Below are 57671 nucleotides of genomic sequence, written 5' to 3' on the forward strand. Positions count from 1 at the left end.
AAATTTATTTTGTTATCTTCTGTCATTATCGTTATTCTTTGCGTTTCCTCAATCTCATTGTTGTCTTTATTTACAAATAAGGCAACCAAGAGATGAACGTCGCAAGGACGCAAATGTGATTTTAATGAAGAAATCGCATATTATTATACGGCAATTGATGAATTTTTGACCAAGACTGAATGGTAAATCTTTTGTACCTTCTCAGCCTTGAGATACGTTTTATACCCCAATGATCCATGATCAATAAAATACAGGTAACCTCTAATGTCTAAGCTGGTTTTAGTTTTAAACTGCGGTAGTTCTTCTCTTAAGTTCGCCATCGTTGATGCAGAAAACGGTGATGAGCACCTAACAGGCCTTGCTGAATGTCTACACCTTCCAGAAGCTCGTATCAAGTGGAAACTTGATGGTAAACACGAAGCTCAACTAGGCGACGGCGCTGCTCACGAAGAAGCGTTAGCGTTCATGGTAGAAACTATCCTTGCTTCTAAACCTGAGCTAAAAGCTAACCTAGGCGCTATCGGTCACCGTATCGTTCACGGTGGTGAGCAATTCACATCTTCTGCGCTAATTACAGACGATGTACTTAAAGGTATCGAAGACTCTGCAACATTTGCACCTCTTCACAACCCAGCTCACATCATCGGTATCGAAGCGGCTAAGCACAACTTCCCAGAGCTTAAGAACGTAGCAGTATTTGACACTGCGTTCCACCAAACTATGCCTCAAGAGTCTTACCTATACGCTCTACCGTACAACCTGTACAAAGAGCACGGCATCCGTCGCTACGGCATGCACGGTACGTCTCACCTATTCATCGCACGTGAAGCAGCTGAACTACTTGGTAAGCCAGCTAACGAACTGAACATCATCAACTGCCACCTAGGCAACGGTGCTTCTGTTTGCGCTATCAAGAACGGTGAATCTGTAGATACTTCAATGGGTCTTACTCCTCTTGAAGGTCTAGTAATGGGTACTCGTTGTGGTGATATCGATCCAGCGATCATCTTCCACCTACACGACGCACTAGGTTACTCTGTTGAGCAAATCAACAACATGCTAACTAAAGAGTCTGGCCTTCTAGGTCTAACTGAAGTGACTTCTGACTGCCGTTTCGTTGAAGACAACTACGGTGAGAAAGAAGAAGCAACACGTGCAATGGACGTGTTCTGCCACCGTCTAGCGAAATACGTAGCGGGTTACACTGCATCTCTTGACGGTCGTCTAGACGCTATCGTGTTCACTGGTGGTATCGGTGAAAACTCTGCTCCAATCCGTGAGATGGTTCTAAACCGTCTAGGCGTATTTGGCATCGAAGTTGACGGTGAAGCTAACCTTAAAGCTCGTTTCGGCGGCGAAGGCACTATCACTGCTGCAAGCAGCCGTATCCCTGCAATGGTTATCTCTACTAACGAAGAGCTAGTAATTGCTGAAGACACTGCGCGTCTAGCAGGTCTTTAATTTTCAAACTGGCTAACTTAGGTTAGCCAGTTTTCTTATTGGGCTCAGCCGACCGTCTGTTTTTCTCATAAAAGGACGTTCACCACGCTGAGTTTCTTCCCTACATATAGTTTGAGGTACTCAAAGAATGTCCCGTACTATTATGCTTGTACCAACTAGCGCTGGCGTAGGTCTTACCAGTGTTAGTATGGGTGTATTGCGTGCTATGGAGCGCAAAGGTGTGAACGTTGCGTTCTACAAGCCTATCGCTCAGCCTCGCCACGGTGGCGATCAACCAGACTTAACTTCTACTATCGTTGGTAACACCAGCGATATGAAAGTGGGCCAACCACTTCCAATGTCTGACGTTGAGAACCTATACGGTAGCGAAAAAGTTGACGTACTACTTGAGACAATTGTTGAACGTTACAACCAAGTAAGCAAAGACGCTGAAGTAACGCTTATCGAAGGTCTAGTACCGACTCGTAAACACCCATTTGCGAACGCAGTTAACGCAGAAATCGCAAAAACACTTGGTGCAGAGATCGTATTCGTAGCAACGCCAGGTACTGACAACCCAAGTCAGCTTAAAGAGCGTATCGAAGTTGCATGTACTAACTACGGTGGTACTAAAAACAAGAACATCTCTGGCGTTATCATCAACAAGCTAAATGCTCCTGTTGATGAAGCAGGCCGTACTCGTCCAGATCTTTCTGAAATCTTTGACGACGCAGACACCGCGCAGCAAGCTAACCTTGAAGTAATGCAAATCTTCAACACTAGTCCAATCCGCGTTCTTGGCTGCGTGCCTTGGAAGATCGATTTAATTGCAACGCGTGCAATTGACATGGCTCAGCATCTAAATGCTGAAGTAATTAACGCGGGCGATATCGAGAAGCGTCGTATTAAGAGCATCACGTTCTGTGCGCGTTCTCTACCAAACATGATCGAGCACTTCAAACCAGGTTCTCTACTTGTTACTTCAGCAGACCGTCCAGACGTTATCGTCGCTGCGGCACTTGCTGCAATGAACGGTGTAGAAATCGGCGCTATCCTGTTAACGGGTGGCTACGATGTTCCGGTTGAAATTGCTGACCTAATCAAGCCAGCACTAGACACTGGCCTGCCAATCTTTAAGGCTCAAGGTAACACATGGCAAACGTCTCTGAACCTACAGAGCTTTAGCCTAGAAGTACCTGCAGACGATAAAGAGCGTATCGAGTTCGTTAACGAGCACGTTGCTGGTCACATCGACGGTCCATGGATTGACTCTTTACTTGAAGGTACTATCGGTACTCGTAAGCTAAGCCCACCAGCATTCCGTTATCAGTTAACAGAACTTGCTCGTAAAGCTGGCAAACGTATCGTTCTTCCTGAAGGTGATGAGCCTCGTACAGTTAAAGCTGCGGCTATCTGTGCTGAGCGTGGCATCGCGGAATGTGTGCTTCTTGGTAACCCTGACGAAATCAAGCGCGTAGCTGCACAGCAAGGTGTTGAGCTAGGTGCAGGTGTTACTATCATCGATTCTGATGCGGTACGTGAAAACTACGTTGCTCGTCTCGTAGAACTGCGTGGCGCGAAAGGTATGACTGAAGTCGTGGCTCGTGAGAAGCTACAAGACTCTGTTTACCTTGGCACAATGATGCTTGAAGCAAACGAAGTAGACGGTCTAGTATCTGGTGCTGTTCACACAACAGCAAATACTATCGTTCCTCCGTTCCAAATCATCAAAACGGCTCCGGGTACATCTATCGTATCTTCAATCTTCTTCATGCTGCTGCCTGATCAAGTATTGGTGTACGGTGACTGTGCAATCAACCCTGACCCAACAGCTGAGCAACTTGCTGAAATCGCTATCCAATCTGCAGACTCTGCTGCGGCATTCGGTATCGACCCACGCGTTGCAATGATCTCATACTCTACTGGTGAGTCTGGTAAAGGTGCTGATGTAGATAAAGTACGTGAAGCAACCAAACTAGCAAAAGAGAAACGTCCTGATCTTATCATCGACGGTCCTCTACAGTACGATGCAGCGATCATGGAGAACGTAGCGGCTTCTAAAGCACCTAACTCTCCAGTTGCTGGTAAAGCGACTGTATTTGTATTCCCAGATCTAAACACTGGTAACACAACATACAAAGCGGTACAGCGTTCAGCAGACCTAGTTTCTATCGGTCCAATGCTGCAAGGTATGCGCAAACCAGTTAACGACCTTTCTCGTGGCGCACTAGTAGACGATATCGTGTACACAGTAGCACTAACTGCGATTCAGTCAGGTCAAGAGCAAAAGTAATTTGCCCTTTAACTGAATGAAAAAAGCCTCCGTCATCGGAGGCTTTTTTATTGTATGCAGTTTAACGCTCTCTTCCATGAGGCGAATCCAAGTCCAAATCAGGGCCGGCAGGAACAATTTGAGTTGGATTGATACCCGTATGACTGAAGTAATAGTGGCGTTTAATATGGTAGAGATCCGTGGTCTCTTTAACACCTTTAACTTGGTATAGCTCTTTGAGGAAACCTTGGATATTTTCGTAATCAGCGATACGTTTTTTGTTGCACTTAAAGTGCCCCACATACACCGCATCGAAACGCACTAATGTGGTAAACAATCGCCAATCTGCTTCCGTTATTTGGTCACCCGTTAAGTATCGATGGGTCGCCAACTGCGCTTCTACCTTATCCAAAGCATCGAACAAGCTATTGTAAGCTTCTTCATACGCCTCCTGAGTAGTTGCAAAACCGCAGCGGTATACTCCATTGTTAATGTTTGGGTAAATAAACTCATTCCACTCGTCAATTGCGGACTGCAATTTCTCCGGATAAAAATCGTCACTATTATTTGTCAGTTGGTTAAACTCCGAGTTGAACATTCGGATGATTTCCGATGACTCATTACTCACAATAGTGTTAGTCTTTTTATCCCACAAAACAGGTACAGTAACTCGACCGGTATAGTCTGGTTTAGCTTGTGTATAAATTTGGTGAAGTTTGGTGAATCCAAATAGTGGCTCAGGAAGCCCAAAAGACCACCCTTCAGAAAGCATGTCAGGACACACGACCGTAACATCAATGTGCGCTTCCAAACCTTTAAGAGCGCGAAAGATCAGTGTTCTATGAGCCCAAGGACAAGCTAGCGAAACGTATAAATGATAGCGACCAGATTCAGGCTGGAATTCTGCTTGTGGGCTATTGTCTATCCAATGACGAAAGCCAGCATCTTCACGCACAAACTTACCGCCAGACGTTTTAGTGTCATACCATACATCATGCCAAACACCTTCAACCAATTTCCCCATGCTTTCATTCCTTCTCTTCATTTAGTGATGACATTATATGAAACGAACATGAAGAACTTGAGGGGATGGTTTGAAAGAAGTCGTTCGAATAACTTGAATGATCTTTTGGTAAGATCAAAAAAAGCGCGACCAAAAAAGTTGCCGCGCTTAGGCCCGTCACAGGCTGAAAATAGCGACTCTAATTATTCACACACAAACAACTAGAGCCATTCCTTGCTGGTTAGTAGGATTCCCTAAACACTGACGTTTAGGCACGACACTGCGTGTACGTCCGTTCCCTGAATTGTTGGTTTCTGTTGAGCACACTGCTCCGTTGCTTGTGGGCAGCGTGTTCTGAACACACAACCTGATGGAGGACTGATCGGAGATGGTAGATCCCCTTCCAACATCTGAATGGTTTTAGTGCGCTCAATTTTTGGATCTGGAATCGGAACCGCTGACATTAGCGCTTTAGTATAAGGATGCGACGGATTGGCAAATAATGCTTCTGCCTCACCTAGTTCAACAGCATTGCCAAGATACATTACCAATACACGATCAGAAATGTGCTTCACGACTGACAGGTCATGCGCAATAAACACTAGACTCAAACCCAGTTCTTTTTGTAGCTCTTTCAGTAGGTTAACCACCTGAGCTTGGATAGATACATCCAATGCCGATACAGGCTCATCACAGATAATCATCTTAGGACGTAAGATGAGTGCACGCGCAATACCGATACGCTGACACTGACCACCAGAGAACTCATGAGGATAACGGTTAATCACGTTTGGTAGCAGACCTACTTTCGCCATCATTTCTTTGACGCGATCTTTCACTTCCTGTTTTGAGAGCTCTGGATAGAAGGTCTCTAATGGCTCGGCAATGATGTCACCTACCGTCATACGAGGGTTAAGTGATGCCAAAGGATCTTGGAAAATCATTTGGATTTCTTTGCGTGTATCACGACGCTGAACCGCTTGCATCTTAGTCAAATCTTGACCAAGCCACATCACTTCACCATCTGTCGCTTCTACAAGACCGATAATGGCGCGTGCAAACGTAGACTTACCACAACCTGACTCGCCTACTACACCCAGTGTTTCACCTTCGTATAAACGAACGTTTACGCCATCTACGGCCTTAAGCTGTGCAGGTTTTGACCAAGGCCAAGCTGATTTCGATGCAATGCTGAAGTGTACTTTTAGCTCTTTTACATCAAGTAATAGTGATTTGTTGTTTGTCATTGCATTCATTTTGCCCAAGCCTCCCAATCAGAAAAACACGCACGTTGACGACCTTGTCCAAAGTTCTCTAGTGTTGGCGCAGACACGCTACACTGTGGAGTTGCACGGTGGCAGCGCTCTTGGTAAGGACAGCCCGGTGGCAAACGTAATAAGTTTGGTGGATTACCTGGAATCGTTGGTAGGATCTCCCCTTCCGTGTCCAGACGAGGGATTGCCTTCAACAGACCTTCCGCATAAGGGTGGCTAGGGTTATAGAAGATTTCATCTACCGTGCCGTACTCCATCGTACGACCTGCGTACATCACTAATACTTTGTCACATGAACCTGCAACAACACCCAAGTCATGCGTAATCATGATAATAGCTGTGTTGAACTCTGATTTAAGCTCGTTCAGAAGATCCATGATCTGAGCCTGAACCGTAACATCCAATGCCGTTGTCGGCTCATCAGCAATCAGCAGTTTTGGACGACACAATAGTGCCATCGCAATCATCACACGTTGACGCATACCGCCAGAGAATTCGTGTGGATACATAGTAATACGCTTGCGCGCTTCTGGAATTTTTACCGCTTCAAGCATACGAACAGACTCTTCGAATGCTTCCGCTTTACCCATGCCTTTATGCAGCATAAGTACTTCCATCAATTGGTCGCTAACTTTCATGTATGGGTTAAGCGACGTCATTGGGTCCTGGAAAATCATCGCAATTTGCTCAGCGCGAACTTTGTTCAGTTCTTTTTCTGGCAAGTTGAGGATTTCGCGCCCTTCAAATTGTGCACTACCCGAGATGATACCGTTTTTCGCTAACAAGCCCATGATAGCGAATACAGTTTGCGATTTACCTGAACCGGACTCACCTACAATACCCAGCGTTTCGCCTTGGTTAAGGGAGAAGTTCAAGTCGTTTACAGCGGTAACAATACCGTCCTGCGTGGTGAACTCAACACGCAGATCTTTGACATCTAATAAGCTCATATTCAATCCTTTCTACTAGTTCTTATCTGTCTTTTGGATCCAGCGCGTCACGAAGACCATCGCCAACATAGTTAAAGCAGAACAAGGTTACGACCATGAAAATAGCAGGGAAAATTAACTGCCAAATAGCCACTTCCATTGTTTGAGAACCCTCTTGAAGCAGTGCGCCCCAACTGGTCATTGGCTCTTGTACACCAAGGCCAAGGAATGAAAGGAAAGATTCCGTCAAAATCATACTTGGGATAAGTAGTGTTGAGTACACCGCTACGATACCAAGTACGTTAGGGACAATGTGACGTGTGATAATTTTCCAATTACTCACGCCGGAAACGTGTGCCGCTTCGATAAACTCTTTGCTACGTAAGCTGAGGGTTTGGCCGCGTACGATACGCGCCATATCTAGCCAAGCAATCGCACCGATAGCCACAAAGATAAGCACAATGTTACGACCGAAGAATGTCACTAGTACGATAACCAAGAACATAAACGGTACAGCGTACAAGATCTCAAGTACACGCATCATAACGCGGTCAACACGACCACCAATAAAGCCTGATGTTGCGCCGTAAAGTGTACCAATCAGTACCGCAACAAATGCACCTAGAACCCCTACCATTAGAGAGATACGGCCACCCATTAATGTACGTACATAAAGGTCACGTCCAAGACTATCAGTACCAAACCAGTGCTCAGCACTTGGCGCAGCATGCATGGCATACCAGTCCGTATCATCAAACGCATATTGCGCAAACATTGGCAGGAAAATCACTGCTAATGTCATCAGGGTTAAAATAAATAAACTCACCATCGCAGCTTTATTACGCATAAAACGGATACGCGCGTCTTGCCACAAGCTACGACCTTCAATTTCTAAATTCTCGGAAAACTTCTCTACCGCTTCCAAGTTTTCTTTCTTCGTTAGCATCATTACCACACTCCCTTAGTAACGAATTTTCGGGTCGATCATCGCAAGCAAGATGTCTACGATGGCGTTAAATAGAATAAATAGGAAACCAATTAAGATGGTGACCCCCATTACTAACGAATAGTCTCGGTTAAAGGCTGCGTTTACGAACAGCTTACCGATACCAGGTAATCCGAAAATAGTCTCTACAACTACCGAACCGGTAATGATACCTACGAATGCTGGACCCATATACGATACTACTGGCAGCAGTGCAGGCTTAAGAGCGTGCTTAAGAACGATATAACGATAGCTCAAGCCTTTTGCGCGAGCTGTGCGGATAAAGTTACTGTTCAATGTCTCAATCATGCTACCACGGGTAATACGTGCAAACGTTGCAACATAAAGCAGTGACATGGCGATCACGGGTAACACGATGTATTGGAAGCCACCATCATGCCAACCACCAGCGGGGAATAGATTCCAATGCAGTGAGAACAGGTAAATCAGTGCTGGTGCCAATACAAAAGAAGGCATAACGACCCCAAGCATGGCCGTCGACATAATCGTGTAATCGAGCCAAGTGTTTTGCCGTAAAGCGGCAATAGTCCCTACGGTTACCCCCATGATAACGGTAAAGATGAAGGCAATCAGACCTACTTTGGCCGATACAGGTAGAGCAACCGAAATAAGCTCGTTTACGGTGTAATCTTGATATTTAAAAGATGGACCAAAATCACCTTGTAAGATGTTGGTCAAGTACGTGGTGTACTGTTCGAATACTGGCTTATCAAGACCATATTTTGCTTCAATGTTAGCCATAACTTCCGGTGGAAGTGGGCGCTCACTTGAAAAAGGGTTACCTGGTGCGAATCGCATCAAGAAAAAGGAGACAGTAATTAATACCAACAGTGTTGGTATCGCTTCAAATATCCGTTTAAGTATGAATTTAATCATAAACTCATCCATCCAGTCTGTGACAATTTAAAATAAAATAGACACTGCGTGTGCTTACGCACACACAGGTCTTAGTTAGTTATATTTTTTATAGGGAATTATTTTGCTTTGATATATAGATCTTTTGAGTAGATCTTATCTTCAGCGTTACCTTCTGGGTAACCACCAAGCTGAGGTGATACTAGACGTGTTGTAACATACTGATAGATAGGAGCAATTGGCATATCTTTCGCTAGCAATTTCTCTGCATCGATGTATAGCTGAGTACGCTCTTCTTCAGAAGTAGAGTGTAGAGCTTTATCGATGATCTTATCGTATTCTGCACTCTTATAGTGCTGACCCGCCGTTGTGTTTTGACTAACCATTAGTGTTAGGAATGAAGACGCTTCGTTGTAGTCACCACACCAACCAGCACGTGCAACGTCAAAGTTACCTGTGTCTTTACTGTCCAGGTAAGACTTCCACTCTTGGTTTTCAAGCTTCGCGTTGATGCCTAGCTCTTTCTTCCACATAGAGGCGATTGCAACAGCAATCTTCTTGTGGTTTTCAGATGTGTTGTAAAGTAGGTTGAACTCTAGAGGGTTGCTCTTCGTGTAACCTGCTTCTTCAAGAAGACGCTTCGCTTCAGCGATACGCTCTTTCTGAGAAAGCTGACCATACTCAGGAGTTACAGGGTCGAAGCCTGCAGTGATCTCTGGCGTTAGGAAATAAGCTGGTTTTTGACCTTGGCCAAGGATAGCTTTAGTAACGATATCTCGGTCCATTGCATAAGACATTGCTTTACGTACGCGAACGTCGTTAAACGGTGCTTTTTGTGCATTGAACTGATAGTAGTAAGTACATAGGTTACCCTTGATGTTTACATCTTGTGGGTACTCTTTTTGTAGACGACGGAAGTGCTCGTTAGGTACTTCGTATGTGAAATCTAGTTCGCCAGAAAGGAAACGGTTCATTTCAGCAACTTGGTTCTCGATAGGCAAGAACGTTACTTTATTAAGAACAGTATGGTCGTTATCCCAGTAGTTGTCGTTACGTACAAGCTCTAGACGCTCGTTCACTACCCATTTGTTAGGAACAAACGCACCGTTACCAACGAAGTTCTCTGGCTTAGTCCACTGGTCACCGAATTTTTCTACCGTCGCTTGGTGAACTGGCTTAACCGTTGTGTGACCCATCATCATTACGAAGTAAGGTACTGCTGTATCTAGCGTCACTTCTAGCGTGTAGTCATCTACTGCTTTAACACCTAGCTCGCTCTTGTCTTTCTTGCCAGCAACGATGTCTTTAGCGTTTGCCATCTTGGTATATTCCATGTACCAAGCGTATGGAGATGCTGTTGCTGGATCAACTGCGCGTTGGAAGCTGTATACGAAGTCGTTTGCCGTTACAGGATCGCCGTTAGACCATTTTGCGTCTTTGCGTAGGTGGAAAGTGAAAGTTTGGTTGTCTGCCGTTTCCCAAGTTTCGGCAACACCTGGGATAGTCTTACCATTTGCATCTTGGTTCACTAGGCCTTCAAGAAGGTCACGAATTACGTGTGACTCTGGAACACCTTGAGATTTGTGTGGATCGAGTGTTGCTACCTCGGTACCGTTACCACGAACAAGCTCTTGTTTCTCTGCTAGTTTAGTGCCCGCTGGTACATCTGCGGCAAGAGTAGAAAAAGAAGTGGCAGCCACTGCCATGCCAGCACCTAGAAGAAGGGCTTGCGTGATTTTATTCTTATACATGCATTTAACTCCAAGTTTTAATTTTGCATCCATGACTTCTTCGTAAGATTGCTAGAACGGACAGCATTTTAGATTTATTTAGCTCACTTTTTGAGCATTTAATTCTAAATCCATACAAAGATTGCGGTTCACATTACCAACCTTCGAACTAATTTGCCATATTTTTGTAGCAAAAATGGCATAATTCTCCTACAACAGGTAAAAATCAGATGAATATACTGCAATGTGAAGGTAAATTGACAACTTCTCTCTGCTCAGAGAAATATAGCTAGAAATTAATATTGATAGTTCTATTTATTAACGATTATTCAGCACATTATGCCAACCATCTAGCATCAAGTTTAACAATTCGTTTTCATTCTACCCTTGCTGTAGAATTATCAAATGTCAAAAAAAACCTAAATGTGAACATAATCACATACAAGTGAATGACGTACAGAAACCCTAGGATAGAGATCACAAAAAGACCCGACCTCTGACTACCAGGAGGTCGGGGAAACTGATGTTTTCACGCGGCTCAAGCGTGAGTTCAGATAAGGAGATGTGTCACTAGCAAACTTGATTGCTACTGCTTGATTGCTGCTTGCCTGTTCCAACATCATCATTGTTCCGCGCTTTCGGTAGAAATTGAATTCCCCAATGAGGTGACATTACTCTCATCATCAATGGACATGTTTGCCTCCGAAATAGACCGTCAATGGATCGATATTACTATCAGCGGGAACCGTTGATGCCGCCTCAAGAAAAAGAGAAAACAACTCAGATTGGGAAGATATCTTTAGTTTGTTATGAATCCGCTTTCGATACACTTTGACGGTTTCGGTGCTGACTTCTAACAATGGAGCAATCGCTTTGGTTGAATAGCCTTGCAGAACCAGTTGCGTCACTTGGCATTCCCTTTCACTTAAGAAGTCTTTCCCAAAATTACTAAAAATGTCATTGAGCTGATGCCCAATCGTTCTCTCTTCTGGGCTACCCAACTCAAAATGTTTACGAATGGCTGATTTAAGCATGTCAAAGTACAAATTCAGACGTCGCTTCTCATCACAATCGACACTCTGTTTATTTCTCAGCCCAGCAGAAAGCACCAAAGTGAACCCTTCGGTACAAGTAACAATCAAGCCTATTTCTTGCTGTAAGCCAGTCTTCTTGTATATCTGATGGTAATAATCACTGCTATAAAACTCATCTGGGGCGATTTCATCCAGTTTATACACCCCCTCTCTCACGCCTCTGCGGATCAGTTGGTAAAACGGATCCAAAACTAACGCCCCCATAAATTCTTTATCTCTGCTCTGTTCGGCAAAGAAGTTGGTATCGTTATAGATGACCACTGGGGCTTTATCTTCGCTAAAGCCCATAACCACTAGACTTTCATAATCGACAATGTTGGTGATGAGCTGAGACAGTTTTTCCAAAAAGCTCTGCTCACCGATTGCTTCAATAAGAGGAGGATAGCGATGGCTAAACTCCATCCACCCGTCCATAATAACTGACATAGACACTCCTTATCACGTATCGCTCCCTGATGAAATACCACGTCGGGGGCACGAGCTCAAATCCACCAATTCAACATCTCAAACGATGACCCAATGACCTATTCGATTTGTCAAACTTGCGACTATTTTTGGGCATTATTTAGTACACGATGGCAAATATTCTTGATGATAAAAAGTAAAATACCTGCGTTTTGATGAAGACCATCACAGATTGAACCGAGTTAGAACATAGACCCCTTAAGTCACTTCGAACACGTAACCCCATCAGGGTACATACCCAAAAGGAAAGCGATCACATACTGTTTACATTTCATCAACACAAATGGAGTTGCATAATGAAAGGACAGATGATGAACATCCCTCTCACCATCACTGAAATCATGCGTCACGCCGACCGCGTCAATGGCGATACCGAGATAGTCTCGGTGACCTACGACAACCCTAGGCACCGCTATACCTTGTCGGACGCCTTTTCACGAACTCGACAATTGGCGAATGCACTCAAATCACTGGGATTAAAAAAAGGTCAGCGCGTCGCTACGCTTGCATGGAATGACTACCGACATCTTGAGTTGTACTACGCCATCTCTTGTTCTGGGGGAGTATTACACACCGTCAATCCTAGACTCTTTGAACAACAAATTGAGTACATCATCAATCATGCAGAAGACACCATAGTGTTCTTTGACCCCATCTTCACACCTCTTATTGAAAAACTGCAAAGCAAACTCTCTACCGTTAACCACTTCATCGCACTAACGGATCACGCTCACTTACCTGAATCTCAAATCGAAAACCTATTGGACTACGAAAGTTTTATCGCAGACCGAAGCACTGTATTTACTTGGCCCGAGCTAGAAGAAGATGACGCCAGTTCTTTATGCTATACCTCGGGGACAACAGGCCATCCCAAAGGCGTGCTTTACTCACACCGGTCAACAGTCCTTCACTCATTAGGCAGTGCTCTACCTGATGCGTTTGGGCTTTCCATCGATGAGTGCGTAATGCCTATCGTACCTATGTTTCATGTTAACGGATGGGGTCTGGCGTACAGTGCCCCGATGACTGGGACTAAACTCGTGATGCCCGGTCCCAAAATGGCAGATGGAGCTACATTGACTGAGCTTATCAACAATGAAGGCGTGACCATGACAGCGGGTGTGCCTGTTGTGTGGCTGATGTTGTTGGAGCATTTAAAACAATCAGAGCTTCAAGTACCAAGTCTCAAGCGAATCGTCGTCGGTGGCTCTGCTTGTCCTGAAGTATTAATAAGGGAGTTCGATGAATTATTTAATGTCTCGATGCACCATGCTTGGGGTATGACCGAAATGAGCCCCCTTGGTACCTTCAATAAACTCAAGCCAAAGCTACGTTCACTTGCTGATGAACAAAAGATGGGGTACCAGCTTAAACAAGGTCGCATTGTGTTTGGCGTAGATATGCGAATAGAAGATTGGCAAGGCAATCAGGTGCCGTGGGATGGTCACCAATTTGGTTCGGTCAAAGTACGAGGCCCGTGGATTGCATCAGGGTATTACAAGCAAGGAGAAAGTGTTGATAGCAACGGCTACTTTGATACCGGAGACGTAGCCAGCATTGATCCTGATGGTTACATGCAAATCACCGATCGTTCAAAAGATGTTATTAAGTCAGGAGGCGAGTGGATTAGCTCAATTGAACTGGAGAATATCGCTGTAGGGCACCCTGATATCAAGGAAGCTGCAGTGATCGGTGTTTCGCACAACAAGTGGGGTGAACGCCCGCTGCTTATTGCAGTCACTCATGATGTGACTGTGACGGAATCAGAGCTCTTGGCTCACTTCGATGGTAAAGTTGCGAAGTTCTGTATCCCCGACGCCGTTGAGTTTATTAACGAACTTCCTCACACCGCCACTGGCAAACTCAGTAAAAAAGATCTGCGAGATCACTTTAAAGACTATGTTCTCGGTTGATCGTCACTTTGAGTTAAACGATAACACGCCAATAGATAGCGCTCCCCTCTAAATCTCTCCGCCTTCAATATGTGTTCGATAAACAGATATTGAAGGCAGTAACAACTTACACAATAAGCACAGTTGTAACATTTTTGTAACCCATAAGGGTACTACTGTAATTCATCAATAGCACTCATGATTAACATATCATTAACAACCCTAATCTAGGATGGATAGGAGATAACTATGTTAAAACACTTTGTGAGCCCCGCTAGGACTATCGACTCCAAAGCCCTGATCATTGCAGCCATGATGCTGGTAATGTTCGCCCCAAATGCCTTTAACTTTCTACCTTTTATGCTAGGTGGTGCGGCCGAAGTGATGTCATTAAATGACGCACAAATCGAAAGTATTGCCATGTACGAATTATTAGCCACCGCCCTTTCATCACTTCTCTTTTCGTTGCTACTCATTCGTCGTACTAATTGGCGCTATATTGGATACCTTGCTGCACTTGCATTGATTGTGGGCAACTATTTAAGTATGACGGCACAAGATTTTGACAGTTTTATCTTAAGCCGCCTCATTGCAGGTAGTGGTCAGGGTATTGGTTACTCACTAGGTCTTGTCGGAATGAGTGTGACTCGTCACCCTGGTCGGAATTTTGGCTATATGATTGCAGCTCTGAATGTATGGCTGATCACGTGGTTTATCCTCATTCCAGAGTTAATGGCTACCTATGGTTTGAATGCGCTATATCAATTCTTCATGTTCGCATCCGCTCTTTGTCTAGTGGCATTTTGGTTCTACCCAGATAATGGCCGACTCGACAAAGATCTTGAGATATCAGAAGGTAGTCAGAGCAAGCTGGATAAGAAAACATTTGTCGTCCCTATGGTATGGGTCGGCGGCGCGTTTCTTGTGTACAGTTTGAGTCTAGGAATTATATACCCGTACATCGAAATTATTGGCGATGATATGCAAGCTTCCACTGAAGATGTTGGGTTGGTGTTGGCAGTTGGTTCAGTAATGGCAGTTATTGGTGGTATTTTGACGGCTGTAGTGGATAAAAAGTACAGTCATACCACGATAATTGTCTCGCTAAGTATCATCAATGCCGCAGTCTGCTTTGGTATGGCTAGCACCAATGACACCACCTCTTTCCTCGGTTTTTCAGCATTTTATATTATGCTATGGAACATGATGTACGCACGTTACTACACCGCATTAGCCACCACCGATAAGTCAGGGTATTTCAGTTCCTACGGGCCAGAAATTGGTACAGTAGGTCTTGCACTTGGGCCAATTGTCGCCCAGTCAGCTACGGCAACTGGTGACTTTCAAGGACAAGTCGGTGTCGGTGCTATATGCATTGTCTTCGCCACCGTGATGGTGTTCATTGGCCTTGGAAAATCCAAACTCATAGAACGCTCTTTAGCGACGTCAACTGATTCAAGTCATCAGAAAGCATAAACGAAAGGAGCCGATATCTTATCGGCTCCTTTGCTTTTTCTATCGATTATTTATCAGCCGGGAACACCACACCGGTCTGCAATCGTACTTCGGTAATTATTCTCGAAATATCCAATGAACGCTGCACCGCATGCGGATCCATTTCTTGCGCAGTGATCATAGAAGCAAACGCCTCAGCTTCATACATCATGCTGTTCTCTACTTGTGGAAGCGACACGCTGGTGATTTCACCGCTTCTTTCTCGCTTTTCAAAGCCTAGACACTCAGAAAAGTGGGTGAGTAGTAAGCTCGCTTCTTCACCTTGAATCTCGCTTGCCGCGTAACTGTTACTCACCTTTGAATGCTCCAGCGTCACATCAAAGTCCGAATAACTTAGCAATACACTGCCATGCGCATCAACGCCCGACTCCAGTAAATGCCCAGACGCTTGAATCTTGTTTGGGGCGCCAAACAACTCAACCGCTGCCGCAACGGAATAAAAGCCAATATCCATAATAGAGCCGTTAGAAAACTCAGGATTGAACGTATTTGGATTTTCGCCGTCAAGGTATCTTTGGTAACGTGAGGAATATTGGCAATAGGTCAAATGAACCTTATGTAGGCGACCTAATTCCTTCGTGGCTTTTTTTAACTCGATAAAGTTAGGTAAGTACGCCGTTTTGAAGGCTTCCATTAGGACAACGCCATTCTCTTTGGCAACCTCAAACATCTGCTCAACTTCTTTAATATTCGAAGCTAACGGCTTTTCACAAATCACGTGTTTGCCCGCGCGCATAAGTTGAATCGCTTGTTGGCAGTGCAGACTGTTAGGAGAAGCAATATAAACTGCGTCAATCTCTGTCGATATACCGAGCTCATCTAAACTATCAAAAAACAACGTCGCTCCAAGAGGCTCACCAAAGCGCTTTGCTGTCTCTAACGCTCGAGAATAGACGCCACGCACGGTGAACTTTTCACTTTCTAGAGCCGCCAGAGCAAACTTCTCACTAATCCAATTGGTTCCTACTATCGCAAGCTTAATCATGACACATCCTTATGATTTTAGTTTGCAGCTAGAGTACTCCTTCAACTTGATAAACATCAAATGAAATCGTGAATATTGATAGACCATCACGATTCGTTGCTCCATCTTATTCGATCTCTTCCACTATCAGTTTGGACGGGCAATGCCCAAAGTGCTTACGAAACGCTAAGGTAAAATTAGAAGGATGATGGTAGCCCGCTTCGTATGCAGCTTCGGATATGGATAGCCCACTCTGTTCAATAGACTGCTTAGCGCGCTCTAACTTGCGCGCTCTCACATAACTTATGACCGTCATGCCAATCTGATTCTTGAATTTTCTTTGTAATTTAGAAACACTCATTGCCATCGACCTAGCGAGTTCTTCCAAACCTAGATCCTGATCTAAATTGTACTCAATGTGTTTAATCAACTGCGCCACACTGTCCGGCCGTTTCTGTTGTGACAAGTTGGAGATTGGTAATCGTCGCTCAATTTCATCCGTGACGATTTTGACCAACTGCAATGTCGCAATATCTCTTGAGATCGTGTCATTAAAGTTGTTGTTTTGTCTTGGTTCAATAAGACTACGAACTATCCGATCCAATTCTTCAGAATAATGAACGTCGATATGTGCCTTATGAGTATTGAGAAATTGATTCAGTGCACAAGACCCGCTCCCCAGCCTAGATTGCAACCACTGGTGAGAAAACAAGATGTTAATTTTCTTTAATGTCGATTGCTTGATGATATCTCTTCGAAAACTTGCGGGCTTCGTCAGATTAACCGCTATCGCTTGCGATTGATTCGTTACCGATAAATCAAAACAGAGGTCATCGTACCCAAAGCTGAGCCTCCCCTCGAGTAGCACAGTAACAATAAGAGCTGGCGTAGCGACGGAAACTACTTTGGTATTCATTAATTCTTCACTGATGCCTCCGTGAAGAATATACCCTTCCTCAATAGTAGAAGGGTGTGAGATAAACACCCCTCTAGCCAATTGCGAACGTCGGGAAGGTGTCTCACTAACAATCGCCTCAAGGTCGTTGTCAGCGACTCTTTTTGTCATTACCACTTTCTTAAAAGCACTATTGGCCAATTCCACTGCCATTCCTCTTTATAAAATTCATAACTGTTGGACGATTTCTCATAATTGTTTTTGCTATTCACGACCAAATTACAAACTTATCATAAATGCAAATTATTATCATTTACATCATTGGTTAATTTTATGAATGTTTGTCTACTCTCAAAGCCCTATCACGACTTATCTAAAACCAGCTTAGCGGTGGCTCTTGCTTTAGTAAGTGCCCAATCTTTAGCGGATACCGCTGTCAATAACGAAAATACTCCACTTGAAGAAACCGTTGTGGTCTGGGGAGCAAAAGTCTCCAGTAGCTCGGAGTCAGTGTTTGCTGAAGATATGTCACTACGCCAAGCCGATCATATGTCCGACTTATTACGAGATATACCCGGTGTCGATGTTGGCGGTACGCACTCGGTAAACCAGCGGATTAATATTCGCGGATTTGGTGAAACTGATTTAGATATTCGTTTAGATGGCGCTTCGCAGCACGCGAATATGTTCCATCACATCGGTAACTTGACACTCAACCCTGACATCATCAAACAAGTAGACATTCAAGTTGGCAATAACTCTGTTACTCAAAGTGGCATCGGTGGCGCGGTTTATTTTGAAACGAAAGATGCACGGGATTTGCTTCGAGGTTCTGATCAGTTTGGCGCCCGTGTGTTTGGTGGCTATGCTGACAACAACAGTAAGCAAGGCTCGCTAACTCTTTATGGACTGATGTCAGAGAAAGTTGATTATATGGTATACGGCCACGGTGTAAGCCGTGGTAATTTTAAAGATGGTGATGGTAATCAAACTTATGGCTCCGAAGGTGATGTTTATAACATTCTGGGTAAACTAGGATTTGAACCCACTCACGAACACCGCTTTGAACTGGCTTATGACTACTATCGTGACAAAGGTGATTACAACCCTCGCCCTGATATGGGTGGAAACGCCAATATAGGGCTCACTCAGGACGATCTCATTCCGACAACTTATGACCGCAATACCATTACGCTTAATTACGAACTCAACAAAGAGAAACATATAGGTCGGGTAAATGCGTTTTACAGTAAAACCAAGATAGAGCGCGATGAGAGCGCCATCAGTGGGCGCTGGCCGGGCAACCGACATTTCAACAATAGCGCTGAAAACCGTAATCAGGGCTTCAACGCTAAAGTGCAATCTCAACTACCGGTCTTTGGCTTCGACAACTCACTCACTTACGGTGTCGATTATGTCGACAAACAGTCAAAAAGTGCCTACGGTGGGGTCGAATTTATGGATGAAAGCGCTATTTCCAGCGCTGCATTTATCGAAGACAAGTTTTATGCTACAGATAGGTTTGCAGTAACGCTTGGAGGTCGTTACGACAACTATAGACGTGAAGCCACAACCAGCGACAAGACATTTTCTGACTTCACATGGGCTTTGGCAGCAGATTGGGAATTTGTTGATGGATGGACATTATTTGCCAGTGGGCGAACACTCTTTAAAGGACCAGAACTGTTAGAGACCTTTATTCGATATCAGGATGTGGCTTATTTGTCCGACGATATCAAACCAGAAACAGGTTACAACGCTCAAGGTGGACTCAAGTTCAATCGACATATCTCGGAACACTTTATTGGCGGTAACTTAACTCTATTTAATACTCGTATAGATGACTATATCGTCGCAGAAGGTAGTGGTCGCCCATATGTTTACAACATTTACAACAAAGGCGACGCCCAATACCGCGGCTTTGAGCTAAGCGCTACATACAGCTATCAAGCATTCCGCTCGAAAGCATCATACTCCAAGTCGGACAACAAAGATTTGACCAACGGTGGGCCCGTAGTCAACGCTGCAGGACGCAGTGCGGACATTGGGGATAGTATTGTCGTAACCTTGGAATATGATATTTTTGCCGTTGATACGCTAATTGGATGGACATCCATAGTGGTACTTGATGAAACGAACGTTCAGGATGGAGCGCCTATTAAGCAAGGTTACAATGTTCACAATTTCTACGCACAATGGGTTCCTAACCAAACGCCTGAGCTTTCGGTAACCTTTGGTATTGATAACATCTTTAATGAGCAGTACGTCTCTCATGCTTCACGCTCTGGAACTGCAAGAGGATTTACGTTGGACGACTATGAGCCTGGACGTAACATTAAAATCTCAGCAGCATACGAGTTTTAAATCAATATAAGACGATCTGATAGAGAAAAGGCGCCAATTGGCGCCTTTACTTATAACTGTTTAACAGCAGTTTGAATTTGCTCCGCAAGTTCTGCATTGCGCAGACTTCCCGCTTCCAAGTCAAAGTTGTCGTAGAAACTTGGCACTGAGACTGTGGCTTTAACATTGCCGCCAAAATAAGGTGCAGAGTTAACCGCAGCCGCAAGAACGTTACTTGCTCCGCCTGGACCCGGTGAGGTAGCTAAATAAACTGCCGGAATGCCTTTGAACACTTCGCGCTCAATGCGCGTTGCCCAGTCAAACAGGTTTTTATAAGCCGCTGGATGATGGCCGTTATGTTCAGCAAAAGACACCACCAAAGCATCAGCTTGATGAATAGCCGCTAAGAATGCCTTGGCCCCTTCTGCTTGGCCAATTTCTTTTTCTTTATCTTCGCTAAACATTGGCACATCAAACTGGGTAAGATCGAGTACTTCAACGTCCGCGCCTTCGATCAGATTTGCAGCATAAGTAGCTAATGCTTTGTTGATAGAAGTGCTGCTCGTGCTGGCTCCGAATGCGATTACTTTCATGACAAGTTCCTTATTAGTGACAACGTTTTAAGAAGTTGTTTAAAGGTTAACCTATCCATCGTTTTCAACAAGCGAGTAAAACCAATCAAATCAATCGATTTTTTCGAACAAGATTAGATCGCGGCTTGTAGTTCGGCCCAAAGATCGTTCACTATGATTCTATCGGCTGGAGACAATTCAGATTTCGCTTCATCAATACTAGCCTGAATACGAGTTTTGAACTCAGCTAAATCCACTACCCCTTCTTCCTCACAAGAAGCCGCTGACAACGAAATGTGGCCGCGAAGATACCCACCAGCAAACAACTCATCTTCGGATGCGTCTTGGATGCGAGAATCAATGGTCTCTAGAAGTTTTTCTTCATATTCGATGATCATAGTTTAGGTTTTTCCTAGTTTACTCTAACGAACCGCAAATTGGTCACGGCTAAGTTCAGGGGTTTGATAAAACTGTCTTAGTGCTTGAGAAAGAGCCAATACCCGCTTAGGGATACCTTCGGAAAGTATTGCCATTACTTCGTCGTGTACTTTACTCATAAACGCCACTCTATCTGGCTCAAAATCGCCGCTTAGATTGTCACAACTTACGGTAAACGGGAACCCCGCACTGACGGATAAAATCCATTCATAAGCTTGAGGGCGAATTTCTACTTTCTCAAATTCACTCTGCACTTCCTGAGTACGCCCATCAGGATGATACCAGTAGCCAAAATCTTCCAATAATCTTCTCTCAGGTCCCGCCACACACCAGTGTGCAATCTCATGTAAGCCTGAAGCGTAAAAGCCCCGTGCAAAGACAATACGATGATATTCCGTTGTTTCGTCGGCAGGTAAATAGATAGGCTCATCTCCACCAAGCTCTAGCTTAGTGTTGTATTCCTGATAGAAAGTTTGGTTAAAAATAGTAATTAAATCTTGGTACTGATGCTGCATAGTGACAGTTAAGCGAAAACAATTGGGGCGTATTGTCTATGGAATTTTGCTAGAGGTAAAGTCTTGAGGTGAGGGAACAAGTCGTATCATTAGTTTTATTAATCAGAAAAACGTTTCCTTTATATAATATTTCATTCGTCACAACGCCTTTATGCCACTACACTAGCGCATCTTTTATTTTCGAGTATCGTGTCATGTTGCTAAGTGTCTTATATATTATTGGGATTACCGCCGAAGCAATGACTGGCGCACTGAGCGCTGGCCGTCGCAATATGGACTGGTTTGGAGTTATGTTAGTAGCGAGTGCTACCGCTATCGGCGGTGGTACCGTTCGCGATATTCTGCTTGGTCATTACCCTCTTGGTTGGGTAAAACATCCTGAATTTCTCGCCATCACTTGTGTGGCAGGAGTTCTCACTACTGGGCTTGCCAAATGGATCATCAAGTTCAAAGGGGTGTTCATTCGTTTAGATGCACTCGGTCTTGTTGTCTTCACCATCATTGGCACTAACGTCGGGCTTGGCATGGGATTACACCCGTTTATCTGTATCGTTTCCGGATTAGTAACTGGCGTTTTTGGTGGCTTGTTGCGTGACTTGATTTGTCGTCAGACACCTTTGGTACTGCACCAAGAGCTTTACGCATCGATCTCCGTCATCGCTGCCTGTTTGTACCTTGTTCTTCTAGAATACGGTGTGAGCACTTTGACCACAACGATAGTTACCTTAGTGATCGGTTATACCCTGCGTATGGCAGCGGTTCGGTTTAAATGGCGTTTGCCTTCTTTCCACCTTGATAGTGAAGAAGCCGTCCACTAAGCCCAATTCAACACCATTTTTTCTCTTAGCTGATATTTACTAAGTAAATATCAGCTATCTTCTCCGCTCTATCGCTCCTACTCTCTTCTGCTTTTATAGTAAGACTCATCCAAAGCAACCAACATTAAATGTTAGCTGCGCAGCAACGTTTGCTCGTGGCCGCACAATAGGTACTCAACTATGTTTAAGTCTAATTCTTTAAAAGTACTCGCGATCGTTATGGCTATTTTCGCAACGGGATGCGCGTCTAATAAGGCTACGGATGGCGAGGAAGAGAATCGAAATGCAGCGCGTAATCGTGGTGCCATCGGTGGTGCACTTATTGGCGTCACAGCAGGTGCTTTAACTGGTAGCCCTGAAGTCGCAGTAAAAGCAGGCACTATGGGTGCGGTTGCCGGTGGCGTATCGGGCTCTATGAAAGATACCGCAGAAGCGAGAGAAACCGAGCGTACTGAGATCCTTGCCGAAAGCTTGGACAAAGATACGCGCAGCGAATCAGAAAAACGTGTTGCCGAGCTTGAAGCAGAAATTCGAATTAAAGAACTTGAGCAGCAAATCGCAGAGATGGAGCAGCAAGAACAAGCCACGGATTCGGAAAATGACCAAACTACAACTAAACTAGAATCACAACAAGAGAGTGACAGATCCTAACTTATAGCGTTTGAAGAATAACAACAACGTCGGTTGGAAGCCCCTGCAACCTCATTCGAGGTGCGGGGCTTTTTTTCATCGTTTAGGAAATATCAGAATCAATCAGCGCCTTCACATACTTTCTTTTGTATCGTTGGCGGTGCCGGTTCATAGTGGCTGAGCGTCATGCTAAATCGCCCTTCGCCACCCGTCAGTGCTTTGAGGCGTCTCGAGTAATCTTGTAGTTCGTTAATTGGCGACTTGGCTTCCAGTAATGTACTACCAAACGCCCCCTGTTCGCTGCCAACAATCAATCCACGATTACCGGACAAGTCGCCAGATACATCACCTACTGACGCAGTCGGTATCTCAAGTGTTAAATCCACAATCGGCTCCAGTACTATTGGACCTGCCTCTTCAACCGCTTGCAAAAAGGCTTTCTTACCTGCGATAACAAAGGCAATTTCTTTTGAATCTACTGAATGGTATTTGCCATCAAAAACCGTCACTTCAATATCACGAATTGGGTTACCGGAAATCGCCCCTTCTTCAAGGGCCTGTTGAATGCCTTTCTCCACAGCAGGGATTAATGCCGTTGGAATGGCACCACCTACCACTTTATTGACAAACTTAAATCCTGCGCCTCTTGCTAGCGGTTTTACTTTTAGCTGAACCTCTCCAAACTGCCCAGCTCCGCCACTTTGTTTCTTGTGACGATATTGCGCTTCTGCTGGCTTAGTAATGGTCTCGAAATATTCAACGCTTGGCTGACTGGTTTCAACGTCCAACTTAAACACTTTAAGCATTTTTTCGAGCGCAATTTTGAGGTGGAATTCACCCTGTCCACTCAAGACCGTTTCATTGGTACGAGTGCGATGCTCAATTTTCAGTGTCGGATCTTCTGCGGCAATCTTAGCCAAAACATCAGAAAGCTTCTGCTCATCACCACGTTTTTTGGGGCGCAGGGCTAAGCTATACATGGATTCAGGGAAGTTTAGTGTTTTGAACGCCACTCCATCTTCATCATGGGAGTCATGAATGACCGAATCAAACTCCAGATCATCCACCTTAACAAGTACACATAAATCGCCGGCTTTAGCACTGCTAATTTCTTGTCGTTTTTTACCTTGCAGATTATACAAATGGCCCACTTTGAATGCCTTGCTGCTATCTCCAACAAACAACTGGCTACCAGTTGTGAGCTCTCCTTGGAAAACTCGGACATAAGCAAGTTTGCCCATGTATGGGTCTACATTTATTTTATAGACATGTGCGACCGTGTGGTCACGTTTATCGCAGTCAATTGATACTCGTTTGCCATTTTTCTCTAATAAAGGTGGGTTACCTTCATCAGGCATTGGCATAATTTCTGCCAATGTACGAAGCAGAAGATCACAACCTGCCCCCGTATCGGACGATACGAAACATACTGGTATTACATGCCCAGTGCGCAAGGCTTCCTCAAATGGATCATGAAGCTGTTCTGGTGTTAATTCTGAGCCCTGTTCTAGGTATAGCTCCATCAAGGCTTCATCTACCTCCACTACTTGATCGATGAGCAGTTCATGGGCATCTTCAACTCCGCTAAACAAGGTCGCTTGCTCTGGATTAGGTTCGAAGTAACAGTCTATGACCTCTGCGGGCTTATCGGAAGGTAAGTTTATTGGCAAACATTGAGCGCCAAAACGTTGCTCAATGTCTTCTAAGAGTGCCACCAATTTATCGGTATGTTGGTCAATCTTGTTCACCACGATCATTTGGCATTTTTTCTGCTCTTGAGCAAATTTGAAAAGGCGTTCTGACACTTGGTTAATTGGTAAACTGGCATCAAGAATCAATGCCGTCGTTTCAACAGCAGGAAAGATACTCAAAGTGCGGCCAAGCAGCTCAGCTTGTCCTGGAGTATCGATAATATTCATTTGGTGTTTTTGCCAAGAGAGTGTAACGGGAGTTGCTTCAACACTATGCTGGTAGTGTATGGATTGGTCATCAAAATCAGTGATGGTGTCACCATCTTCCACATGACCAAGATGCTGGCTGGAATGGGACTCAAAAAGCAGGCGTTCAATTAGGCTGGTTTTACCGGTTCCTGTTTGACCGACAAAGGCAATATTTCTGATTTCATGTTGAGACATAATGGACTCCTAAAATGATTGGAAACAAGCACAGTTGCATCGAGTCGGCGGTTACCCGCCAGCTCGTCTTCCAAGTCATTTTTCGGATCCTTCTGTCCAATAAATGCACTCCTTTTCTCGATGAAGTTCTAGTGTGACCCTATACCCCTAAAATTATTGTGACTAATTTCATATCATCACTAATTTTGAGCATTTATTGTTCAAGACGTGATGAGGTACAAAAAAAGCCTCGCAGCGTTACTGCGAGGCTTCAAGTCTGTTGCTTATTCGAGCTAAATAACCGGAGTTTCTGTCGTTACACCGTGGTTTTGACCACGATGACGCAGTAAGTGATCAAGGAGAACAATCGCTAGCATCGCTTCCGCGATTGGCACAGCACGAATGCCCACGCAAGGATCGTGGCGACCTTTGGTAATTAGCTGAGTTGGCTCACCAGCTCGAGTAATTGTGTCTCCCGGAACGGTAATACTTGATGTTGGTTTTAGAGCAATATTCGCAACGATATCTTGCCCGGTAGAAATACCACCTAAAATGCCCCCAGCGTGGTTGCTTGAAAAGCCTTCAGGCGTTAAAGGGTCACGATGTTCGCTACCTTTTTGGTTTACCACATCAAAGCCATCGCCAATCTCGACACCTTTAACGGCATTAATGCTCATCAATGCATGAGCAATATCAGCATCAAGACGATCAAAGATAGGCTCCCCAAGGCCAACTGGTACATTGGTTGCTACTACTTGCAGCTTAGCGCCAATGGAATCACCCTGCTTTTTCAGGTCACGAATCAGCTGATCAAACGCTTCGACTTTATCCACGTCAGGGCAGAAGAACGCGTTGTTTTCGATTTCATTCCAATCGACCTTTTCGATAGACACATCGCCCATTTGTGATAAGTAAGCACGAATTTCTACACCGAATTCTTGTTTAAGATATTTCTTTGCAATTGCACCAGCCGCAACACGCATTGCGGTTTCACGAGCTGATGAACGACCACCACCTCGGTAATCGCGTACCCCGTACTTTTGGTGATAGGTATAGTCGGCATGACCGGGGCGGAATTTATCTTTAATTTCCGAATAATCTTTAGAACGCTGATCGGTATTTTCAATCAGCAGGCCAATTGATGTACCTGTTGTTTGTCCTTCAAACACCCCAGAGAGGATTTTTACTTCATCAGGTTCACGTCTCTGAGTTGTATACTTTGAGGTACCTGGGCGGCGACGATCTAAGTCTACTTGCAGATCGGCTTCGGTAATTTCTAGCCCTGGAGGACAACCATCAACGATACAACCCAATGCAATACCGTGACTTTCTCCAAATGTTGTTACACGAAAATGTTGTCCGATGCTATTTCCTGCCATTACTTCCTCTGTCTGTCAGAACAAGCTATATCCGAGCTTGTTCAATGCCTGTCTGTTCTTCGTGATTTCATAGTGACGACAAAGGCAGACGTTGTAAACCCCCAAACAAAAAAACGCCGCAATTCTCATTGCGGCGTCTTAAGTCATCTCGTTAACGATCAATCTTTATAGATTGCAAATTCCTCAGCGTGGGCAACAAGCTGCTCTCGCGTCAGCATAAATACGCCGTGCCCACCGTTTTCGAATTCAATCCAAGTAAATGGAATATGAGGGTACTGTTCCATCATGTGAACCATGGAGTTACCCACTTCACAAATAAGAATGCCGTTGTCAGTTAAGTAGTCTGGTGCATTAGAAAGAATACGACGCACCAATTTCAATCCATCTGTCCCTGCCGCAAGACCAAGCTCCGGCTCATGAGTAAACTCTTCTGGTAAAGAATTCATATCTTCTTCATCCACATATGGTGGATTTGAGACAATCAGGTTGTATTTCTCTTTTGGCAGATCGCGGAACAAATCAGAGCGAATTGGGAACACTTGCTGCTCGAGGCCGTGGTCTTGAACGTTTTGTTCTGCAACTTCCAATGCATCGGTAGAGATATCAATAGCGTCTACTTCGGCATCAGGGAATGCATGTGCACATGCAATCGCAATACAGCCACTGCCAGTGCAAAGGTCCATGATGCGTACCGGCTCTTCACTTAACCATGGCTGGAACTGCGCCTCAATTAATTCGCCAATTGGAGAACGCGGCACTAATACGCGCTCATCAACGAAGAACTCTAAACCACAGAACCACGCTTTGTTAGTCAAGTAAGCTGTTGGAGTGCGATCGTTGATACGCTTAATCACACGCTCAACAACGCGAAGACGCTCACTACTTGTTAAGCGTGAGTTCAAAACATGCGGTGGCACATCGATAGGTAAGTACAGCGTTGGCAGAATCAGCTGAACCGCTTCATCCCAAGCATTGTCAGTGCCGTGGCCGTAAAAAAGACCCGCTGCGTTGAAACGACTGACCGTCCAACGAATCAAATCTTGTAATGTGTGAAGCTCAGAAACGGCTTCTTCCACAAAAATCTTATCCAAAATTGCCTCCAAAAAGCGCTACAATACTGCTAATAACCTAATTTAATGAGTTGTTCCCATTAATGAGCCAGAAAGACGACAATACCGATGATGATTTCGGTCTATTCCGGGACGCAGTACAAGGCGTAAAAAAGTTGCGACAGGATACCATAGTCCAGCAGCCAAACCGAAATAAGAAACAAAAAGAAGCGAAAAGAACCAATAGAGAAGCGAAAGACGCAGAGTTTTACTTCTCGGACGAGTTTGTTCCGCACTTAAGCGATGAAGGACCAACGCGCTATGCTCGCGATGATGTGTCTACGTATGAAGTAAAGAGGTTACGTCGTGGTGTCTATGTACCTGATGTTTTCTTAGACATGCACGGCATGACACAACAAGAAGCAAAACGTGAATTAGGCGCAATGATTGCTCATTGCGTGAAAGAGAACATTCATTGTGCTTGCGTTATGCATGGCATCGGCAAGCACATTCTGAAACAAAAAGCGCCTCTTTGGTTGGCGCAGCATCCAGACGTAATGGCGTTTCACCAAGCACCACTCGAGTTTGGTGGTGATGGTGCTCTGTTGGTATTGCTTTCAATACCAGAAAAGTAACGCCCTAAGGGTGAATGTGCCAGAGCACTTCGCCCTGCCTTCTCTCCACATCATACTCAATGCACACTAAGCCTGATGTTGGAAACATTGGTGCACTGATATCACCGACAAACTCGGCAGTTAGGTAACCAACCAACGGCAAGTGCGATACCAGCAAAATTGACTCTAGATTTTCTAACTCAGCAATAGCTGACACATACTCAACCACGTCTTCCGCTTGACCATAAGGCGTAATATCGTCAGAGGTCACCACATCGTTACTACTAAACTCGCTACTAATTGCAGCCCAAGTTTGTTGTGCTCTCAGGTATGGGCTGACCAGCACTTTGTCAAACTCCGAGTAACCTTGCTGTTTGCAAGCTCTCGCAACGATTACCGAGCATTCTTTACCGTGAGATGTCAGAGCTCGCTCTTCGTCGCTAGGTGCGTAATGGACGGCCTCGCCATGGCGCATTATAAAAACTTTCATATGTTTACCTGTTTCTACTGATGGTTAACTTCATCGTTCCATCGATACAGAGCTATACTTATTTAAAAAAATTAATTATATCAATTCACTTGCTAAAGGCTTCGACTTTCTTAACAATTTAATAAGTAGTCTAAAAATATTTGTAACTTTGTTTTTGCGTGTCTCTTATTTAACGTCATAATTATTTTACTTAAGTATTGGTAAACCCTGTTAGTACCAATAGTGAGACATTGCTTTTGTTGCCAGGTGCTTGGTTGAGCTGTCCAAGCTTCCGCTTAATCTGGAGAAGATAAGTGCATCTAAGTCCTAATGATAGTCGCTCCTATCGCTACCTTACTCTCAACAATGAGCTAAGAGTGCTGCTTATTCAAGATATGCAGGCTCAAAAATCGGCTGCCGCTCTGGCCGTTAATGTCGGTCATTTTGACGATCCTGATGATCGTGAAGGGCTCGCTCATTACCTGGAGCATATGCTGTTTCTCGGCACAGACAAATACCCCAAAGTTGGTGAATTCCAGTCTTTTATTAGCCAACATGGTGGCTCAAATAATGCGTGGACAGGCACTGAGCACTCGTGCTTTTTCTTCGATATTTATCCAAACGCTTTTGAAAAAGGTCTCGACCGTTTCAGCCAGTTTTTTTCTGCCCCTCTTTTTAATGAGGAAGCGCTCGACAAAGAGCGTCAAGCGGTAGATTCAGAGTACAAACTAAAGCTGAATGAAGATGGACGACGTTTGTATCAGGTCCAAAAAGAGACCATTAACCAAGCTCACCCATTTTCTAAATTTTCCGTCGGAAATATCGACACGCTGAGTGATCGGAATGGGCAAAGTATTCGCGAAGAAATTGTTCGTTTTCATAAAGAACAATACTCTGCTGACCTTATGACATTAGCACTCATAGGCCCTCATGAACTTGATGAGCTCGAGCAATGGGCTACCAGCAAGTTTAGCGATGTGGGCAATAATCAATTACACGGCAAAGTAGTTGATGTCCCTTTTACGACGAAAGAACATACCGAAGTTCTAATTCAAGTAGAACCTATTAAAGAGATCCGCAAGCTGATTCTCTCTTTCCCATTACCTGCCACGAATCAGCATTATCACCAAAAGCCAATGTCATACTTCGCCAACTTACTCGGCTACGAAGGTCAAGGCAGCTTAATGCTTTATCTTAAAAACAAAGGGTGGATTACCTCGCTATCTGCTGGTGGTGGAGCGTCGGGCAGTAACTTTCGCGAATTCAGTGTCAGCGTCTCTTTAACACCTGTTGGCTTAGAGCATGTTGATGAGATCATCCAAGCCGTTTTCCAGTTTACCGCGCTAATAAAGTCTGACGGCATGGATGAATGGCGCTACGATGAAAAAAGGGCTGTCACCGAATCAGCGTTCCAATTTCAAGAACCTGCACGCCCATTAGATCTCGTTAGCCACCTTGTAATGAACATGCAAAACTATTTGCCAGAGGATATTGTCTACGGCGACTATAAAATGTCTGGTTATGATGAAGAGCTATTGAAGCTATATGGTTCCTATCTCACCACAGACAATTTGAAAGCAACCTTAGTCGCTAAAGAGCAACATTACGACCAACAAGCGAAGTGGTATTTTACGCCCTATTCTGTAACGCGTTTTACTGACGAACAGATAGCATTCTTTAATCAGTTGCCTGCGTTTTCTGAGCTTCCATTTGGATTGCCAGAGAAAAATCCATTTATTAACTACGATTTAAAGACCTACCCTGTTGAGTCCAATGGAGAGCACCCTGAGCTAATTGAAGACCTTGACGGCTTTAGGCTGTGGCACCTACAAGACGATAAATTCAACGTCCCAAAAGGCGTAGTGTTTATTGCTATCGATAGTCCTCATTCTGTCAATTCACCCAAGAACATTGTCAAGACTCGCTTATGCGTTGAAATGTTCCTCGACTCATTGTCTGAAGAAACTTACCCCGCTGAAGTGGCTGGTCTTGGGTATGACATGTATGCACACCAAGGTGGTGTCACGCTGTCCATCTCAGGATTCAGTAAAAAACAGCCTCAGCTACTGGAAATGATTCTTAAGCGATTCGCGTCTAGAGAGTTTAATCCTGCCCGATTCGAAAGCATCAAATCGCAACTATTGAGAAGCTGGCGCAACACGGCCAAAGATCGTCCTATTTCACAGTTATTCAATGCGATGACCGGGATATTGCAACCAAACAACCCGCCTTATCCGGTGCTAATCGAAGCTCTTGAGTCTATCGAGGTGGACGAGCTACCTAACTTCGTTCAGTCTATTTTGTCCGAGCTGCATATTGAGATGTTTGTCTACGGTGATTGGCATCGCCAAGGCGCACTCGATATCGCCACTACTTTGAAAGATGCCCTTAGACTGAATAATCAAAAATACGAAGAAAGCCTGCGTCCTTTGGTCATGCTTGGGGAGAATGGCAGTTTCCAAAAAGAAGTATTCTGCGACCAAGATGACTCTGCCATCGTGGTTTACTATCAGTGTGAAGATATTGAACCAAGAAGCATTGCGCTGTACTCGTTGGCGAACCACCTGATGTCCGCCACCTTCTTTCATGAGATTCGTACCAAGCAGCAGCTCGGCTATATGGTTGGCACTGGTAATATGCCGCTTAACCGTCATCCTGGTATTGTATTGTATGTCCAATCGCCAAATGCAGCGCCCAACGATTTGATTCGCTCAATCGACGAATTTCTTAACGCCTTCTATATGGTGTTACTAGAACTTAATGATTACCAGTGGCATAGCAGTAAGAAAGGTCTTTGGAATCAAATCTCAACCCCTGATACAACTTTACGAGGACGAGCTCAGCGACTATGGATTGCTATTGGCAACAAAGACACTGAGTTTAACCAGCGAGAGAAGGTGCTAGCTGAACTTAAGTCACTTACAAGGGCGGATATGATTCGCTTTGTTGTGAATGAGCTAAAACCCAGAACCGCCAATCGACTGATCATGCACAGCCAAGGTAAAGCGCATATTAACGCGCCACGTTTGGACCTAGGTTTAGAGATAGGCTCAATTGAAGAGTTTCAATTAAGGCCGAAGGATACGGATTTAGGATAATAAAAAACCCCTCATTTGAGGGGTTTTCTTTTTTAACGCTTATTTATAGAAGGTTTCGTCAAGTCCAGCTCGGGTTAACAAGCCATCACATGGTGCAAAGCGGTCACCGTATTTCTCTGCGTGCTGGTTCATCAACTCAACGACTTTCTTAATTCCAATCGTATCCATATAGCGGAAAGGACCACCTAAGAATGGTGGGAAACCAATACCGAAGATCGCACCAATGTCACCATCACGTGGACTGCGAATAATGCCTTCGTCCAAGCAGCGCACTGCTTCATTCAACATAGGTAAAGCACAGCGAATAGCGATATCTTTCTCAGACATCTTAGCTTCAGGTTTCAGGCCAAGAACGCTGTACACCGAACTGTCCACCGACTTCTTCTTACCTTTATAGGTATAGAAACCTTTACCTGTTTTTCTGCCTTTACGACCATCGTTTAATAGTTTGTCGAAAACATCTGGGCCTTGGAATCGCTCGCCTAGCTCAGCGACTAGAATCGGCATGATCTTAGCGCCAATATCAACACCTACTTCATCTAACAGTGTGATAGGACCCACAGGGAAACCAAAGTCCAACAAAGCGTTATCAAGCGCTTCAATCGGCTCGTTTGATAGTAGGACGTTTGCCGCTTCATTCATGTAAGGCGCAAGAATACGGTTTACGTAGAAGCCTGCTTGGTCTTTAACGACAATCGGTGTTTTACCTTGCTTTCTGGCAAACTTAACCATAGTCGCGATAGTTTCATCCGATGTACCTTCATGCGGAATCACTTCCACCAACGGCATTTTATCGGCTGGACTAAAGTAATGCAGACCAACCACATTTTCTGGACGTTCCGCTTTTTCAGCAATCTGCGCGATAGGAATGGATGAAGTATTGGTAGCAAAAATGGTTTCTGGTTTAGCGTTGGTCTCGACGTCATTCACCATCTGTTGTTTCAACGACAGATCTTCAAATACCGCTTCGACCACAACATCGGCCTTGGCAAAACCAGTAAAGTCTGTGCCGCCAGCCATTTGCAACATTTGCGCTTGTAGATCCGCTTTAGAGATAATGCGACGCTTACGCTTTTTCTCTAACAACTTAAAGTTGTAGTTAAGCGCATTCACAATGCCTTCATTAGCAACATCTTTAATGCGAACTGGCACTTTCGCTTTGCATACGGTGACGTGAGTAATACCCGCCCCCATTAAGCCACCGCCCAGTACCACAGCGTTGTCGACGGCTTTAGGTTGTGCGTCACTACCAAATTCTTTCTTCATCTCTGTGGTAGCGAAGAAAATAGAACGTAATGCTTTAGATTCTGAAGTCATCACTAATTCGCCAAAGCGTTTAGCTTCATTCTCCAGCCCTTTCTTCATGCCTTTTTCGAGACCATAGCGAATCACATCTAAAATGGCATCGGCCGCAGGATAGTTGCCGCGTGTTTTTTCGTTGGTCTTCTTCGCTGCTTGGTCAAAGATAACTTTACGACCAAGACCGGTACCTGACATCAACACTTCTTTCTTGGTGAGCTTTTTCGCTTTGCGCTTTTTGCCCTTATCTAAGAAATCTTTCGCTACGTCCAACAAAATAGTGTGCGGCACGCTTGCATCGACAACACCAAGTTTCTTCGCCTTTTTGGCTCGAAGTTGCTTACCAGTAAGAATAAGGTCAAGAGAAGGCAGTAGCCCAATAAGTCTCGGTAATCGCTGTGTGCCACCAGAGCCAGGAAGCAGACCGAGCTGAACTTCAGGTAGTCCTAGCTTAGTAATACCTGAATCACTACATACTCGGTAATCACAGGCAAGTGCGAGCTCTAGACCACCGCCCAAGCAGGGGCCGTGAATCGCAGCGACAACAGGGAATGGGAGATCGGAAAGCTGCTGAAACATCTCTTGCCCTTTTGCAGCTAACGCTTGTGCTTCTTCTGCAGATGTACATGCATCAAGCATTCTCACATCTGCTCCGGCAATAAAGTTATCCGATTTCAATGAGTGGACAATCAACCCTTTAAGTGCCGATTTTTTCTCTTCAAGCTCAGAAAAAACTTGTGCCATTTCATCGGCAAACGCAGCTTGAAGGGTATTCATTTTCTCACCTGGAACATCTATTCCAAGCCATGCAATGTTCTGCTCATCAACATTAAGATGAAAGGCTTTTTGCTCGCTCATTATTCTACCTCCAGAATCATTGCCGCACCTAAACCACCAGCCGCACAGGCGGTGTTAAGCGCTAATCCACCACCGCGACGCTTAAGCTCGTTCAGTGTTTGCGTAATCATTCGTGCACCAGTGGCTGCGAATGGGTGGCCATAGGCAAGTGAACCACCAAGTACGTTGAATTTCTCCATATCAATTTCGCCAATTGCACTCGAACGGCCAAGCTTTTCTTTAGCAAATGACTCGCTTGCAAACATCTTGACGTTAGAAAGTGCTTGGGCAGCGAAGGCTTCATGCATGTCGATAAGCGTTAAATCTGATAACGAGATTCCAGCGCGATTTAGTGCCATAGGTGTCGCATAAGATGGCCCCATCAGCATATCTTCACGAACGCCAATAGCAGAGAACGCATAAGAGCGGATATAGCCTTTGATTTCTAAACCCAGCTCTTTAGCTCGACCTTCACGCATCAACATAATAGCTGCAGCACCATCGGTCAGCGGCGTACTGTTAGCCGCAGTTACGGTGCCATATTGGCGATCGAATGCTGGACGAAGCTTACTATAGCTAGCAAGCTCTGAGTCATGACGGATGTTGTTATCTTGATCTAGGCTCTTCTTATATGGTTCAGGGAAGGCCGTCATTACCTCATCACGCACTTTGCCTTCTTTCCAAGCCTGCGATGCAAGGGAGTGAGAGCGATGTGCTAATTCATCTTGTTCAAGGCGAGTAATTCCATGAGATTTCGCCATTTGCTCAGCCGTTTGTCCCATAGATAAACCAGTCGAATACTCAGCGACCGCAGGTGGCACAGGCATAAGGTCCTTGAAAGACAACTTCTTAAGAATGCTAAGTTTTTGGCCGACTGTTTTGGTTTTACTCAAAGCAAGTAGGTTCGCCGCCAGTTTTTTAGAAACCCCAATAGGTAAAACAGAAGATGAATCGGCACCACCAGCAATCCCAACATCAATGGTGCCAGCCATAATACTTTCGCAGACATTGGCAGCAGCTTGGAAACTAGTCGCACAAGCTCTTGTCACACTATAAGCGTCAGTATGAATGTTCATGCCTGTGCCAAGAACAATTTCTCGTGCAATGTTAGGGGCTTCTGGCATCTGAACAACCTGACCAAATACCACTTGGTCAATTAACTTAGGGTCGATATCGGTACGTGCCATCATTTCGGCAACGACCATCTTTCCTAGGTCAACAGCGGGTACTTGGCTAAATTCGGTGCTTTGGCGCGCAAAAGGGGTGCGCAACCCTGCAACTACAGCGATACGTTCGCCGTTACGGGTGGTGAGATCGATTTTCCCCACTTCCTTACTGCTCATAATTTCTCCTTCCTAAGAGGTCTGACCACAACATTGTAACGAAGATGTTAAGAATTTAAAACAGTCGTTTAATAAAACTTGATGGATTTATTGAATAACGTGATATGGTCGACCAAAATGGAATATGAGAATGACGCAAGCTAAGCGACAATAGGAACAGTGAAAACAAGAAGATAGATTCTACGAGCAAAAAAAAACCACACAGTAAATTGTGTGGTTGGAATCTATAAAGCAATTAACTTGCGCCAATTGAAAATAATCAGTTTCCTGATTAGGAGAAAGTAAAGTCAGCCTTCAAAAGGAAGTGTCATCTTGCTCAACATGTTAGTCCCGAAAGACCAACGAGATGACAAGGGTTAATATAACCGCTCCTCAGGTCTTAATTTTGAACTAGATCAATTTTGAGTGACTTTGCCATCAATCCAGGGAAAAAAACACGAATCACAGAGCAAAATGGGGACTCCTGTGGCATTTATTAAAATGTTTGGAAAGAAATCTTCGAGTGGTCCGGTCAACTCGAATATGGACAAACAAAGAAAATACGAAGCACTGGTTCGTGCTTATCATAGAGATTTGTATCGATACGCTTATTGGTTGTGCAAAGATAAGCCGGTCGCCGAAGATCTCGTACAAGAAACTTGCTTGCGAGCATGGAAGTCTCTGGATAGCCTCCAAGACGAAAAAGCCGCGAAGTCATGGCTTATCACGATTCTACGTAGAGAGAATGCTCGACGTTTTGAACGTAAGCAATTTGATCTCGTGGATATTGATGATTACGGCAATGATGCAAAGGTTTCTGATGATCCGCACCATCAGCAGGAATGGCTTCAAGCACAAATTATGAAACTCGATGTTGAGTATCGCGAACCCCTCTTTCTACAAGTCGTTGGTGGCTTTAGTGGCGAAGAGATCGGCTCGATTCTCGACCTTAACAAAAACACTGTAATGACTCGATTATTTAGAGCACGTAACCAGCTCAAGGAAATGTTGGAGTCTGCGGATTCACCTAGGGGGCAACACAATGGATGAGTTAGAATTCCGTCGTCGTATTATGTCCGATCCGAAGGCGAAAGATGCTGAGTTATTGAAAGCGATCCAACAAAGTGAAAGCAATGCGAAATATATGGACGATATTTTGTCATTGGACGCTCGCATCGAACAAGCGATGAAAGTCGATGTTCCCGATGATTTAGCCGACCGGATCTTATTTAACCAACCAGAAAGCAATGTGGTCAAAGTGAAGTTCGGTAAGCGTGCGCTTTCGTTAGCTGCGTCCATCGCTTTCGCATTTGGCTTGCTAGTTGGCCAAGTTAATTGGGGAAATGTGGTCGTTTCACCGGCCCAAGCTTCGTTAACTGATACTGCTATGAAACACGTTCATGAAGAAATGGGCTTTATTGAGCCCCTTGATGAAAACGTGTCTAAGGCTCAAATCAATGCTAAATTGCTGCCATTTGCATATCAGATCGGTCAGAGCTTTCCTTACCATGTTTACTATTTGAATCACTGCGGTTTTGGTGAATCCAACGCAATGCACATGGTATTTCAAGGTGAGAAAGGTAAAGTTACTCTGTTCTTAACCGGCATCGCAAGCGAGCAAACGAAATCTTTCGATAAAGACGGTATGGCAGGAATGGTCGAACCGATTGGCGACGCTAGTTTCATCCTTGTTGGTGAAGAAGGCGAAGATTTTAGTAAAATCGGCGAAAACATTAAGAAAATCCTTAACCCTGCTTAATTTTACAGATAAAAGAGCCCTATTTCTGAGTAGGGCTCTTTTTTTATTGATATCGTTATTTTTAGAGTACAAACTCTAGAAATAACCTTTTTCGATGCATTTCCTGCCAATTAGTCATCATTTATATACTTTTTACACGATTTTAGTTACTGGTCAGATTTCTATTGCCTATACTAGCGATTAGGATCAGCCCCGAAATTGAGCATTAACTCAATTTTCACTAACGCCCAAAGAGGCGATTACAAAAAAGGATGTATACTAAATGACTACTTCGCGTCTGTATAAAAAAACACTATTAGCAGTGGCAGTCTCGTCACTCACTTTCGCCTCTCAACATGCAGCAGCAGCAGGTTTCCAACTTAACTCTCAATCAGCAACAGGCTTAGGTCGTGCGTTTGCGGGTGATGCAGTAATTGCGGATAACGCTTCGGTAATGGCGCGTAACGCGGCAGCGATGACGTTGTTTGATTCGCACCAGTTTTCTGGTGGTTTGAATGTCATCGCATCTAGCATTGATGTTAAAGATATCGGTGGTGCGGGTTCTCTGGGTATACAAGAACCTGATGCAAACAACACGGCAACGTCATATGTACCTAATATCTATTATATCCATCGCCTAAATGACAAATGGGCTTTAGGTGCTGGTATCTATTCTAACTTTGGAACCACTAACAACTTCGATGACTCTTTCGGAGACAATAACTATGCTAAGGTCTATGGCGGTACAACAGAGATTTCCAGCATCAACTACACACTAAATGCTGCATACCGCATTAATGAGCAGTGGAGTGTTGGTGGTGGTATTGATATCGTCCAAGGCTCAGGCAAGCTAGAGCGTACAACTAGCCCTTCTACACCTGTGCTAAATGAAACCAAAGTTGTAAACATTGATGCTAGCGGCGTTGGTGTTGGTTTCAATGTCGGTACTGTGTTTGAGCTAAATGAAGATAACCGATTCGGTTTAGCATACCACTATAGCCCAACAGTTACCGCAGATGGCACCGTTGAATATCTGGCCGATCCAAATGCCAGCAGTATCGATCTAAAGCTGCCTAGCATGGTAGAGTTTAGTGGTTTCCACAAAATTACTGATACCAAATTCGCGGTTCATTATAGCGTTCAATGGATTGGTTGGAGCGTATTTGACAAAGTAGAAACTAATAACAACGAAACTATTAAAGAATACAACTGGCAAGATGGCTACCACTTTGCTCTAGGTGGTACGTACTACTTAAATGAAGAATGGACTCTACGTGCTGGCTATATGTATGACACAGCAGCGCAAGACCAAGACCGCTCGATTTCTGTACCAGACTCAGATCGTCAATGGTTCTCTGTCGGTGCTGGTTATAACTTCAAGAAACACCACACGATTGACCTAGGTCTAACTTACCTAGCAGGTAAAGATGTTTCTGTAACCGAATCGAGCGCTCCTTTAGCTCCAGAACTAACTGCAACCACACATGCTAACGCATGGCTTGCAGGTATCCAATACAGCTACAGCTTCTAAGCTAAACAGCTAAAATTCTTAAGGGTCGGTATTCCGACCCTTTTTTCTATCTACCCCTACTCTACCCTTCACTTTCAGCATACAACTGGTCATACCTTTTCTTAGTTTTTGTATACAGATGTAAGCTGAATTTTTGAAACATCACCATAACATCTAGATTATTAACCCACAATAATATATTTTTACGATATTTAAATTCAAAAATGATGTATTTGTAATAAATTAGTTTTAAAGCATTTACTCTAAAAATAGAATCACCGCTCTAAATGGAAATACTTTGAGCGAACAATAATGACAATTTCAAAACGAACTCCCCTATCTCTTGCAGTGGTTTTGGGGCTGCTCTCCTCTACACAGGTCTCAGCGGCAGGTTTTCAACTAGCAGAATATTCAGCGACTGGTCTAGGACGCGCATTTGCAGGTGAGGCAGCAATGGCTGACAATGCAAGCGCACAATGGCGTAACCCAGCAATGTTGACTTATCTAGAGGGTACTCAGATATCTGGTGGTGTGCTTTATGTCGACCCAAATATTGACGTTACAGGCACCTCTTCAACATATGGTTACACTGAAGCTAAAGACATTGCTCATAGTGCACCTGTACCTAACTTATACGTGTCACATCAAATTAATGATAGTTTTACTGCTGGCCTCGCTCTAGGGTCAAACTACGGTATGGAAACAGAGCTTGATAGTAGCTTTCTTGCGACCCAGTATGGCAATCAAGCGAAAGTAATGACCGTAGAAGCTGTCGCTAGCTTAGGTTATAAAATTAATGAGCAATTTAGTATTGGTGGCGGTATTCGTTTCGTCACTGGAGAAGGACATTTTGGTGCTTCAGTTCCCGTAACAGGCACTGACCTGAAGTATATGGAAGGAAAAGATAGCTCTTGGGGCTATCAGCTTGGTGCGGCTTGGCAGATTAATCCTGACAACCGTGTTGGTATTGCTTATAAGTCGAAAGTAACTATGGACTTCGAAGGTGATGCCAGTGGTTTATTAGTACCAAACCAAAGTATTGGCGGAACGCTCTCAGTCCCTCTACCAGCAACCCTTGAACTAGCTTCATTCCATCAACTAAATGAAAAATGGGCAGTTCATGGAAGTATCAACTGGACCCAATGGAGTGACTTCGACAAACTTGTTGCCGAATACGACAATGGTATGAGCGATCATATTAAAGGTGAATACTGGAAAGATAGCTATCGTTTCGCTCTGGGTACTACGTACAGTTTAAATAAAAAAGTAACGTTGCGTGGTGGTGTTGCTTACGATATGTCAGCTGTTGACGATAAATACCGTACAACCACTATTCCAGAAACAGATCGTACATGGTTAAGTGCTGGTGCTAGCTATGCATTTACAGAACAGTTCACTTTGGATGGTGGTTTGACTTATATAATGGCGCGTAAAGCTCCGATCGTTGAACCTCGCGACTCACATGACCAAGCTGCGTCCGTTTTTGGTGATTTCACTGGTGAAATCTCAGGTGATGTTTGGATTGTAGGCGTACAAGCTAACTATCGTTTCTAATAGTCTCTATAGCTAATTAAGAGATCCTCTATTATTCACAATGAGGATCTCTTTACAAAGTGCCTTCTTGAGCTACTCAAAATCCTCCAAGTAGTCATCAATATAAGCTTCTTCCTCCGCATCCACTTCATCATCCACTACTTCTGCTTTGTAGTTCTGACGTTGGATATAAATATCCCGAGTAAGCGAATAAGGATCTGGTGACTGTTCGAGTGTTGCTTCTTGAGGGACGACTAGCGCACGTTTTTCCATTCCTTCCAAGGCCCACTTGCCAAAGCTAGCCCAGAAGTTCAAGAAAGATATCGGCGGATATAATCCATCTACTACATCCGCACCTTCACGCAAGGTAATCGGTCCGTAGCCCGGTATCATAAAATATGGGCCCGTACCGACTCCATAATGCCCAATTGCATCACCAAACTCTTTTTTATCTCGCTTTTCAATACCGGCCGCAGACGCGATATCAATAAAGCCTAATAAACCTAACGTACTGTTTATCCAAAAGCGATTGAAGTGATCTAGCGCCTTGCCGCCATTCCCCATAACAACATTGTTTACAGCGCTAAACGGCTCATCAAGGTTCGCTAGGAAGTTACGTACCCCTAGTCTGACAGGGTCAGGCGTGTAGTTGACATAGGCGAGAGAGACGGGACGCACAAAATAGGGGTCTAAATAGTCATAGTTAATCGCCCACATTGCTCGGTTAAAGCTCTCGAAGGGGTCATAGACATCGGTTCCAACCTGAGTCGTATCATTGTCAGGTTGTTGTTCACTGTTCTCGACTTGCAGATCGCTGGACTCGCTTGAGCTAGAATCCAAAGTCGTCGTTGTCTCTTGACTTTCTATTGGCTGGATTTCTTCAGGAGATGAAGAGCAACCAAACAGAAATACGCAAGAAACAAAAACGGCAAAAAGAGTTATCTTTTTGCCGGTTGATGCTGACTGCATAACCTCATCCATAAGCCATGACAATCTGAGCAGTTTCGTATTTTTCTATCCTAATACTTTGATAATTAGGAATTAAGCTCTAGATTGTTGTTATAACCACTAATAATGAGTATAGCGGTATGCAACTACACAGGCTAGTTAAAGCAACAATCTAGGCCAATATTTATTAATCAGTATGACTATGTGTTATAGGCATCAGTACTGCTGATTAATAGACACCTCCACGGTATCACCTAATTTAGCAGGCTGGCTTTCACCAAACCAATCGCCATCACGAGTAGCAACATTACCATCACTGTCGATACGAACTCTCACAATAAGGCCATCTAAACTTGATAGCTTACGCCCTTCCATCATGCTGTTGTTATCATCCAAAACAACAGTGCGTGGGAAAGTGCCTAGCGGATAGCGCGCTGCCGCAACTGGCATTGGCGAACCGTCAGCTGGGTGTACTGAGACGATTAGAGCTGCATCTTCTGGGATACGAGCATCAGGGCTTAGTGAAATCGTCACCGCCACTGACTTACCTTGAACAATCGGTTCACCCATGCGCGCTTTGGCACTCTCAATGCTTCGAGAAAGCATTTCATAGCGGCTGTCTTCTGGACCAATCATTTTCTGCATAATCGACCAATAACGGATAGCGCCTGGGAAATCTTCTCGCTCAAATGCATCAAATGCCAATAGCGAGAACACTCGAAGATCAACATACTCTTCTTGAATCAAGCTAGTAAGAAGGCTTCTTGCACGATTATTGTCCATTTCATCTTGAGACATCATCAGAGCTTGAGCGTAACCCAACTTAACATCTGCATCATTAGGCGTTAAGCGATAGGCTTTTTCCATCGCGTCTGTTGCGGTTGTCACGTCGCGATTCGCAAGGGCGATTCGACCTAACAGCAACCAGCCCGTTGCATCGTCTTTTTGGTAGTGCAAACGCGTACGCAATGCCAAAGTAAGATCTTTCATCTCATCTTCGGTCATTGGCTCAGCAGAGCCCGCCATCAGCTTCTTCGACAATTCAGGAAGATTAGCCGTGACTTCTTGCCAATTTTTCACCTTGGTTGCACCACCAAAATGCATATACATGCCGTAAGTCAAGATAACAACCAAAGCAACAGAAGGAATCAGTATCGCCATTGGCGAAATATTGAATTTCTCGGTTTGTTGCTGCTGTTGTGGAATATCGTCAAGCAGTGATTGTTTAAGGTCATCGATTAAGTCTTGTTGGTTCTCTACCAAGCCTTCTTCGTTTTCCACTTCCAACTCAGAAAGACGATCTTTATAGAATGCCTTGTTTAATTCATCACGAAGCTGTTCATCGTTGTTGGCTTTCTTACTGCTAAGAGTGATTGCCAGCAGTGCGATTGCAACGACAACAAGACCGACTGTTGATATCCAAAAAAGTGTCATTACTGCTTATCTCCAGTCTCTTTTTCATCCAGCAACGCTTTCAGTTGAGCTTCTTTTTCATCGCTCCACTCGCTGCCTGCTTGTTCAGTTTGCTTAACGCGGTTCTTACGACTGCGCATTACAATCAGACCAAAACCGAACACCACGACAAATAACGGGCCAACCCAGAGGATAGCCGTTGCGAATGTCAGCGGTGGATTATAAGTCACAAAGTTGCCGTAGCGAGCGATCATATAGTCGATAATCTCTTGCTTAGATTTACCTTCTTTGGTCATCTCATAGACTTTCTGACGAAGGTCTACAGCAAGCTCAGCATTAGAGTCACCTATAGTATTGTTTTGACACTTAGGGCAGCGCAGCGTGTGGTTTAGCTCTTTGAACTGGTTTTCCTGTTCTAACGAGTCAAACTCATGAACTTCAATTGCAGCATTAGCTGCCAACGCGAGCACTAATGAAGAAGCTAAAGCGATTAACCACTTTTTCATTTTTTCGCCTCCTCTAACATTTGCTGATATAGAGGCTGAAGTTTCTCACTCCAGTTACGAGCGTTCACATCACCAACGTGACGGTAACGAATCACACCATTAGCATCGATTAAGAAGGTTTCAGGCGCACCGTAAACCCCTAAATCTAGACCTAGCATGCCATCACCATCGAACAGGCTAATCAAGTAAGGATTACCCAACTCATTAAGCCATTGAATCGCCTTGTTACGTTGATCTTTGTAGTTCAAACCGATAATTTTGACGCCATTCCCCGCAAGCTCATTGAGATACTGGTGCTCGGCATAACAAGTTGGACACCATGTGGCCCAAACATTAAGCAGTAAAGGCTCACCTTTGAAGATATCCTGATTGTATAGCTTTCCAGGCTCGGCAAGATCTTCTAAACGAAACTCTGGAACGTGTTTGCCAATCAGCACCGATTCTAGCTTGGTAGGATCGTCCCCAGCCTGGTTCCGCCCTAGCTGAACCGCAAAGACCGACACCAGAATTAGAAATGCGACTAAAGGAATAAATAGGATCTTCTTATTCATTATGCGTCTCCTTCCGCCTTCGCTGTCTTTCTGAAACGGTAACGTTTATCACTGATAGCTAATGCACCACCTATAGACATAATCAGTGCACCTAACCAAATCCAACGAACAAACGGTTTGTGGTAGATACGAACTGCCCATGACTTACCATCATCTAGACGCTCACCCATCGCAATATATAAGTCACGAGTCACTCCACGATCGATAGCGGCTTCAGTCATCATAGACTTAGCAGTGCGATAGAAACGCTTTTCTGCATGAAGGGTGTTGATGTATTTACCATCTTTGGTGATTTCAAAGTCAGCGATGTAACCATCGTAGTTCGGGCCATCTTTGTCACGCAGACCTTTGAAGTAGAAGTCGTAGTCATTAATCTGGTAATGCTCGCCCGGTGCTAAACGCACATCGCGCTCAATGCTGTAGTTTTGCACCATAGCGATACCAATCACGCTTACCGCTAAGCCGATGTGACCCAACATCATCGCCCAGTGGCTGCGAGGTAGCTTAGTAATGCCTTTGGCAAAACTGTGGCGGTGAGTTGCACGCTCGTAAAGTTCAAAACCATGCATGGTAATGATCCAAGATGCCATCAACCATCCAAGGAATGCGAGACCTGTAAAGTATTCAGCCAAAACGGTTACCATCAGCGCAGAAAAAGCGAGTGAGATAACACCAGAGATTATCATTGGCTTAATAAGCGTCGACATTTTGTCACGCTTCCAGCGAATCAGAGGGCCGATACCCAGTAGGAACGCGAATGGCACCATTAGCCAAGTAAACAACATATTAAAGAATGGTGCACCGATCGATACCGAGCCCAGACCAATCTGTTTATGAACAAGTGGTAGTAAAGTACCAACAAGCACCACGACGAGCGCCGCCATCAACAGAACGTTGTTACCCAACAACGCGTTTTCACGTGACAGCAAATCGAAGTTACCACGTACTCTCACCGAGGCACCTTTCAAAGCAAACAGCAGTAACGAACCGCCTATCACGAATACTAAGAAACCAAGGATAAACATACCGCGCGATGGATCGGAGGCAAACGCGTGTACTGAGACCAAAATACCGGAACGTACTAAGAAGGTACCTAACAAACTCAAAGAGAATGCTGAAATCGCCAACAATACTGTCCAAGCTTTGAACGTGCCGCGTTTTTCAGTCACTGCCAACGAGTGCATTAATGCGGTACCCGCTAACCAAGGCATGAACGAGGCATTTTCAACTGGATCCCAGAACCACCAGCCACCCCAACCAAGCTCATAATATGCCCACCATGAACCCAGTGCGATACCTAGAGTTAGGAAAACCCATGCAGCGGTTGTCCAAGGTCGAGACCAGCGAGCCCAGGCAGTATCCAAGCGACCTGACATCAATGATGCAATCGCAAATGAGAACGCAACCGAGAAGCCAACATAACCCATATATAGCATTGGAGGGTGGATGATCAAACCAGGGTCTTGCAACAGTGGGTTGAGATCTCGTCCGTTAACCGGGAAGAAAGGTAACGTTCTTAAGAATGGGTTTGACGTAACAATGATAAACAGTAAGAAACCTACTGTGATCATGCCCATCACTGCTAGCACTCGCGCGACTGACTCTTGAGGCATACCTCGGCTAAAGCTAGCTACAGCAACGGTCCAAGCCGCTTGAATCAGCACCCATAGTAATAGTGAGCCTTCGTGAGCACCCCATACTGCCGTTAGACGGTAGTACCAAGGCAACTGAGTATTCGAGTTATTCGCCACATACTGCAACGTAAAGTCGTTAACGTAAAACGCCCACTCGAGAATAACAAAGGACAACAGTAGCATAATGAACATACCCCAAGAGAGAGGCCTTGCTGTGTTCATTAGCAATGTGTTGTTTTTCGATGCGCCTATGAGCGGCAAAATACTGAGTAGCACTGATAAACTCAACGAGAGTATCAGTGCAAAGTGACCAATTTCAGCAATCATTGACCGCTTCCTTGTTTCTGTTCTTGAGAATATTGCAGTGGTTCATGCGTCTTCTTCATAGCTTCTGCTACTTCAGGAGGCATGTATTCTTCATCGTGCTTAGCTAGTACTTCAAAAGCCTCAATCTTAGTAGGCTCCACTAGTACTCCTTGAGCAACAATGCCCTGCCCTTCACGGAACAAGTCAGGAAGAATACCATCATAAACCACTGTCACCTTAGGACCGACATCAGCTAAATCGAAGCTGACGCGCAGTGATTCTGTATCACGACTTACCGAACCTGCAACCACCATTCCACCAATACGCAGACGTTGGCCAATTTCAGGTTTTGAGCCGTCTTTCTTACCATTCACCAATTCCGTTGGTGTATAGAACAGATCCATGTTTTGATTAAGTGCATAAATGATCAAGCCAACAGTCGCACCGATACCAATGAAAATGGCCAGAATAATCCCGAGCCTTTTCTTACGCCTTGGGTTCATAGAGTGTTCTCCATATTTTTCGCTGCTTCGATACGCGCCTGCCTATCGACTTTAGCTTGAACGTCTTTAAGTAGTTTTTTTCCTCGTGACACGCTAGTCACGAGAAGAATAATCATGGACAAGAAGGTGATGCCAAATGCACTCCAAACATAGGAGGCATAACCTCCCATAGCAAAAAAGTCACCTAAAGATTCAAAATGCATAATATCTAACCTCTTTGCTTGGCTTGTTCAGCCAGTTTGATCACCCACGGACGGTGCCCCTCTTTATTGATGATCTCATTGCGTAAACGAATCATCGTCACAGCTCCGAAGAAGAAGGCAAATCCGAAAATATTCAGTAGCAGTGGCCATAACATGTCGCTCGAAATAGATGGCTTAGCGAACTTAGTAATCGTTGCACCTTGGTGTAACGTGTTCCACCATTCTACCGAGAAATGGATAATGGGTAGGTTGATGACACCAACTATCGCCAAAATGCCCGCCGCCTTAGCTGCAGTTTTTTGATCGTCAAACGCATGGTAAAGAGCAATAACACCCAAGTAGAGGAACAACAGAATCAACTCGGAAGTCAAACGAGCATCCCAAACCCACCATGCTCCCCACATCGGTTTACCCCAAACTGCGCCAGTAAGTAAGGCAATAAATGTAAATACAGCACCGATCGGCGCCATAGCTAGTGCGGCTAAGCTAGACAGTTTAACTTGCCACACCAAGCCAATAAATGCAGCAATCGCCATCGACATATACACACCCATAGACCAGATCGCAGAAGGGACATGAATATAGATAATACGGAAGCTGTCACCTTGTTGATAATCTGCAGGTGCAAACGCAAGCCCCCAGATGGTGCCGATAGATAAGCATAGCAATGCTATCGTGGCAAACCATGGTAAAAGCTTACCGCACAATTGGTAAGTGGTTTCGGGTTTGGCATAAGGATGGAGCCATTTCCACATAGTGTTTCTCACTCTTTGACGACATTTCTCTCATCGCCGAATCGGCAATGTAAGCGTGGTATATTTTTAGTTTACGCTAACTCTTAGTGCGGCACTGATAGCAAACGGAGTCAGAGTCATGGCTCCGGCTAACATAGCAGCTAGCAAAGCTAACTGACCATTATACGCAACACCCAATGATGCTGCATCAATCGCAGAAGTAGCAAATATTAGAATAGGAATATAGAGAGGCAATACGAGCAAGCTCAGTAGCACCCCACCTTTTTGCAACCCAACAGTCAATGCAACACCGATAGCGCCTATAAAACTCAAGGTAGGTGTCCCCACCAATAAAGTTAAGACGACAGCAATCCATGTATTTGAGTCCAGTGATAGCAAAATCGCCAGCAGTGGACTAATAATGATAAGAGGCAGCCCTGTCAGCAACCAGTGAGCGATAATTTTAGCTATAACAACCAGTTGTAGGGGAATAGGCATGAGCATCATCTGTTCAAGAGATCCATCTTGGAAGTCATCTTTAAACAGTCGCTCCAATGACAAAAGTGCAGAAAGCAAAGCGGCTACCCACACAATACCAGCAGCAATACGCGCCAGTAAGTTTGGCTCAGGCCCGATACTTAATGGAAAAAGAGTAATCACTATGATGAAAAACCATAGTGGATTGAAAATATCGGCTTGACGACGAAATGCAATGAGTAGCTCTCGACGGATTATTTTCATCATGGACGCAATCATACTACTCTCCAAGTTTGATCTTTTTGAGTTTAGGATTGTCGCTAAACATATCTTGGTGAGTCGTTAACAATACGATACCGCCCTGTTCCGCATGGTTGAGAAATAGATCTTCTAGCACTTTAACACCCTGCTTGTCGATCGCTGTCAGTGGTTCATCCAAAATCCACAATGGTTGCTTACTGAGCCAAAGACGCGCCAACGCTACTCTGCGTTGTTGACCTGCAGAAAGTTGAGCAACAGGTACATCTTCTCGACCAGCAAGGCCGACTTGGGTTAACGCAGAAAAAATCTGTTCCGTCGATGTGTCAGGAGCATGAATAGACTGATAAAACTTTAGATTTTCGAACGCGGTCAGATCGCGTTTGACGCCAGTTTGGTGTCCTAGAAACAACAAAGATTGGTGATAATCTTCCCGACTGGATTCGATTTTTTCACCGTTCCATTTGATCTCACCGTCTTCTTTATCTCCCAGTCCAGCAACAATACGCATCAGCGTGGTTTTACCGGTACCGTTTCGGCCCTCAATCTGTACGAGATCGCCTAATTGTAAAGAAAAAGATAAATTCTCAAATAATACGCGGTCATCGCGAATCGCTGTTAATTTTGTTACTTCTAACATTCATTTACGTACTGGTTCGACAGGGCGTCCATCTTACCATAGCTAAAATAGCGTTAAACGATAATGATCAAACTCGCTTCACGAAACTTGGTAAGAAACTATAAATTGCTGTTCTTAAAACGAAATATATACCCACAAAGTGGTATATATTTTCTTAATCTGTCATATCATGCCGAACCATAGAATAGCAAACCGTATACCTATGACGACTAGAAAAAGGTAAAGAATTGTTAACGTTGTTATTAAAATAGAACAAGAACATCAATGGGTTATTGATGTTCTGTAACGTCTATCTGCTCTTTTTAAGGGAGGAATAACCTTGACTGGCAGGTGCTCGGATAGGTTGCTTTGCCTTGTGTAAAGGCGGCACTTTTTCTTTGCCGGCAATTTTGTTCTGCAGCGAGAGCATCAGCTCTGCTTCCGCCTTTGGAAGTTCGCACTCTTCGATAAGCTCGTTGATATCCGCGCCCAGTTTGACCATTTTGTTAGCGCGAGTGTACAAACGACCGTCACTATCGACATTTTCCAGCTCGATAATACGCTCGGTTAGGTGGGCTATAATTTCTTCTTGTTCAGATACTTTCTGACCAAGTCCAACTAGCACCGAACGTACTTCAAGAAGCTGTTTATTGCATTTTTCTACATCTTTCTCTAGCGCTCGCTTTTGCTGGCGAGCATGTGCCTTATGCAAATTCAGGCCACGATGAACCCTCACCAACCATACAAAGAGAATAATTGCTAATGCCACCGCTCCCCATAGCAGTGGTGACATCAAAGACACAGAGTCAATCATTATAGGTAAGCCATTTCATCCCACTCATCTTCCGAGAGCAGTTTATTTAGGTCAACAAGAATCAACAATTTACCTTCACGGTTGCTCACCCCTTGAATGAACTTCGCGCTTTCATCTGTGCCAACACTTGGCGTTGTATCAATTTCAGAAGAGCGCAGATAAACCACTTCAGCCACGCTGTCGACTAGAATACCAATAACTTGGCGTTCAGATTCGATAACAATGATACGAGTATTATCCGTGATTTCACCAGGCATCAAGCCAAAGCGTGAACGAGTATCAATCACCGTGACCACGTTGCCACGAAGGTTAATAATACCCAATACGTAGTCTGGTGCTCCAGGTACAGGCGCTATCTCTGTATAACGAAGTACTTCTCGAACTTGCATAACATTGATGCCGTAGGTTTCTTCTTCTAACTGAAACGTCACCCATTGCAGCACTTCATCGTTAGCTTGATCTTTTCTTAGTTCAACATCCATCGTTTGAGACATAGTCTTCCTCTCAATTCATTTCTGCCTTGCTTCATAATAAAAGCGGAAGCAAATAGCATTAATTTTGTTGTTTACTGTACCGATTTAACATCTAATCCAGCATTAAGCATGTCAATTAGCTCAGACACATGAACTAACGCACACATTTGTTCTTTTACCATCCCAGCAAGCCAAGGACGCTTACCGGACTTTTCTCTCCAGCGCACTGCTTCTGGTCTAAGTAGTTCAGTACCTTTAAGTTCTGTAGATGCCAGTCCCCAATGGCTCTCACCTAACATCACAATATACTCATAAGCATCTTTGTAACTATCGTCATTAAGAACATCAGGCATTACCCACATAGCCGTATCAACCACATCAAGTTGACTATCACGACTCGACTGCAGCCCTAGATACCAAGCAGGTTTGCCAATCAAATGGTTTAGCTCACCAATCTGGTGGATACCACCAAGCTCATCCAAAGGCACGGCAAACGTCATACCATTGACATCAAAATACAGCACCTGAAAACCTTCAGTACGCTCGCCATTTTGCCAAATGTTCTGCTCACCCGACCCACCATCTGCGGTAACTAGTTCTACATCAACTGTATCGGCAATCTCAGAATCAACTTTAATATCACTAGTTACATCCGAAGTTTCTTCTACATCCCACGATTGAATTTCTTCTGTTGCTGGTTCAGCAGCAATTTGCTCTGACTCAACCTGAACGACTATGTCTGGCTCAGTAACTATTGACTCTTCAAGTGCTTGAGCTTCTGACTGGTGCTGCAACCCACTAAACAGCTTCTCAAGGTGTTGCAGATCTGGCTCTTCAGCTTCCGCGATAAGTTCGTCGTAAGTGCGTGCAACTTCTTTTGATTGGCTAAGTTGTAGTTGAGGCTCAGGTTGCCAAGTAGATTGTGAACCCTGCTGCTCAATAGAAGCCTCAGCTTCTGATACTTCAATAACAGAAGCTAGTTCACTCACTTCGATTGGCTCAGACTCACCACTATCAAAATCAAGGCCATCTTCTAGCCCTAATAATGACGTAAAGTAATCGTCTAGCGCTTGTTCGCTTGAGAGGGGAGCTGCATCAGCTTTCATCTTGAGCCAACCTTTCTAAATAAATCAGCAGCTGCTTATAGGCAAATACGCCACGACTTCCAGCGGCAAAATGCGACGCAGGTAAGTGCTTAAGACTTGCGTCTCTAAATTTGGTATCGATAGGTACCGCAGAGCTCCAAACTTGCGATGGATAATCGTGTTTAAGCTGGGTGAGTGTTTGCAAAGATGCCCGAGTGCGTTTGTCATACATGGTAGGGACAATCGTTACTTTGAATGGGCGTTGACGTGATTTCTGCATGATAGCCAACGTACGCACCATTCTTTCCAGCCCTTTCATAGCCAAAAACTCGGTCTGTACTGGGATTAAAATTCTATCACTCGCCGCCAACGCATTGACCATCATCACACCTAATATTGGTGGGCAGTCTATCAACACATAATCGTACTCGTCACGAAGTGCCAATAATGCGCGCTTTAAGATAAGTCCCATGCCACTGCGATTGCCCATAACGCGGTCGAGTGTCGCCAGCGACATATGAGCTGGCAAAATATCAATATTATCTATCTCGGTCTGGTGAATTAAGGCTTTAACACGTGTCTCACTGAATTCTTTCAGTTGGAACAAATCAAACAAGCTATGAGTCAGCTCGTCTGAATCCATACCCAGATAAGTGGTCAATGATGCATGAGGGTCGGTATCGATCAACAAGACTCGATGCCCCTTTTGGCTCAATAGTCCTGCCAACGTTACCGTGGTGGTGGTTTTACCCACTCCACCTTTTTGGTTAGCCACACTCCAAACAATCATAGTTAGTGCCTCTTGAGCTCTACTAAAATACGTTCGGCGATGCGCTCCAACGGCAGGTCTTCCGTCGAAATACCTGCTTTTGCTACAGCCTGAGGCATGCCATAAACCACGCAAGACTCTTCGTCTTGAGCCCAAATCGTTGACCCTGCAGCTTTGAGCATACGAGCGCCTTCTCTGCCATCTGCACCCATTCCAGTTAATATCATCGACAACACTTTGTCTTGATAGATCTTAGCGGCAGAACCAAAGGTGACATCTACACAGGGTTTGTAATTCATGCGTTCGCCACCATCAATGATGCGGATCTTGGTATTACCAGGGCGCCCCTCGAGCATCATCTGCATTCCGCCTGGCGCCAAATAGGCAACACCTGGTTGCAACATATCGCCATCCGCCGCTTCTTTGACCGTAATTTGGCAAAGAGAGTTTAAGCGTGCTGCAAACGCTGCCGTAAACGTCGCTGGCATATGCTGTACAAGTAGAATCGGGTGGGGATAATTAACAGGTAACTTGGTTAAGATCTTTTGCAGAGCGACTGGCCCGCCCGTTGAAGTTCCGATCGCTGTCAACTGATACGACTTACCACTGGCACGAAACCGTGCGGCTGGCGCGGTGGCCTTTACAGCACTCACTGAAGGTTCGACACGTGAAGCGGCTGTTCTCGATGATAATGTGCCCGCTGGTCTTGATATTGGACGAATAGGAGTTCTGCGTAACAACGCGCGACGGCTAGCAATTTGCTGCACACGTTGCTGCAATAGGCTGACAGCTTCGTCTTTGTTGCGCGCAATATCTTCAAATTTCTTTGGTAAGAAATCTAAAGCACCAGCTTCCAATGCATCTAAGGTCGCTTTGGCGCCTTCATGCGTCAAAGACGAGAACATAAGTATTGGGGTTGGTTGAGACGCCATGATCTCACGTACCGCAGAGATGCCATCCATAACTGGCATCTCTATATCCATAGTGATCACATCGGGTTTCAGAGACAGTGCCTTTTCGACTGCCTCTTTGCCATTCACAGCAACATCAACCACTTCTAATCGAGGTGCTGCATTAATAATATCGCTAACACGTCTGCGGAAAAAACTTGAGTCGTCGACGACGAGTACTTTAAGTGACATAGACTTCCCTAAATTAGATACGCGATGCCGCTGCGTACTGCTTAAGTAAGTCAGGTACGTCTAATATCAATGCGATGTGACCATCACTAGTAATTGTTGCGCCTGCCATGCCCGGCGTACCTTGTAATAGGCTATCTAGCGGTTTAATCACCACTTCTTCTTGGCCGATCAAAGTATCCACAACAAAGCCAACACGCTGGCTGCCTATCTGAACGATGACCACATGCCCATGACCCGTACGCTGCTCAGCGCGACCCGCGTGTGGTGCGAGCCAGTTTTGCAGATAGAACAGAGGAATAGACTTATCACGAACAATGATCGTCAATTGACCATCAACCACATTGGTACGGCTTAAATCTAGGTGGAAAATTTCGTTCACGCTTGCCAAAGGCAGTGCAAATGGATTACCTCCCACGCCCACCATTAAGGTTGGAAGTATCGCTAATGTGAGCGGAACTTTAATGGTAATTTTGGTGCCTTTACCGAGTTCTGAGTCAATATCGATAGAGCCGTTTAAGGTATTAATGGCAGTCTTCACCACATCCATACCTACGCCACGACCCGATATATCCGAGATCTTTTCTTTGCTGGAGAAGCCCGGCATAAAGATAAGATTAAAGCACTCTTTGTCGGTCAGACGAGAGGCTGCGTCCTCGTCCATCATGCCACGTTTTACTGCGATAGCTCGTAGCTTCTCAGGGTCCATACCACCACCATCATCAATAATGGCAAGTTCGATATGGTCACCTTCTTGAGAGGCAGAAAGGGTTATCTTACCCGTGCGAGATTTACCTGACTGTTCACGAACATCTGGCATCTCCACACCATGGTCAACCGAGTTTCGAACCAAGTGAATCAGTGGATCCGCTAGGGCTTCTACTAAGTTCTTATCGAGGTCGGTATCTTCACCTTGCATTTCAAGAACAATGTCCTTGTTAAGGCTACGCGCCAAGTCTCTTACCACTCGTGGGAAGCGACCGAATACTTTCTTAATAGGCTGCATGCGGGTTTTCATTACCGCACCTTGCAGATCTGCAGTCACAACATCGAGATTGGAGACTGCTTTAGACATCTCTTCATCATTACTGTTGAGACCAAGACTTACCAAGCGGTTACGAACCAACACCAGCTCACCAACCATGTTCATGATGGTATCCAGTGTTGAAGTATCAACACGCACTGTTGCTTCGGCCTGTGGTTTCTTGACCTGCACAGCCGTGTTCTTGCTTTCCGCTGGTAAGGATTTTTCTGGGGCTGGCGCAACAGCGGGGGCCGCCGCTTTGGCAGGTTCTGCTACTTTAGGCTCGATCGTCGCTGGTGCAACGTTTTGAGATGCAGGTTTTGTTGCTACATCCAGTTCATCTGGAGAAGGACCCTTACCAACACCATGCAGTTCATCCAGCAGTTTCTCGAACTCTTCGTCCGTCATCAAATCACCGCTGTCAGACCCTGCTGGTGTCTCTTTAACCTCTGGATTAGAGGCAGCTACAGGTGTCACTGCCGGGGCAATATCTGCCGCAGAAGGTCCCTTCCCAACACCATGTAGTTCGTCTAACAGTTTTTCGAATTCATCGTCCGTAATGTCTGACGAGCTAAGTTCCGCTGGCGCAACAGGCGCGCTATCCACCGCAGAGATGGCAGGCGCAGCCGCAACTTTACTCGGGCCACTCCCCTTGCCATGAAGCTCATCTAGAAGACGCTCAAACTCATCTTGAGTAATATCATCGATGGAGTCGCCTTGCGCCACCGTTGAAGATTCAACTACGCTGAGCTCTGGCTCAGAGACGGTCGGAGGTTCTGGGATTTCAACCTTAGGAGCTACGGCCTCATCTGCGGACTCTGGCTTACTTAGGCGATGAAGTTCCTCTAGTAGTGCAGGATCGGCTGGTTCAATCGGAGCCATGTTCTGAACTGATTGGAACTGATGGTTAACGGTGTCTAACGCTTTAAGCATAGTATCCATTAGACCAGCACTCACTGAGCGCTGGCCGTTTCGAAGGATATCGAAGACGTTTTCCGCACCATGACAGGTATCAACAAGTTCAGTTAATGCTAGAAATCCCGCGCCACCTTTTACGGTGTGGAAACCTCTAAATATCGCATTCAAAAGATCTTTATCTTCAGGGTTGTTCTCTAGTTCGACTAGCTGCTCTGAAAGCAACTCGAGTATCTCACCCGCTTCTACTAGAAAGTCCTGTAGAATCTCTTCATCTAATTCGTAGCTCATTGTCCACCCCTAAAACCCAAGACTCGAAAGCAAATCATCGACTTCGTCTTGCGAAGAGACGGCATCGTCTCTCTCATGAGGGTTAATAATCGGTCCCTCGACGCCAACTGGTGCCTGCTTTGGTTTTGTTGTTATTGGTTGTTGTTCGTCACTGAACACTTTCAAGATTTCCACCAGCCTCGTTTCCACTTCACTGACTAAAGTGATGACGCGGCGAATGATTTGTCCAGTAAGGTCTTGAAAATCCTGCGCCATTAGGATGTTGGTGAGCTGAGTACGCAGTTCGGTACCATCCCCTTCCACCTGACTAAGTAGATCATCAATACGATGACACAGGTCTTTAAATTGTTTTAGCTCAAGCCTGCCATGCATTAGCTCGTTCCACTGTGGACGAACCTGTAATAAACATTCATGGAGATTGTCCGCCATAGGCAGACAACGTTCTACCGCGTCCATTGTGGTATTGGCAGAAATTTCCGTCTTGTTGATGACGTATTCTAAGCGGTCGCGAGCTTCAGGGATTTCATCATTGGCAATCTCATTAAGACGCGTATCAATGCTGAATTCCTTTAAAGCATCGTGCAGGTCACGAGTCAGAGCGCCAACTTCTTGAAGTACTCGACTTTCGTTGCCGCCTTGAATCATCATGACCAGCTCATTGGCTTCTTGTTGTTTGTCGTTTTCCAACAAATCAACAAGCTGCTTAGCTTGTTCTAATGAAATCATTCTGATATAGCCATTCGCTATGATGAGCGCGTTATAAACGCTCGAAAATTTTGTCTAATTTTTCTTTTAGTGTTGCTGCGGTAAATGGTTTAACGATGTAACCATTTACACCGGCTTGCGCCGCCTCGATAATCTGCTCGCGTTTAGCTTCTGCAGTGATCATAAGAACAGGTAGGTGTTTAAGTTCTTCATCCGCTCGGATGTGTCGTAGTAGATCGATCCCTTGCATGCCTGGCATATTCCAGTCGGTTACGACAAAGTCAAAATCGCCCTTCTTGAGCATTGGTAGTGCCGTTAAACCGTCATCAGCTTCTAGCGTGTTGCTAAAGCCCAAGTCGCGTAGAAGGTTTTTGACAATACGGCGCATTGTTGAAAAGTCGTCAACAATAAGGATTTTCATGTTTTTATTCAAAATTGCCTCCACTGAAAGCAAGATCAGTGTTTATTAATTATTATCTGTCCAAGCACTTAGCTTGGTGCGAAGACGCTGCATCGATTGGCTCAATATTTGACTAACGCGCGATTCGCTGACGCCCAATACTTCACCTATCTCCTTCAAATTTAACTCTTCGTCATAATACAAGGATAACGTTAATGCTTCACGCTCTGGTAGCGATTTTATTGATTCTATTAACGCTTCACGGAACGCATCGTCCGCGACACCTTGAAACGGAGTATTATCTTCTTCATCTGAAACAGAGACAGAATCTTCCGAAACGCCTAAATCTTCTATTCCCACCAGCTTCGAACAATTAATATCGGTCAGAGCTTTGTGGTATTGAGCAAGACTCAGCCCCAAATAGTTAGCCACCTCAGAATCGGTTGGATCTCGATTGAGTTCGACTTCCAACACTGAAATGGCCTGAGAAATATCACGGCTATGTTTATGTACCGAACGTGGTACCCAATCACCGCGACGAATATCATCAAGCATGGCTCCTCGAATCCGAATCCCGGCGTAGGTTTCGAAACTCGCGCCTTTAGTGCCATCGTAATTTTTTTGTGCTTCAATCAAGCCGATCATTCCAGCCTGAATCAAGTCTTCAACCAACACGTTCGGTGGAAGTCGCCCAATCAAATGGTGGGCAATACGCTTCACCAATACTGAGTACTTCTCTAAGAAAGCTTGCTGACCACTCAAATTGGCATGTTGGTCATAGGTCAAAGCTTTATTCACTAAACGGTTCCTCTAGCGCTTCTGGTCTATTTAGTAGCCTTTCGACAAAAAACTCTAGGTGCCCACTTGGTACTTTTGGAATTGGCCAAGTTAACGCTTTGTTCGCCAAAGAACTTAGCGCTAGAGCAGCAGGTGAGCGTGGAAATGCATCAACTACTATTTTTTGTCTCTTCACTGCTTGTCGCACTTTATCATCTAATGGGATGCATGCGACTAACTCAAGACTCACATTGAGGAATCGTTCTGTGACTAGTGTCAATTTTGTAAACAATTCTCGCCCTTCTCGATAGCTACGAACCATATTCGCCACTACTTTGAAGCGCTGAACTTGATGCTCTCGACTAAGTAGCTTTATAAGCGCGTAAGCATCGGTAATTGAGGTTGGTTCATCACACACCACCACTACTACATCTTGCGCTGCACGAGAAAAGCTCACCACCATATCGGAAATGCCTGCTGCAGTATCTACAAGCAGTACGTCCATTTCTTCTTCTAAGCTACCAAACGCTCGAATCAACCCCATATGTTGAGCATGACTTAGCTCTGTCATACTTTGCGTACCAGATGTCGCCGGGATAATTCGAATGCCGTGAGGACCTTCGACAATGGCATCTTTTAAATCGCATTCGCCTGCCAATACATGGCCAAGGTTTTTCTTAGGTCGAATACCAAGCATGACGTCGACATTTGCTAGACCTAAGTCAGCATCCAACACCATCACTTTTTTGCCTTGACGAGCCATACAGATTGCAAGTCCAAGCGTCACATTGGATTTACCAACACCACCTTTACCGCCAGTAACTGAAATTACCTTCGTCAATGTTGGCTGAGTCAAACGTCTTAGGCCACTCGCTTGGTCATGTATCATGTTATTTGTCATATTCGCTTGCACCTAAACCCCCTCCATATCACTGTTCCAGAAGTGGGGTTCATTCTCTGTCGACTTCTCTAATAGTTCGTTCGCTTTCGCGACCATATATTTGGGCTGCGCAATTACAATGTCTTCTGGCACCCGTTGTCCATTGGCAATATAGGTGACTGGCAGTGCATTTTGTACTACAACACTGATAAATTCGCCCAAGCTTAACGACTCATCCAACTTAGTCATAATGCACCCTGATAACGGGATGCGTCTAAAGTGGTCTAACGTTTCTTGCAACACTTGACGCTGCGCCGTCGCCGGTAGCACCAAGTAGCTATGTATTACTTCTCCACTCTCCTGCATCAGAGTATCAAGCTGTTCGGAAAGCCTAACGTCTCGCTGCCCCATACCTGCGGTATCAATCAGCACTAAACGTCTGTTTCTTAATTGATATAGTACATCGGCAAGTTCTTCAGAATCTTTAGCAACTCTGACGGGACATCCCATAATTCTGCCATAAATAGATAATTGCTCATGAGCACCAATTCGGTAGGTATCCGTTGTGACTAGCGCTACATTGTCAGAGCCGTATTCCATGGCGGCTCTTGCTGCTAGTTTGGCCACCGTCGTAG

General features: G+C 44.7%; 52 protein-coding genes (1 of these 52 running past the window's edge). 13 read left to right on the top strand and 39 right to left on the bottom strand.

The window, feature by feature from the left end; genetic code table 11:
* Positions 1–264: 264 nt before the first annotated feature.
* Entirely contained in the window at positions 265–1461 is a 1197-nt protein-coding gene (locus tag VME0621_RS08460) for an acetate kinase (RefSeq protein WP_006070029.1), read from the top strand.
* A gap of 127 nt (positions 1462–1588) precedes the next feature.
* On the top strand, positions 1589–3733 hold the full coding sequence (gene pta, locus VME0621_RS08465; RefSeq protein WP_038229435.1) for a phosphate acetyltransferase: 2145 nt from the start codon (positions 1589–1591) through the stop codon (positions 3731–3733).
* Positions 3734–3794: 61 nt separating this feature from the next.
* Here pta and VME0621_RS08470 read toward each other — a convergent pair whose 3' ends face one another.
* From VME0621_RS08470 to VME0621_RS08500, 7 genes are all read right to left on the bottom strand, one after another.
* Positions 3795–4736, bottom strand: a complete 942-nt coding sequence (locus VME0621_RS08470; protein ID WP_062457866.1) for a glutathione S-transferase family protein — start codon at positions 4734–4736, stop codon at positions 3795–3797.
* 233 nt (positions 4737–4969) lie between these two features.
* The gene (gene oppF / locus VME0621_RS08475) at positions 4970–5962 is read right to left on the bottom strand and encodes a murein tripeptide/oligopeptide ABC transporter ATP binding protein OppF (protein WP_038221908.1); all 993 of its coding nucleotides are present in this window, start codon (positions 5960–5962) and stop codon (positions 4970–4972) included.
* Positions 5963–5967: 5 nt separating this feature from the next.
* Positions 5968–6939: an ABC transporter ATP-binding protein gene (locus tag VME0621_RS08480; RefSeq protein WP_006070025.1), complete on the bottom strand. Its 972-nt coding sequence runs from the start codon at positions 6937–6939 to the stop codon at positions 5968–5970.
* A gap of 22 nt (positions 6940–6961) precedes the next feature.
* Positions 6962–7864 (bottom strand): oligopeptide ABC transporter permease OppC, encoded by a 903-nt coding sequence (gene oppC, locus VME0621_RS08485; RefSeq protein ID WP_062458266.1) that lies wholly within the window; start codon positions 7862–7864, stop codon positions 6962–6964.
* Between the two features lie 15 nt (positions 7865–7879).
* Positions 7880–8800: an oligopeptide ABC transporter permease OppB gene (gene oppB, locus VME0621_RS08490; protein ID WP_006070023.1), complete on the bottom strand. Its 921-nt coding sequence runs from the start codon at positions 8798–8800 to the stop codon at positions 7880–7882.
* Between the two features lie 98 nt (positions 8801–8898).
* Positions 8899–10530 carry an ABC transporter substrate-binding protein gene (locus VME0621_RS08495; protein WP_038221884.1) on the bottom strand — a complete coding sequence of 544 codons (1632 nt, stop codon included), beginning with the start codon at positions 10528–10530 and terminating at the stop codon, positions 8899–8901.
* A 662-nt stretch (positions 10531–11192) separates the two neighbouring features.
* Positions 11193–12029 carry a helix-turn-helix transcriptional regulator gene (locus VME0621_RS08500; RefSeq protein WP_006070020.1) on the bottom strand — a complete coding sequence of 279 codons (837 nt, stop codon included), beginning with the start codon at positions 12027–12029 and terminating at the stop codon, positions 11193–11195.
* Between the two features lie 335 nt (positions 12030–12364).
* On the opposite strand from VME0621_RS08500, the gene VME0621_RS08505 reads away from it, so the two are divergent.
* Together VME0621_RS08505 and VME0621_RS08510 are read left to right on the top strand one after the other, a co-directional pair.
* Complete coding sequence (locus VME0621_RS08505; RefSeq protein WP_062457869.1) at positions 12365–13981, top strand: long-chain-fatty-acid--CoA ligase; 1617 nt, start codon at positions 12365–12367, stop codon at positions 13979–13981.
* A gap of 228 nt (positions 13982–14209) precedes the next feature.
* On the top strand, positions 14210–15436 hold the full coding sequence (locus VME0621_RS08510) for an MFS transporter (protein WP_062457871.1): 1227 nt from the start codon (positions 14210–14212) through the stop codon (positions 15434–15436).
* 46 nt (positions 15437–15482) lie between these two features.
* Here VME0621_RS08510 and VME0621_RS08515 read toward each other — a convergent pair whose 3' ends face one another.
* Complete coding sequence (locus VME0621_RS08515) at positions 15483–16460, bottom strand: Gfo/Idh/MocA family protein (RefSeq protein WP_062457873.1); 978 nt, start codon at positions 16458–16460, stop codon at positions 15483–15485.
* Between the two features lie 106 nt (positions 16461–16566).
* Positions 16567–17541, bottom strand: a complete 975-nt coding sequence (locus tag VME0621_RS08520) for a helix-turn-helix domain-containing protein (RefSeq protein ID WP_197498252.1) — start codon at positions 17539–17541, stop codon at positions 16567–16569.
* Positions 17542–17667: 126 nt separating this feature from the next.
* Between VME0621_RS08520 and VME0621_RS08525 the strand changes: the two genes are divergently transcribed.
* On the top strand, positions 17668–19698 hold the full coding sequence (locus VME0621_RS08525) for a TonB-dependent siderophore receptor (RefSeq protein WP_062457880.1): 2031 nt from the start codon (positions 17668–17670) through the stop codon (positions 19696–19698).
* Positions 19699–19748: 50 nt separating this feature from the next.
* Here VME0621_RS08525 and VME0621_RS08530 read toward each other — a convergent pair whose 3' ends face one another.
* The 3 genes from VME0621_RS08530 to VME0621_RS08540 all read right to left on the bottom strand — a co-directional run bounded on the left by VME0621_RS08530 (position 19749) and on the right by VME0621_RS08540 (position 21202).
* Complete coding sequence (locus VME0621_RS08530; RefSeq protein ID WP_038229419.1) at positions 19749–20270, bottom strand: NADPH-dependent FMN reductase; 522 nt, start codon at positions 20268–20270, stop codon at positions 19749–19751.
* A 113-nt stretch (positions 20271–20383) separates the two neighbouring features.
* Complete coding sequence (locus tag VME0621_RS08535; protein ID WP_062457883.1) at positions 20384–20647, bottom strand: YfcL family protein; 264 nt, start codon at positions 20645–20647, stop codon at positions 20384–20386.
* A gap of 24 nt (positions 20648–20671) precedes the next feature.
* Positions 20672–21202, bottom strand: a complete 531-nt coding sequence (locus VME0621_RS08540; RefSeq protein WP_006070012.1) for an elongation factor P hydroxylase — start codon at positions 21200–21202, stop codon at positions 20672–20674.
* Positions 21203–21396: 194 nt separating this feature from the next.
* Between VME0621_RS08540 and VME0621_RS08545 the strand changes: the two genes are divergently transcribed.
* Positions 21397–22020, top strand: coding sequence for a trimeric intracellular cation channel family protein (locus VME0621_RS08545; RefSeq protein WP_006070011.1), 624 nt, complete (start codon positions 21397–21399; stop codon positions 22018–22020).
* Between the two features lie 180 nt (positions 22021–22200).
* A complete protein-coding gene (locus VME0621_RS08550) occupies positions 22201–22671 on the top strand; it encodes a YMGG-like glycine zipper-containing protein (protein ID WP_062457886.1) in 471 nt (156 codons plus the stop codon).
* A 98-nt stretch (positions 22672–22769) separates the two neighbouring features.
* Here VME0621_RS08550 and fusA read toward each other — a convergent pair whose 3' ends face one another.
* From fusA to prmB, 3 genes are all read right to left on the bottom strand, one after another.
* The gene (gene fusA, locus VME0621_RS08555) at positions 22770–24785 is read right to left on the bottom strand and encodes an elongation factor G (RefSeq protein ID WP_006070009.1); all 2016 of its coding nucleotides are present in this window, start codon (positions 24783–24785) and stop codon (positions 22770–22772) included.
* 272 nt (positions 24786–25057) lie between these two features.
* On the bottom strand, positions 25058–26143 hold the full coding sequence (aroC, locus tag VME0621_RS08560; RefSeq protein WP_062457889.1) for a chorismate synthase: 1086 nt from the start codon (positions 26141–26143) through the stop codon (positions 25058–25060).
* Positions 26144–26301: 158 nt separating this feature from the next.
* On the bottom strand, positions 26302–27234 hold the full coding sequence (gene prmB, locus VME0621_RS08565; RefSeq protein WP_006070007.1) for a 50S ribosomal protein L3 N(5)-glutamine methyltransferase: 933 nt from the start codon (positions 27232–27234) through the stop codon (positions 26302–26304).
* 62 nt (positions 27235–27296) lie between these two features.
* Between prmB and smrB the strand changes: the two genes are divergently transcribed.
* Positions 27297–27827: an endonuclease SmrB gene (gene smrB, locus VME0621_RS08570; protein WP_031493271.1), complete on the top strand. Its 531-nt coding sequence runs from the start codon at positions 27297–27299 to the stop codon at positions 27825–27827.
* A 4-nt stretch (positions 27828–27831) separates the two neighbouring features.
* On the opposite strand, the gene sixA is transcribed toward smrB, so the two are convergent.
* The gene (gene sixA / locus VME0621_RS08575; protein ID WP_006070005.1) at positions 27832–28296 is read right to left on the bottom strand and encodes a phosphohistidine phosphatase SixA; all 465 of its coding nucleotides are present in this window, start codon (positions 28294–28296) and stop codon (positions 27832–27834) included.
* Positions 28297–28589: 293 nt separating this feature from the next.
* Between sixA and VME0621_RS08580 the strand changes: the two genes are divergently transcribed.
* Entirely contained in the window at positions 28590–31373 is a 2784-nt protein-coding gene (locus VME0621_RS08580; RefSeq protein WP_062457892.1) for an insulinase family protein, read from the top strand.
* A 39-nt stretch (positions 31374–31412) separates the two neighbouring features.
* Here VME0621_RS08580 and fadJ read toward each other — a convergent pair whose 3' ends face one another.
* Together fadJ and fadI are read right to left on the bottom strand one after the other, a co-directional pair.
* On the bottom strand, positions 31413–33530 hold the full coding sequence (gene fadJ / locus VME0621_RS08585) for a fatty acid oxidation complex subunit alpha FadJ (protein WP_062457894.1): 2118 nt from the start codon (positions 33528–33530) through the stop codon (positions 31413–31415).
* Positions 33530–34852, bottom strand: a complete 1323-nt coding sequence (fadI, locus tag VME0621_RS08590) for an acetyl-CoA C-acyltransferase FadI (RefSeq protein ID WP_370736764.1) — start codon at positions 34850–34852, stop codon at positions 33530–33532. The genes fadJ and fadI overlap by 1 nt, the downstream gene beginning before the upstream one ends.
* Before the next feature lie 480 nt (positions 34853–35332).
* Between fadI and VME0621_RS08595 the strand changes: the two genes are divergently transcribed.
* The 4 genes from VME0621_RS08595 to VME0621_RS08610 all read left to right on the top strand — a co-directional run bounded on the left by VME0621_RS08595 (position 35333) and on the right by VME0621_RS08610 (position 39633).
* Positions 35333–35881 (top strand): sigma-70 family RNA polymerase sigma factor, encoded by a 549-nt coding sequence (locus tag VME0621_RS08595; protein ID WP_370736766.1) that lies wholly within the window; start codon positions 35333–35335, stop codon positions 35879–35881.
* Complete coding sequence (locus tag VME0621_RS08600) at positions 35874–36590, top strand: DUF3379 domain-containing protein (protein ID WP_062457897.1); 717 nt, start codon at positions 35874–35876, stop codon at positions 36588–36590. The genes VME0621_RS08595 and VME0621_RS08600 overlap by 8 nt, the downstream gene beginning before the upstream one ends.
* Before the next feature lie 262 nt (positions 36591–36852).
* Positions 36853–38100 carry an outer membrane protein transport protein gene (locus VME0621_RS08605; RefSeq protein WP_062457900.1) on the top strand — a complete coding sequence of 416 codons (1248 nt, stop codon included), beginning with the start codon at positions 36853–36855 and terminating at the stop codon, positions 38098–38100.
* A 291-nt stretch (positions 38101–38391) separates the two neighbouring features.
* A complete protein-coding gene (locus tag VME0621_RS08610) occupies positions 38392–39633 on the top strand; it encodes an outer membrane protein transport protein (protein WP_062457903.1) in 1242 nt (413 codons plus the stop codon).
* A gap of 72 nt (positions 39634–39705) precedes the next feature.
* Here VME0621_RS08610 and VME0621_RS08615 read toward each other — a convergent pair whose 3' ends face one another.
* The 21 genes from VME0621_RS08615 to flhF form a co-directional block, all read right to left on the bottom strand.
* Entirely contained in the window at positions 39706–40581 is an 876-nt protein-coding gene (locus VME0621_RS08615) for an MlaA family lipoprotein (protein WP_082795492.1), read from the bottom strand.
* 195 nt (positions 40582–40776) lie between these two features.
* Positions 40777–41994 carry a c-type cytochrome biogenesis protein CcmI gene (gene ccmI / locus VME0621_RS08620; protein ID WP_062457909.1) on the bottom strand — a complete coding sequence of 406 codons (1218 nt, stop codon included), beginning with the start codon at positions 41992–41994 and terminating at the stop codon, positions 40777–40779.
* Positions 41994–42479, bottom strand: a complete 486-nt coding sequence (locus tag VME0621_RS08625) for a cytochrome c-type biogenesis protein (protein ID WP_062457912.1) — start codon at positions 42477–42479, stop codon at positions 41994–41996. The genes ccmI and VME0621_RS08625 overlap by 1 nt, the downstream gene beginning before the upstream one ends.
* On the bottom strand, positions 42476–43030 hold the full coding sequence (locus VME0621_RS08630; protein WP_006069994.1) for a DsbE family thiol:disulfide interchange protein: 555 nt from the start codon (positions 43028–43030) through the stop codon (positions 42476–42478). The genes VME0621_RS08625 and VME0621_RS08630 overlap by 4 nt, the downstream gene beginning before the upstream one ends.
* Entirely contained in the window at positions 43030–44991 is a 1962-nt protein-coding gene (locus VME0621_RS08635; RefSeq protein WP_062457915.1) for a heme lyase CcmF/NrfE family subunit, read from the bottom strand. Before VME0621_RS08635 ends, VME0621_RS08630 begins: the two co-directional genes overlap by 1 nt.
* A complete protein-coding gene (gene ccmE, locus VME0621_RS08640; protein ID WP_006069992.1) occupies positions 44988–45473 on the bottom strand; it encodes a cytochrome c maturation protein CcmE in 486 nt (161 codons plus the stop codon). The genes VME0621_RS08635 and ccmE overlap by 4 nt, the downstream gene beginning before the upstream one ends.
* A complete protein-coding gene (gene ccmD / locus VME0621_RS08645; RefSeq protein WP_006069991.1) occupies positions 45470–45676 on the bottom strand; it encodes a heme exporter protein CcmD in 207 nt (68 codons plus the stop codon). Before ccmD ends, ccmE begins: the two co-directional genes overlap by 4 nt.
* Before the next feature lie 5 nt (positions 45677–45681).
* The gene (locus VME0621_RS08650) at positions 45682–46431 is read right to left on the bottom strand and encodes a heme ABC transporter permease (protein WP_062457918.1); all 750 of its coding nucleotides are present in this window, start codon (positions 46429–46431) and stop codon (positions 45682–45684) included.
* Between the two features lie 66 nt (positions 46432–46497).
* Positions 46498–47166 (bottom strand): heme exporter protein CcmB, encoded by a 669-nt coding sequence (gene ccmB / locus VME0621_RS08655; protein WP_006069989.1) that lies wholly within the window; start codon positions 47164–47166, stop codon positions 46498–46500.
* A gap of 1 nt (position 47167) precedes the next feature.
* Positions 47168–47785 carry a cytochrome c biogenesis heme-transporting ATPase CcmA gene (ccmA, locus tag VME0621_RS08660; protein WP_062457921.1) on the bottom strand — a complete coding sequence of 206 codons (618 nt, stop codon included), beginning with the start codon at positions 47783–47785 and terminating at the stop codon, positions 47168–47170.
* Positions 47786–48074: 289 nt separating this feature from the next.
* Entirely contained in the window at positions 48075–48578 is a 504-nt protein-coding gene (locus VME0621_RS08665; protein WP_062457924.1) for a DUF2802 domain-containing protein, read from the bottom strand.
* Entirely contained in the window at positions 48578–49072 is a 495-nt protein-coding gene (locus VME0621_RS08670) for a chemotaxis protein CheW (protein WP_006069986.1), read from the bottom strand. The genes VME0621_RS08665 and VME0621_RS08670 overlap by 1 nt, the downstream gene beginning before the upstream one ends.
* Positions 49073–49143: 71 nt before the next feature.
* Positions 49144–50157 (bottom strand): chemotaxis protein CheW, encoded by a 1014-nt coding sequence (locus VME0621_RS08675; protein ID WP_062457927.1) that lies wholly within the window; start codon positions 50155–50157, stop codon positions 49144–49146.
* Entirely contained in the window at positions 50147–50926 is a 780-nt protein-coding gene (locus VME0621_RS08680) for a ParA family protein (protein ID WP_006069984.1), read from the bottom strand. Before VME0621_RS08680 ends, VME0621_RS08675 begins: the two co-directional genes overlap by 11 nt.
* 2 nt (positions 50927–50928) lie before the next feature.
* Positions 50929–52047, bottom strand: coding sequence for a protein-glutamate methylesterase/protein-glutamine glutaminase (locus VME0621_RS08685; protein ID WP_038229385.1), 1119 nt, complete (start codon positions 52045–52047; stop codon positions 50929–50931).
* Positions 52048–52060: 13 nt separating this feature from the next.
* Positions 52061–54274 carry a chemotaxis protein CheA gene (locus VME0621_RS08690; RefSeq protein ID WP_038229383.1) on the bottom strand — a complete coding sequence of 738 codons (2214 nt, stop codon included), beginning with the start codon at positions 54272–54274 and terminating at the stop codon, positions 52061–52063.
* A gap of 9 nt (positions 54275–54283) precedes the next feature.
* On the bottom strand, positions 54284–55000 hold the full coding sequence (locus VME0621_RS08695; RefSeq protein ID WP_006069981.1) for a protein phosphatase CheZ: 717 nt from the start codon (positions 54998–55000) through the stop codon (positions 54284–54286).
* Positions 55001–55031: 31 nt separating this feature from the next.
* Positions 55032–55400, bottom strand: coding sequence for a chemotaxis response regulator CheY (cheY, locus tag VME0621_RS08700; RefSeq protein WP_006069980.1), 369 nt, complete (start codon positions 55398–55400; stop codon positions 55032–55034).
* Positions 55401–55445: 45 nt separating this feature from the next.
* A complete protein-coding gene (locus VME0621_RS08705) occupies positions 55446–56177 on the bottom strand; it encodes an RNA polymerase sigma factor FliA (RefSeq protein WP_038229381.1) in 732 nt (243 codons plus the stop codon).
* Positions 56170–57057 carry a MinD/ParA family protein gene (locus VME0621_RS08710; protein WP_031495379.1) on the bottom strand — a complete coding sequence of 296 codons (888 nt, stop codon included), beginning with the start codon at positions 57055–57057 and terminating at the stop codon, positions 56170–56172. Before VME0621_RS08710 ends, VME0621_RS08705 begins: the two co-directional genes overlap by 8 nt.
* Before the next feature lie 12 nt (positions 57058–57069).
* On the bottom strand, positions 57070–57671 hold the final stretch of the coding sequence (flhF, locus tag VME0621_RS08715) for a flagellar biosynthesis GTPase FlhF (protein WP_062457930.1). It continues 949 nt past the right edge of the window; only the last 602 of its 1551 coding nucleotides appear in the window; its start codon lies off the right edge, out of view; its stop codon occupies positions 57070–57072.

Source organism: Vibrio mediterranei (assembly GCF_900088415.1).
Classification (GTDB): domain Bacteria; phylum Pseudomonadota; class Gammaproteobacteria; order Enterobacterales; family Vibrionaceae; genus Vibrio; species Vibrio mediterranei.

Excerpts from the sequence above, each read along its gene's own strand:
- VME0621_RS08540 (WP_006070012.1), bottom strand. The coding sequence starts at position 21,202 with ATGCAGCATCAGTACCAAGATTTAATTACTATTTTTAACCAAACTTTC.
- VME0621_RS08515 (WP_062457873.1), bottom strand. The coding sequence starts at position 16,460 with ATGATTAAGCTTGCGATAGTAGGAACCAATTGGATTAGTGAGAAGTTT.
- VME0621_RS08680 (WP_006069984.1), bottom strand. The coding sequence starts at position 50,926 with ATGATTGTTTGGAGTGTGGCTAACCAAAAAGGTGGAGTGGGTAAAACC.
- VME0621_RS08600 (WP_062457897.1), top strand. The coding sequence starts at position 35,874 with ATGGATGAGTTAGAATTCCGTCGTCGTATTATGTCCGATCCGAAGGCG.
- ccmE (WP_006069992.1), bottom strand. The coding sequence starts at position 45,473 with ATGAACCCAAGGCGTAAGAAAAGGCTCGGGATTATTCTGGCCATTTTC.
- VME0621_RS08710 (WP_031495379.1), bottom strand. The coding sequence starts at position 57,057 with ATGACAAATAACATGATACATGACCAAGCGAGTGGCCTAAGACGTTTG.
- ccmD (WP_006069991.1), bottom strand. The coding sequence starts at position 45,676 with ATGCATTTTGAATCTTTAGGTGACTTTTTTGCTATGGGAGGTTATGCC.
- VME0621_RS08470 (WP_062457866.1), bottom strand. The coding sequence starts at position 4,736 with ATGGGGAAATTGGTTGAAGGTGTTTGGCATGATGTATGGTATGACACT.
- VME0621_RS08595 (WP_370736766.1), top strand. The coding sequence starts at position 35,333 with ATGTTTGGAAAGAAATCTTCGAGTGGTCCGGTCAACTCGAATATGGAC.
- VME0621_RS08530 (WP_038229419.1), bottom strand. The coding sequence starts at position 20,270 with ATGAAAGTAATCGCATTCGGAGCCAGCACGAGCAGCACTTCTATCAAC.
- aroC (WP_062457889.1), bottom strand. The coding sequence starts at position 26,143 with ATGGCAGGAAATAGCATCGGACAACATTTTCGTGTAACAACATTTGGA.
- ccmA (WP_062457921.1), bottom strand. The coding sequence starts at position 47,785 with ATGTTAGAAGTAACAAAATTAACAGCGATTCGCGATGACCGCGTATTA.
- fadI (WP_370736764.1), bottom strand. The coding sequence starts at position 34,852 with ATGAGCAGTAAGGAAGTGGGGAAAATCGATCTCACCACCCGTAACGGC.
- ccmB (WP_006069989.1), bottom strand. The coding sequence starts at position 47,166 with ATGATTGCGTCCATGATGAAAATAATCCGTCGAGAGCTACTCATTGCA.
- oppC (WP_062458266.1), bottom strand. The coding sequence starts at position 7,864 with ATGCTAACGAAGAAAGAAAACTTGGAAGCGGTAGAGAAGTTTTCCGAG.
- ccmI (WP_062457909.1), bottom strand. The coding sequence starts at position 41,994 with ATGACACTTTTTTGGATATCAACAGTCGGTCTTGTTGTCGTTGCAATC.
- VME0621_RS08605 (WP_062457900.1), top strand. The coding sequence starts at position 36,853 with ATGACTACTTCGCGTCTGTATAAAAAAACACTATTAGCAGTGGCAGTC.
- VME0621_RS08685 (WP_038229385.1), bottom strand. The coding sequence starts at position 52,047 with ATGTCACTTAAAGTACTCGTCGTCGACGACTCAAGTTTTTTCCGCAGA.
- VME0621_RS08550 (WP_062457886.1), top strand. The coding sequence starts at position 22,201 with ATGTTTAAGTCTAATTCTTTAAAAGTACTCGCGATCGTTATGGCTATT.
- VME0621_RS08525 (WP_062457880.1), top strand. The coding sequence starts at position 17,668 with ATGAATGTTTGTCTACTCTCAAAGCCCTATCACGACTTATCTAAAACC.
- VME0621_RS08610 (WP_062457903.1), top strand. The coding sequence starts at position 38,392 with ATGACAATTTCAAAACGAACTCCCCTATCTCTTGCAGTGGTTTTGGGG.
- cheY (WP_006069980.1), bottom strand. The coding sequence starts at position 55,400 with ATGAAAATCCTTATTGTTGACGACTTTTCAACAATGCGCCGTATTGTC.
- VME0621_RS08535 (WP_062457883.1), bottom strand. The coding sequence starts at position 20,647 with ATGATCATCGAATATGAAGAAAAACTTCTAGAGACCATTGATTCTCGC.
- VME0621_RS08665 (WP_062457924.1), bottom strand. The coding sequence starts at position 48,578 with ATGATTGACTCTGTGTCTTTGATGTCACCACTGCTATGGGGAGCGGTG.
- VME0621_RS08690 (WP_038229383.1), bottom strand. The coding sequence starts at position 54,274 with ATGAGCTACGAATTAGATGAAGAGATTCTACAGGACTTTCTAGTAGAA.
- VME0621_RS08500 (WP_006070020.1), bottom strand. The coding sequence starts at position 12,029 with ATGTCAGTTATTATGGACGGGTGGATGGAGTTTAGCCATCGCTATCCT.
- smrB (WP_031493271.1), top strand. The coding sequence starts at position 27,297 with ATGAGCCAGAAAGACGACAATACCGATGATGATTTCGGTCTATTCCGG.
- VME0621_RS08615 (WP_082795492.1), bottom strand. The coding sequence starts at position 40,581 with ATGCAGTCAGCATCAACCGGCAAAAAGATAACTCTTTTTGCCGTTTTT.
- VME0621_RS08460 (WP_006070029.1), top strand. The coding sequence starts at position 265 with ATGTCTAAGCTGGTTTTAGTTTTAAACTGCGGTAGTTCTTCTCTTAAG.
- VME0621_RS08505 (WP_062457869.1), top strand. The coding sequence starts at position 12,365 with ATGAAAGGACAGATGATGAACATCCCTCTCACCATCACTGAAATCATG.
- VME0621_RS08625 (WP_062457912.1), bottom strand. The coding sequence starts at position 42,479 with ATGAAAAAGTGGTTAATCGCTTTAGCTTCTTCATTAGTGCTCGCGTTG.
- VME0621_RS08495 (WP_038221884.1), bottom strand. The coding sequence starts at position 10,530 with ATGTATAAGAATAAAATCACGCAAGCCCTTCTTCTAGGTGCTGGCATG.
- VME0621_RS08695 (WP_006069981.1), bottom strand. The coding sequence starts at position 55,000 with ATGATTTCATTAGAACAAGCTAAGCAGCTTGTTGATTTGTTGGAAAAC.
- VME0621_RS08635 (WP_062457915.1), bottom strand. The coding sequence starts at position 44,991 with ATGATTGCTGAAATTGGTCACTTTGCACTGATACTCTCGTTGAGTTTA.
- VME0621_RS08510 (WP_062457871.1), top strand. The coding sequence starts at position 14,210 with ATGTTAAAACACTTTGTGAGCCCCGCTAGGACTATCGACTCCAAAGCC.
- VME0621_RS08650 (WP_062457918.1), bottom strand. The coding sequence starts at position 46,431 with ATGTGGAAATGGCTCCATCCTTATGCCAAACCCGAAACCACTTACCAA.
- fusA (WP_006070009.1), bottom strand. The coding sequence starts at position 24,785 with ATGTCTCAACATGAAATCAGAAATATTGCCTTTGTCGGTCAAACAGGA.
- VME0621_RS08630 (WP_006069994.1), bottom strand. The coding sequence starts at position 43,030 with ATGAATAAGAAGATCCTATTTATTCCTTTAGTCGCATTTCTAATTCTG.
- oppB (WP_006070023.1), bottom strand. The coding sequence starts at position 8,800 with ATGATTAAATTCATACTTAAACGGATATTTGAAGCGATACCAACACTG.
- VME0621_RS08480 (WP_006070025.1), bottom strand. The coding sequence starts at position 6,939 with ATGAGCTTATTAGATGTCAAAGATCTGCGTGTTGAGTTCACCACGCAG.
- VME0621_RS08545 (WP_006070011.1), top strand. The coding sequence starts at position 21,397 with ATGTTGCTAAGTGTCTTATATATTATTGGGATTACCGCCGAAGCAATG.
- fadJ (WP_062457894.1), bottom strand. The coding sequence starts at position 33,530 with ATGAGCGAGCAAAAAGCCTTTCATCTTAATGTTGATGAGCAGAACATT.
- oppF (WP_038221908.1), bottom strand. The coding sequence starts at position 5,962 with ATGACAAACAACAAATCACTATTACTTGATGTAAAAGAGCTAAAAGTA.
- sixA (WP_006070005.1), bottom strand. The coding sequence starts at position 28,296 with ATGAAAGTTTTTATAATGCGCCATGGCGAGGCCGTCCATTACGCACCT.
- pta (WP_038229435.1), top strand. The coding sequence starts at position 1,589 with ATGTCCCGTACTATTATGCTTGTACCAACTAGCGCTGGCGTAGGTCTT.
- VME0621_RS08670 (WP_006069986.1), bottom strand. The coding sequence starts at position 49,072 with ATGTCTCAAACGATGGATGTTGAACTAAGAAAAGATCAAGCTAACGAT.
- VME0621_RS08675 (WP_062457927.1), bottom strand. The coding sequence starts at position 50,157 with ATGAAAGCTGATGCAGCTCCCCTCTCAAGCGAACAAGCGCTAGACGAT.